Origin of the sequence: Salipiger mangrovisoli (assembly GCF_015223355.1) — a bacterium.
In the GTDB taxonomy this organism is placed as follows: domain Bacteria; phylum Pseudomonadota; class Alphaproteobacteria; order Rhodobacterales; family Rhodobacteraceae; genus Salipiger; species Salipiger mangrovisoli.
In genome coordinates, this window is the sequence record NZ_JADFFK010000030.1 from 1 (window position 1) to 49,371 (window position 49,371).

48 protein-coding genes and 1 riboswitch are annotated in these 49,371 nt (G+C 67.0%); of the genes, 40 read left to right on the top strand and 8 right to left on the bottom strand.

The features are described 5' to 3' along the window. Positions 1 to 309 precede the first annotated feature (309 nt). The 4 genes from IQ782_RS25905 to IQ782_RS25920 all read right to left on the bottom strand — a co-directional run bounded on the left by IQ782_RS25905 (position 310) and on the right by IQ782_RS25920 (position 4,451). A complete protein-coding gene (locus tag IQ782_RS25905; protein WP_194137574.1) occupies positions 310 to 1,080 on the bottom strand; it encodes an ATP-binding cassette domain-containing protein in 771 nt (256 codons plus the stop codon). Positions 1,081 to 1,093: 13 nt separating this feature from the next. Then, positions 1,094 to 2,170 (bottom strand): ABC transporter permease, encoded by a 1,077-nt coding sequence (locus IQ782_RS25910; protein ID WP_194137575.1) that lies wholly within the window; start codon positions 2,168 to 2,170, stop codon positions 1,094 to 1,096. A 77-nt stretch (positions 2,171 to 2,247) separates the two neighbouring features. Next, positions 2,248 to 3,192 carry a sugar ABC transporter substrate-binding protein gene (locus tag IQ782_RS25915; protein WP_194137576.1) on the bottom strand — a complete coding sequence of 315 codons (945 nt, stop codon included), beginning with the start codon at positions 3,190 to 3,192 and terminating at the stop codon, positions 2,248 to 2,250. A gap of 227 nt (positions 3,193 to 3,419) precedes the next feature. Next, positions 3,420 to 4,451, bottom strand: a complete 1,032-nt coding sequence (locus IQ782_RS25920; protein WP_194137577.1) for a LacI family DNA-binding transcriptional regulator — start codon at positions 4,449 to 4,451, stop codon at positions 3,420 to 3,422. Between the two features lie 341 nt (positions 4,452 to 4,792). Here IQ782_RS25920 and IQ782_RS25925 point away from each other — a divergent pair, with 341 nt between their 5' ends. From IQ782_RS25925 to IQ782_RS25950, 6 genes are all read left to right on the top strand, one after another. Further along, on the top strand, positions 4,793 to 5,806 hold the full coding sequence (locus IQ782_RS25925; RefSeq protein ID WP_194137578.1) for a TerC/Alx family metal homeostasis membrane protein: 1,014 nt from the start codon (positions 4,793 to 4,795) through the stop codon (positions 5,804 to 5,806). Positions 5,807 to 5,984: 178 nt separating this feature from the next. Next, positions 5,985 to 6,362, top strand: coding sequence for a hypothetical protein (locus tag IQ782_RS25930; protein ID WP_194137579.1), 378 nt, complete (start codon positions 5,985 to 5,987; stop codon positions 6,360 to 6,362). Positions 6,363 to 6,493: 131 nt separating this feature from the next. Beyond that, positions 6,494 to 9,091, top strand: a complete 2,598-nt coding sequence (secD, locus tag IQ782_RS25935) for a protein translocase subunit SecD (protein ID WP_194137580.1) — start codon at positions 6,494 to 6,496, stop codon at positions 9,089 to 9,091. Between the two features lie 238 nt (positions 9,092 to 9,329). Further along, positions 9,330 to 10,061, top strand: a complete 732-nt coding sequence (locus tag IQ782_RS25940; protein ID WP_194137581.1) for a GntR family transcriptional regulator — start codon at positions 9,330 to 9,332, stop codon at positions 10,059 to 10,061. Positions 10,062 to 10,222: 161 nt separating this feature from the next. Continuing rightward, positions 10,223 to 11,044: an amidohydrolase family protein gene (locus tag IQ782_RS25945; RefSeq protein ID WP_194137582.1), complete on the top strand. Its 822-nt coding sequence runs from the start codon at positions 10,223 to 10,225 to the stop codon at positions 11,042 to 11,044. Between the two features lie 29 nt (positions 11,045 to 11,073). Beyond that, positions 11,074 to 12,369, top strand: coding sequence for an SLC13 family permease (locus IQ782_RS25950; RefSeq protein ID WP_194137583.1), 1,296 nt, complete (start codon positions 11,074 to 11,076; stop codon positions 12,367 to 12,369). Positions 12,370 to 12,436: 67 nt separating this feature from the next. Here IQ782_RS25950 and IQ782_RS25955 read toward each other — a convergent pair whose 3' ends face one another. Next, positions 12,437 to 13,378, bottom strand: coding sequence for a DMT family transporter (locus IQ782_RS25955; RefSeq protein WP_194137584.1), 942 nt, complete (start codon positions 13,376 to 13,378; stop codon positions 12,437 to 12,439). A 99-nt stretch (positions 13,379 to 13,477) separates the two neighbouring features. Between IQ782_RS25955 and IQ782_RS25960 the strand changes: the two genes are divergently transcribed. The 12 genes from IQ782_RS25960 to IQ782_RS26015 all read left to right on the top strand — a co-directional run bounded on the left by IQ782_RS25960 (position 13,478) and on the right by IQ782_RS26015 (position 26,602). Then, positions 13,478 to 14,260, top strand: a complete 783-nt coding sequence (locus tag IQ782_RS25960; RefSeq protein ID WP_194137585.1) for an AraC family transcriptional regulator — start codon at positions 13,478 to 13,480, stop codon at positions 14,258 to 14,260. A 263-nt stretch (positions 14,261 to 14,523) separates the two neighbouring features. Then, positions 14,524 to 15,204, top strand: a complete 681-nt coding sequence (locus IQ782_RS25965; RefSeq protein WP_194137586.1) for a TetR/AcrR family transcriptional regulator — start codon at positions 14,524 to 14,526, stop codon at positions 15,202 to 15,204. Positions 15,205 to 15,217: 13 nt separating this feature from the next. Next, entirely contained in the window at positions 15,218 to 16,441 is a 1,224-nt protein-coding gene (locus IQ782_RS25970; RefSeq protein ID WP_194137587.1) for a metal-dependent hydrolase family protein, read from the top strand. 205 nt (positions 16,442 to 16,646) lie between these two features. Next, on the top strand, positions 16,647 to 17,891 hold the full coding sequence (locus IQ782_RS25975; RefSeq protein ID WP_194137588.1) for a metal-dependent hydrolase family protein: 1,245 nt from the start codon (positions 16,647 to 16,649) through the stop codon (positions 17,889 to 17,891). Between the two features lie 34 nt (positions 17,892 to 17,925). Continuing rightward, entirely contained in the window at positions 17,926 to 19,173 is a 1,248-nt protein-coding gene (locus IQ782_RS25980; RefSeq protein WP_194137589.1) for a metal-dependent hydrolase family protein, read from the top strand. Then, positions 19,173 to 19,991 carry an ABC transporter permease gene (locus IQ782_RS25985; protein ID WP_194137590.1) on the top strand — a complete coding sequence of 273 codons (819 nt, stop codon included), beginning with the start codon at positions 19,173 to 19,175 and terminating at the stop codon, positions 19,989 to 19,991. The genes IQ782_RS25980 and IQ782_RS25985 overlap by 1 nt, the downstream gene beginning before the upstream one ends. Then, complete coding sequence (locus IQ782_RS25990) at positions 19,991 to 21,049, top strand: ABC transporter ATP-binding protein (protein WP_194137591.1); 1,059 nt, start codon at positions 19,991 to 19,993, stop codon at positions 21,047 to 21,049. Before IQ782_RS25985 ends, IQ782_RS25990 begins: the two co-directional genes overlap by 1 nt. Before the next feature lie 60 nt (positions 21,050 to 21,109). Continuing rightward, on the top strand, positions 21,110 to 22,162 hold the full coding sequence (locus tag IQ782_RS25995) for an extracellular solute-binding protein (protein ID WP_194137592.1): 1,053 nt from the start codon (positions 21,110 to 21,112) through the stop codon (positions 22,160 to 22,162). Between the two features lie 63 nt (positions 22,163 to 22,225). Next, positions 22,226 to 23,104 carry an ABC transporter permease gene (locus IQ782_RS26000; protein WP_194137593.1) on the top strand — a complete coding sequence of 293 codons (879 nt, stop codon included), beginning with the start codon at positions 22,226 to 22,228 and terminating at the stop codon, positions 23,102 to 23,104. Positions 23,105 to 23,117: 13 nt separating this feature from the next. Next, positions 23,118 to 24,089, top strand: a complete 972-nt coding sequence (locus IQ782_RS26005; RefSeq protein WP_194137594.1) for a CobW family GTP-binding protein — start codon at positions 23,118 to 23,120, stop codon at positions 24,087 to 24,089. A gap of 40 nt (positions 24,090 to 24,129) precedes the next feature. Next, positions 24,130 to 25,365 (top strand): M24 family metallopeptidase, encoded by a 1,236-nt coding sequence (locus IQ782_RS26010; protein ID WP_194137595.1) that lies wholly within the window; start codon positions 24,130 to 24,132, stop codon positions 25,363 to 25,365. An 82-nt stretch (positions 25,366 to 25,447) separates the two neighbouring features. Beyond that, positions 25,448 to 26,602: a M24 family metallopeptidase gene (locus IQ782_RS26015; protein ID WP_194137596.1), complete on the top strand. Its 1,155-nt coding sequence runs from the start codon at positions 25,448 to 25,450 to the stop codon at positions 26,600 to 26,602. An 863-nt stretch (positions 26,603 to 27,465) separates the two neighbouring features. On the opposite strand, the gene IQ782_RS26020 is transcribed toward IQ782_RS26015, so the two are convergent. Next, positions 27,466 to 28,542: an ABC transporter ATP-binding protein gene (locus tag IQ782_RS26020; RefSeq protein WP_194137597.1), complete on the bottom strand. Its 1,077-nt coding sequence runs from the start codon at positions 28,540 to 28,542 to the stop codon at positions 27,466 to 27,468. A gap of 120 nt (positions 28,543 to 28,662) precedes the next feature. On the opposite strand from IQ782_RS26020, the gene IQ782_RS26025 reads away from it, so the two are divergent. From IQ782_RS26025 to IQ782_RS26110, 18 genes are all read left to right on the top strand, one after another. After that, positions 28,663 to 29,361, top strand: a complete 699-nt coding sequence (locus IQ782_RS26025) for a GntR family transcriptional regulator (RefSeq protein ID WP_194137598.1) — start codon at positions 28,663 to 28,665, stop codon at positions 29,359 to 29,361. Further along, on the top strand, positions 29,361 to 30,275 hold the full coding sequence (locus IQ782_RS26030) for an alpha/beta hydrolase (protein WP_194137599.1): 915 nt from the start codon (positions 29,361 to 29,363) through the stop codon (positions 30,273 to 30,275). The genes IQ782_RS26025 and IQ782_RS26030 overlap by 1 nt, the downstream gene beginning before the upstream one ends. 31 nt (positions 30,276 to 30,306) lie before the next feature. Beyond that, positions 30,307 to 31,521: an ABC transporter substrate-binding protein gene (locus IQ782_RS26035; protein WP_194137600.1), complete on the top strand. Its 1,215-nt coding sequence runs from the start codon at positions 30,307 to 30,309 to the stop codon at positions 31,519 to 31,521. Between the two features lie 82 nt (positions 31,522 to 31,603). After that, complete coding sequence (locus IQ782_RS26040) at positions 31,604 to 32,530, top strand: carbohydrate ABC transporter permease (RefSeq protein WP_194137601.1); 927 nt, start codon at positions 31,604 to 31,606, stop codon at positions 32,528 to 32,530. After that, complete coding sequence (locus IQ782_RS26045) at positions 32,530 to 33,363, top strand: carbohydrate ABC transporter permease (RefSeq protein WP_194137602.1); 834 nt, start codon at positions 32,530 to 32,532, stop codon at positions 33,361 to 33,363. Before IQ782_RS26040 ends, IQ782_RS26045 begins: the two co-directional genes overlap by 1 nt. A gap of 15 nt (positions 33,364 to 33,378) precedes the next feature. Beyond that, the gene (locus tag IQ782_RS26050; RefSeq protein ID WP_194137603.1) at positions 33,379 to 34,266 is read left to right on the top strand and encodes a sugar phosphate isomerase/epimerase family protein; all 888 of its coding nucleotides are present in this window, start codon (positions 33,379 to 33,381) and stop codon (positions 34,264 to 34,266) included. Further along, positions 34,263 to 35,258: a Gfo/Idh/MocA family protein gene (locus IQ782_RS26055; protein WP_194137604.1), complete on the top strand. Its 996-nt coding sequence runs from the start codon at positions 34,263 to 34,265 to the stop codon at positions 35,256 to 35,258. Before IQ782_RS26050 ends, IQ782_RS26055 begins: the two co-directional genes overlap by 4 nt. 57 nt (positions 35,259 to 35,315) lie before the next feature. Beyond that, the gene (locus IQ782_RS26060; RefSeq protein WP_194137605.1) at positions 35,316 to 36,422 is read left to right on the top strand and encodes a mandelate racemase/muconate lactonizing enzyme family protein; all 1,107 of its coding nucleotides are present in this window, start codon (positions 35,316 to 35,318) and stop codon (positions 36,420 to 36,422) included. A 77-nt stretch (positions 36,423 to 36,499) separates the two neighbouring features. Continuing rightward, a riboswitch (TPP riboswitch) is annotated at positions 36,500 to 36,603 on the top strand. 44 nt (positions 36,604 to 36,647) lie between these two features. After that, positions 36,648 to 37,448, top strand: coding sequence for a bifunctional hydroxymethylpyrimidine kinase/phosphomethylpyrimidine kinase (thiD, locus tag IQ782_RS26065; protein ID WP_194137606.1), 801 nt, complete (start codon positions 36,648 to 36,650; stop codon positions 37,446 to 37,448). A gap of 5 nt (positions 37,449 to 37,453) precedes the next feature. Then, positions 37,454 to 38,422, top strand: coding sequence for an FAD-dependent oxidoreductase (locus tag IQ782_RS26070; RefSeq protein ID WP_194137607.1), 969 nt, complete (start codon positions 37,454 to 37,456; stop codon positions 38,420 to 38,422). Then, complete coding sequence (thiS, locus tag IQ782_RS26075; RefSeq protein ID WP_194137608.1) at positions 38,406 to 38,600, top strand: sulfur carrier protein ThiS; 195 nt, start codon at positions 38,406 to 38,408, stop codon at positions 38,598 to 38,600. Before IQ782_RS26070 ends, thiS begins: the two co-directional genes overlap by 17 nt. 2 nt (positions 38,601 to 38,602) lie before the next feature. Continuing rightward, positions 38,603 to 39,373, top strand: a complete 771-nt coding sequence (locus tag IQ782_RS26080; RefSeq protein ID WP_194137609.1) for a thiazole synthase — start codon at positions 38,603 to 38,605, stop codon at positions 39,371 to 39,373. Further along, the gene (locus IQ782_RS26085) at positions 39,370 to 39,966 is read left to right on the top strand and encodes a thiamine phosphate synthase (protein WP_194137610.1); all 597 of its coding nucleotides are present in this window, start codon (positions 39,370 to 39,372) and stop codon (positions 39,964 to 39,966) included. Before IQ782_RS26080 ends, IQ782_RS26085 begins: the two co-directional genes overlap by 4 nt. Next, positions 39,963 to 40,919 (top strand): HesA/MoeB/ThiF family protein, encoded by a 957-nt coding sequence (locus IQ782_RS26090; protein ID WP_194137611.1) that lies wholly within the window; start codon positions 39,963 to 39,965, stop codon positions 40,917 to 40,919. The genes IQ782_RS26085 and IQ782_RS26090 overlap by 4 nt, the downstream gene beginning before the upstream one ends. Positions 40,920 to 40,939: 20 nt before the next feature. Further along, the gene (locus IQ782_RS26095; protein ID WP_194137612.1) at positions 40,940 to 41,875 is read left to right on the top strand and encodes an ABC transporter substrate-binding protein; all 936 of its coding nucleotides are present in this window, start codon (positions 40,940 to 40,942) and stop codon (positions 41,873 to 41,875) included. Then, a complete protein-coding gene (gene tenA, locus IQ782_RS26100) occupies positions 41,872 to 42,549 on the top strand; it encodes a thiaminase II (RefSeq protein WP_194137613.1) in 678 nt (225 codons plus the stop codon). Before IQ782_RS26095 ends, tenA begins: the two co-directional genes overlap by 4 nt. Continuing rightward, complete coding sequence (locus IQ782_RS26105; RefSeq protein WP_194137614.1) at positions 42,546 to 43,271, top strand: ATP-binding cassette domain-containing protein; 726 nt, start codon at positions 42,546 to 42,548, stop codon at positions 43,269 to 43,271. Before tenA ends, IQ782_RS26105 begins: the two co-directional genes overlap by 4 nt. After that, the gene (locus IQ782_RS26110; RefSeq protein ID WP_240989583.1) at positions 43,271 to 44,014 is read left to right on the top strand and encodes an ABC transporter permease; all 744 of its coding nucleotides are present in this window, start codon (positions 43,271 to 43,273) and stop codon (positions 44,012 to 44,014) included. The genes IQ782_RS26105 and IQ782_RS26110 overlap by 1 nt, the downstream gene beginning before the upstream one ends. Before the next feature lie 8 nt (positions 44,015 to 44,022). Here IQ782_RS26110 and IQ782_RS26115 read toward each other — a convergent pair whose 3' ends face one another. Then, a complete protein-coding gene (locus tag IQ782_RS26115; RefSeq protein WP_194137616.1) occupies positions 44,023 to 44,934 on the bottom strand; it encodes a LysR family transcriptional regulator in 912 nt (303 codons plus the stop codon). Between the two features lie 217 nt (positions 44,935 to 45,151). On the opposite strand from IQ782_RS26115, the gene IQ782_RS26120 reads away from it, so the two are divergent. The 4 genes from IQ782_RS26120 to IQ782_RS26135 all read left to right on the top strand — a co-directional run bounded on the left by IQ782_RS26120 (position 45,152) and on the right by IQ782_RS26135 (position 49,227). Beyond that, the gene (locus tag IQ782_RS26120) at positions 45,152 to 46,435 is read left to right on the top strand and encodes a TRAP transporter large permease (protein ID WP_194137617.1); all 1,284 of its coding nucleotides are present in this window, start codon (positions 45,152 to 45,154) and stop codon (positions 46,433 to 46,435) included. 21 nt (positions 46,436 to 46,456) lie between these two features. Continuing rightward, positions 46,457 to 47,431, top strand: a complete 975-nt coding sequence (locus IQ782_RS26125) for a TRAP transporter substrate-binding protein (protein ID WP_194137618.1) — start codon at positions 46,457 to 46,459, stop codon at positions 47,429 to 47,431. Between the two features lie 67 nt (positions 47,432 to 47,498). Then, the gene (locus IQ782_RS26130) at positions 47,499 to 48,056 is read left to right on the top strand and encodes a TRAP transporter small permease (protein WP_194137619.1); all 558 of its coding nucleotides are present in this window, start codon (positions 47,499 to 47,501) and stop codon (positions 48,054 to 48,056) included. Continuing rightward, entirely contained in the window at positions 48,037 to 49,227 is a 1,191-nt protein-coding gene (locus IQ782_RS26135) for a M20 aminoacylase family protein (protein WP_194137620.1), read from the top strand. Before IQ782_RS26130 ends, IQ782_RS26135 begins: the two co-directional genes overlap by 20 nt. A gap of 18 nt (positions 49,228 to 49,245) precedes the next feature. Here IQ782_RS26135 and IQ782_RS26140 read toward each other — a convergent pair whose 3' ends face one another. Continuing rightward, complete coding sequence (locus IQ782_RS26140) at positions 49,246 to 49,359, bottom strand: hypothetical protein (RefSeq protein ID WP_338092651.1); 114 nt, start codon at positions 49,357 to 49,359, stop codon at positions 49,246 to 49,248. Positions 49,360 to 49,371 lie beyond the last annotated feature (12 nt).

Below are 49,371 nucleotides of genomic sequence, written 5' to 3' on the forward strand. Positions count from 1 at the left end.
ATACGGTCCGGAAAGACGCGCGGCGCCTTGAACCATTCGAGAAAGTCCCCGCGGGGGCTGAGTTCGATCCAGTCGTACCCCAGCTCTGCCACCTTCGACGGCAGCGCTTCGAGACTGAGATGGCGGTGCATGAAGGGGTCGAGGGCGATCTTCATGACGGGTGCTCCTTCCGGTGGCCGCCTGAGCGGCGCAGGTCCTTGTCCTTCGGCAAACCTCTCCCGGTCCCCTTTCGCGAAGGGGTGGCGGTCTGCGCTCATGTCTTGGCGGGACGCCCGGCGCGCGGTGCCGGGCGCACCTCAGGGGATGGCCTCAGGCCGCGCCGGCGTATTCTTCCTGCGTCTTGGCGCCGGTGATATAGGCCACCACGTCCTGCCCGTCGGTGTCTTCCTTGCGCAGGTTGGCGACGATGCGGCCGCGGCGGAACACCACGATCCGGTCGCAGATCTCCATGACCTGCCGCATGTTGTGGCTGATCAGGATCACCGGCTCGCCCTGCGATTTCAATGTGTGCAGGATGTTCTCGACCTGCGCGGTCTCCTGCACGCCGAGCGCCGCGGTGGGCTCGTCCATGATGATCAGCTTGGACTTGAAGGTGGCGGTGCGGGCGATCGCGACGCATTGGCGCTGGCCGCCCGACATGTTCTGGATGGTGTTGTTGATGTTGGGGATCTTCACCCCGGTCTTCTGCAACCCCTCCAGTGTCGCCTTGCGCATCGCCTTGTAGTCGAGGATCGAGAACGGCCCGAGCCTGAAGCGCACCAGCTCGCGGCCGAGGAACAGGTTGTCCGGCACGTTGAGGTGGTCGGCCAGCGCGAGGTTCTGGAACACCGTCTCGATGCCGGCCTCGCGGGCCTCGAGCGGGTCCTTGAACGCGACGTCGTGCCCGTCGAACCAGATCGTGCCCGAGGTGCGCTGTTCGACCGCGGTGATCTGGCGCACGAAGGTCGACTTGCCCGCGCCGTTGTCGCCCATGATCGCCACGGCCTCGCCCCGGCGGATTTCGAAATTGGCACCTTCGAGGGCGTGGACCCCGCCATAGTGCTTCGTCAGGTTCTCGGTTTTCAGAACGATGTCGGACATTTCCACTCCCCCCTCAAATCCGGTCCGAATGACGGGACTGCCGCCACTGGTCGAGCACTACGGCCCCGACGATGATCACGCCCTTGACCATTTCCTGGTAGTAGGCGTCGAGCTTGAGGAAGGTGAAGCCGGAGATGATCACCCCGAAGATCAGCGCGCCCAGCACCGTGCCCAGCACCGAGCCCCGGCCGCCCTGCAGCGAGATGCCCCCGATCACCGCCATGGCGATGGCGTCGAGCTCGTACATCACCCCCATGCCCGACTGCGCGGTGAGGTTCTTCGAGCTGAGCACGATCGCGGCCAGCGCCGCCAGCACGCCGGCGATGGTGTAGACCAGCACCTTGTGGCGGGCGACCTTGATGCCGGACATGCGCGCGGCGGATTCCGACGAGCCGATGGCATAGGTGTGCTTGCCGTAGACCGTATATTTCAGCGCCAGCGCGAAGAGGATGGCGACCCCGGCAAAAATCAACACGGGCGTCATGCCGGCCCCGAGCGCGGCGTAACTCTCGGTGGGGAACGACACCGGCTGGCCCCTGGTCCACCACTTGGCGATGCCGCGCGCCGCGACCATCATGCCGAGCGTGGCGATGAACGGCGGAATGCGGGTATAGGCGATGAGCAGCCCGTTGATCCCCCCGGCCACGAGACCGCAGAGCAACCCGACCAGCAGCGGCACGGCCAGCGGCAGATCCACCCAGCCCTGCGTGAAGAAGACCGCGCGGGTGTTCTCGGCGCCATAGACGGTGCCGGCCTGCGCGAAGCTCATGGCGATCATCGCCGTCGCGCCCACCACCGAGCCGGAACTAAGGTCGATGCCGCCCGAGATGATCACCTGGGTCACGCCGATGGCGATGATGCCGATGATCGAAACCTGCAGGATGATGATCTTCAGCCGTGCCATGTTGAACAGCCCGTCGACGCTGTCGCGGGTATTGAACAGGAAGCTGTCGTGCATGAAGATCCGACCGAGGATCTCGAAGATCGCGACGATGAGGACCAGCGCAAGCGCCACACCCAGTTCGGGCGGCAAGGCGCGCTTCTTGGTGTCAAAAGTCAGGCCACCTATGCCGTGCGTCGTGTCTGTCATGGGGTCTCCTCCTGCGCGGGCAAGGCCCGCGCGCCTGTCGTCCGGGGCGGCCCACCTCTGCGCCGCCCCGGTTCGGCTCAGTTCTTCGCGAGGTATTGCTCGCGGGTGTCGGGGGTGACGAGCTGGAAGGGGATGTAGACCTTCTGCGCCACCTCCTCGCCCTTGGCGAGCTTCAGCGCCGCGTCGAGCGCGCCGCCCCCCTGCCCCGCCGCGTCCTGGAACACCGTCACATCGAGGTCACCCGCGCCCATCGCCGCCAGCGCATCCTGCGTGGCATCGACCCCGCCGACGATCACCTCTTCCATCGAGAGGCCCGCGGCCTTCATCGCCTGGATCGCCCCAATGGCCATCTCGTCGTTGTTCGAGATCAGCGCATCGAAGGGCGCGCCGGTGGACAGCCAATTGGTCATCAGGTCCTGGGCCTCGTCCCGGCTCCAGTTGGCGGTCTGCTCATCGATGACTTCGAGCGTCACACCGCAGTCCCCCGAAGCCATCACGTCGTGGATGTCCTTGGTCCGCTGCACCGCGGCCTGGTTCGACAGCTCGCCCATCATCACGTAGATTTTCGCAGGATCCTTGCCCTTCTCGGCGAGCAGGCGGCAGACTTCCTTGGTCTCGAGCGTGCCGCTCTCGCGCTCGTCCGAAGCGACAAAGGCCTGGTTGTCGGGCAGCGCGTCGACGTTGATCGGCTCGCGGTTGACGAAGACCAGTGGCACACCGGCGGCAGAGGCGGCATTGGTCATCGCCTCGGTGGCCGAGGTGTCGACCGGGTTGACGATGATCGCATCAACACCAGAGGCGACGAAATTGTTGATCTGGTCGAGCTGCTTGGCCACGTCGTTCTGCGCGTCCTCGACCTGGATGTCGACACCGTCCATGGCCTTGGCCTGGTCGATCATCCCGTTGCGCAGCACGGTCAGAAAGTTGTCATCGAAAAGCGCCATCGAGACGCCGACGGTCTCGGCCTGCGCGGCGCCTGCCACGGACAGGACCAGGGCCGTCGAGATAAGAAGCTTCTTCATTATATCTCCTCCAAAACGTAACGTGGCCTGCTCTGGGCAAAGCTCTCCCGCGCTCCGAACGCGGGGTTCGAAGGTCGTTTGGCTGAGGTCTGAGACCAGGGAACACGGCAACGCCTCCCAACGTTGCGAGGCTCAGCATTCGTCAAAGCCGACGTTCGGTCAACGCATCTCGCGAGCGGAAATCCATCATCTATGATGGAAAATGATGCGCAATGATGGCTTTTCTATCAGGAGAGGGATTCCGGCGTGTAGATCCGTGGCGCAAAGAACTTCTGCCCCGGCGTGTCGGCCATGCCGTTGTCGTAGGTACTGCCCGCAAGCGCCAGCAGGTCGGTCACGATCTGCCGCAGCGGTGTCCCGAAGACGATGGACACGACGCCGTTCTGCAAGCCGCTATAGGACTCCGGGGTCAGTTCGTTGACGATGAGCGCATGGCTGTCGGGCTCTCGGCACTCTTCAAAGGCTGCGATCGCCCCCTCCATGCCGCCGCCCGCAACGTAGAGCCCGACCAGATCGGGATGCCGGGAGAGCAATTCGCAGGTTGCATCGTAAGTCAGATCACGGGTCTCTAGATTGATCTGGGCTTCGAGCAACTCGAACCCCCGTCCGTATTCCCGGATGAAACTGCGCAGCCCCGTCTCGCGCAGTTCGTGACCATGGTAGCGGTGCGCGCCGATGAAGATGCCGATCTTGCCAGGCCGTGGTGCGATCTTGGAAATCAGCCAACCGGCAGTGCGACCAACCCGTAAATTATTGAGCCCAAAATAACTTTCTCGCACGCCCTGCGCGAAATCCGACAGGAGCGAAAACGTCGGTATCCCTGCATTGCGCAACTCGAGCACCGCCGACGTCACCTCGTGGTGGTCGATCCCCGTGCTGGCCACGGCATGCACCCTGCCCTTGAAGGACCGCAGGATTTCGGCGAGCTCCTGCGGGCGCGTCGACTGCGCGTAGCGGAAATCGAGCCGGACGTTCCGGGTGGTGACCTGACGCGCCTGTTCTTCGAACTCGCGCTGGAACTCCTGATAGAACGCATGGCGCGGCTTTTGCAGCACGACGCCAAGGCGCAGTTCCGGCAGGTCCGTCATGATGCGCTGCCGGATCGCGTTGGCCCCATGGTAGCCGATCGCGTCGGCCGCCTCCTGCACCTTGCGCGCGGTTTCCTCGCGCACCTTCATCCGACCGCTCATCACCCGATCCACCGTGGCGACACTGACGCCGGCGGTCCGGGCCACATCGGAAATTGTCGGTCTCTTCATTGCAGGGGTTCCAACTCTCGGAGGGAAGACCAGAGAACCCGCTGATAGACTTCATTGCAAGATCCGAGCGTGCGCCCGCGATGAGGAACCACCTGCCCGATGCACCGATGGGCCGGCGCATCGGGCAGGCGGCGGCACCGCCACTCGGTGCCCCGAAATGCCGTCGCGAACCCGCTTGCAACTCGGCCAGACCATCCCCACCTGACACTCCGCGGGCCGGGCCCCTCTGGCGAGAACATGACCTCTCGCGATGTCGGACCGCATCGAGACTGCTCGATGCCCTGCCTGGATCCCCTGACATCCCGCAGACGTCGAGCCGTGATGCATCGACGAGGTTCCCCGTGGAAATCCTTCTCCTCCTGTTCTTCGGTCAGCCGCTCTGGATGTGGCTGACATTCTTCGCGATCGTGATCGGGCTTCTTGTGCTCGACCTCGGAGTCTTCAACCGCCAAGACCATGTGATCGGTGTCGCCGAAAGCCTGAGAACCTCTGCCTTCTACATCTCTCTCGGCGTGGCCTTCGCAGGCTTTGTCTGGTGGCAGATGGGGTCCGAGCCGGCGGCGCAATACCTGACGGCCTTCGTCGTCGAGAAGACGCTGGCGCTCGACAACATCTTCGTGATCGCGCTGATCTTCGGCTTCTTCGGCATACCCGCCGCCTATCAGCACCGGGTGCTTTTCTGGGGCATCCTCGGGGTGATCGTGCTGCGCGGCATCATGATCGGCCTCGGCGCGGCACTGGTCGCGCAATTTCACTGGGTGCTCTACATTTTTGCAGGCGTCCTGATCCTGACCGGGATCAAGATGCTCTGTGCCGGTGACAAGCAGCCCGACATTTCGGCCAACCCCGTCGTCCGGTTGCTGACGCGCAGGCTCCGCGTCACGCCCGAGATCCGCGGCCATGGGTTCACCGTGAAGAAGACCGACCCGGTGACCGGCAGGACCCTGCGCTACGCGACACCGCTGCTGCTGGCGCTGATCGTCATCGAACTTGCCGACATCGTCTTCGCCGTGGACTCGGTGCCCGCGGTCTTCACCATCACCACCGATCCCTACATCGTCTACACCTCGAACATCTTCGCGATCCTCGGGCTGCGGGCGCTCTATTTCGCGCTCTCCGCGATCCTGCGGCGCTTTGCCTACCTCAAGTACGCCCTGTCGCTGCTGCTGGTGTTCATCGGCTCGAAGATTTTCATCGCCGATCTGATGGGATGGGAGAAATTCCCACCGCTCTGGTCGCTCGGCATCACCTTCGCCCTGCTCGCGGCGGGCGTGGTCTTCTCGCTCTGGAAGACGGGAGGCGCTGCCGAGCCGACCCCCGCCCCCGAGGCGGAAACCACCAGGGAGCTTCAGTAGCCCCGATGCTCCGCCGCGCCGCAGCCCTCCCTGCCCCGCACCGGGGCCGTGCACGAAGCGGAACAGCCCTCTTGCGGCACCGCCGGAAGAGGCGCGCTGCCCGACGCGATCACAGGCGCGAGACCTGCAATACTGCCGGGGCTGGCGCCGCGACGCGGCGCGGCGTAGGAAGGCCGACATGAGGATCGCCACCAACCATATCGCAGGCCGGATCAGGACGTTCGTCGCCCTGCTGGTCGCGCTCTGCGCGCTGGCCCTCTATCCCGCGCCGAGAGTTCCGGTGGCAAGCGCCCTGCAGGCCGGCGACACGATTGCCGGCTTTGCGCTGTCTGCGGCCAAGGGCATCGTTCCGGGTGCGACGCTCGACCATGCCTCGGCCCGTGCAAGCGATCCGGCGAGTCCCGATCCGCTGTTCCTCTACGCGGTCATATTTGCGCTCTGCCATCTCGCGCGCCCCCAGGCGGCGACGCTCGGGCTGTTGCATGTTCACGGTCCCGCCCCGAGCAGCCAGAGCACGCGGGGCGCCCACCCGCCGCGCGCGCCGCCCTTCGCCTGATGTCCCGAAGTCCCCGCCGCCGCTGACCCGCAGTCGGGCCACGCGCCGGGGCACCCGTCTCCCAACGAAAAATCAAGACAATGCGACACGTCCCGTGCCCATCAGGGGCCGGGAACTGTCCGGGATCCATCATGCAAAGACCAACTTTCTGGAAGCGCATCGGGGTATGGGGCGTCTGCCTGCTCTGCCTCTGGCTCGCGCTGCCCAACGCCTTCTACGGCCGCGTCGAGCGGCACAACGACCTCGCCGCGCAGCCCGCGGCGAGCGCCGAAATCTCAACCGAAACAAGCAGCTGGCCAAGCTGGCTGTCGTCCGGACTGATCAACCTCGGGCTCGATCTGCGCGGCGGTGCGCATCTGCTGGCCGAGGTCGACGTGGACGGCGTGGCCCGCGAGCGCATGGATGCGCTCTGGCCCGAGTTGCGCGATGCGCTGCGCGGCCTGCGCACGCAGGTCGGCACCATCCGACGGCTCGACGCCCCCGCGGGCGAATTGCACCTCGCGATCTCTGAGCCGCAGGGCATGGCCGCCGCGCTTGACGCCGCGCGCGGCTTCGCCACCCCGGTCTCGACGCTCTCCGGAGCGGGACAATCCGATCTCGAGGCACGCGACGAAAACGGCACGCTGGTGCTGCGCTACACCGAGGCAGGCCGCGCCCAGATGGCCGACCGTGTCGTCGCGCAGAGCCTCGAGATCATCCGCCGCCGCATCGACGAGGCGGGCACCCGCGAGCCCAGCATCCTGCGCCAGGGTGCCGACCGCATCCTGATCGAAGTGCCCGGCATCGACAGCGCCGAGACGCTGAAGAGCCTCATCGGCACCACCGCGAAACTCTCCTTCAACCAGGTGCTCGGCAGCGGCGCGGCGAACTCGGATGCGATCACCCTGCCCTCGGCAACCCAGCCCGAGCAAAGCTACACGCTCGATCCGCGCGCCGTGGTCACCGGCGAGGATCTGACCGACAGCCAGCCGAGCTTCGATCAGAACGGCCGCCCCGCAGTGACCTTCCGCTTCGACAGCTCGGGCGCCCGCGCCTTCGGCGATTTCACCGCCGCCCACATCGGCGAGCCCTTCGCCATCGTGCTCGACGGCAAGGTGCTGTCGGCGCCGGTCATCCAGAGCCACATCCCCGGCGGCTCGGGGATCATCACCGGCAACTTCACCGTCGAGCAGTCGACCGAGCTGTCCACCCTGCTCCGTGCGGGAGCCCTGCCCGCAGAGCTGCACTTCCTCGAGGAACGGACGATCGGACCCGAACTCGGGCAGGACAGCATCACCGCGGGCGCCCGCGCCGCCGCGGTCGGCCTGGCCGCGGTCTGCGTGCTGATGGTCCTCAGCTACGGTGGCTTCGGCCTTGTCGCCACCTTCGCGCTCGGCATGAACATGGCGATGCTGATCGGCCTTCTGTCGGCGATCGGAGCCACGCTCACCCTTCCGGGCATCGCCGGGATCGTGCTGACCATGGGCATGGCGGTGGATGCCAACGTGCTGATCTTCGAGCGCATCCGCGAGGAACTGCGGGTCGAGAAATCGGTCTGGCGCGCCGTCGGCAAAGGGTTCGACAATGCCTTCTCGGCCATTCTCGACTCGAACCTGACGGGACTTCTGACCGCCGGGCTCATGTTCTGGCTCGGCTCCGGGCCGGTGCGCGGCTTTGCCGTGACCATGGGCCTCGGTATCCTGACCTCGATGTTCACGGCGATCTTCGTCACCAAGCTGGTGCTGCAAGGCTGGCTGGAGTGGCGCAAGCCGCGCAGCTTGAAGATGTCGGGTCTGCTGAGCCGCCTTCCGGCCCAGACCTCGATCAACTTCTTCCGCGCGCAATACGCCACCTTCGGCGCCTCGGCGCTGGCGGTGGTGGTCTCGATCTTCCTGATCGCCAGCATGGGGCTCAATCTCGGGATCGACTTCAAGGGCGGCACCAGCATCCGCGCCGAGACCCACCAGACGCTCGACATCGGGGCCTATCGCAGCGCGCTTTCGGGCATCGGGATGGAGGACGCGGTGATCACCGAGGTCTTCGATCCCGGCTTCGCGCCGGACGAGCACGTTGTGTCCATACGCATCGGCGCCGAGGGCGGCGACGCGGCGCTCTCGCAGGAAACGCTGACCAAGGTGCAGGAGGCGCTGCGCGCCGCCGATCCGGGCATCGCCTTCACCTCGGTCGAGACGATCGGCGGCAAGGTCTCGGCCGAACTTCTGTGGACGGCACTTCTGGCCGTCGGCGCCGCGACCGCAGGGATCCTCGTCTACGTCTGGTTCCGGTTCGAATGGCAGTTCTCGGTCGGCGCGGTGGCCGCGCTGATCCACGACGTCGTGGTCACGCTCGGGGTCTTCTCGCTGTTCCAATTCAAGGTCGACCTGACCATCGTGGCGGCGTTGCTGACCATCCTCGGCTATTCGATCAACGACACGGTGGTGGTCTTCGACCGGGTGCGCGAGAACCTCAGGAAGTTCCGCCAGATGCCCTTGCGGGAGCTCCTGAACCTCTCGGCCAACGAAACGCTGAGCCGGACGCTGATGACCTCGCTGACCACGCTGGTGGCGCTGATCGCGCTGCTTGTGCTCGGCGGCGACGTGATCCGCGGCTTCGTCTTCGCGATCACCTTCGGCATCGTCATCGGCACCTGGTCGTCGATCTACGTGGCGAAGAACATCGTGCTGATGCTCGGCGTCGACCGGCGCAGCCGCGAGGAGCGCGAAGCCGCGCTGGCAGCGACGCACGGCTAGGCACCCACCGTGCCCCGCCCGTATCACGCGGGCGGGGCACTTCGTGCCGCGGCTATCGCCGCCGACACACACCGCGTCCTGCCCCTAATCCCTCCCGATGCCAGCAATATCACCGCGCCGCGCGCGCGGCTGCGCGCGCATGCCACCTTGCCGATCGCTTCGCTTCTTCACTTCTATATAGAACTTCTTGACTCACCTTATCGATGCGATTACCCAACACGGCGGGAAGGAGCTTGCCATGTCATCACAGACCCGACTCGAAGAAGACAGCCGCCTGCCGGCCTACCTGCGTCTGCGCGACCGCATCGCCGCGCGCATCGCCGCCGGGGAATGGGCTGCCGAGGACGCGCTTCCGTCCGAGAACGCGCTCGCGCGGGACTCGGGCTTTTCGGTCGGCACGGTGCGCAAGGCGCTTCAGCAGCTGGTTACCGAGGGGCTGCTCGAACGCCGTCAGGGCGCCGGGACCTTCCTGCGCAAACCCGCCTTCGAGCCGACGCTGTTCCGCTTCTTCGCATTGCAGGACGAAACTCGTGCGCAGACGATCCCGTTGAGCCGCCTCATCGCGCGCAGCGCGCAACGCGCGCCTGCCGAGGTCGCGCAGGTGCTCGGCACGGAGGACTGCATCCGCATCGACCGTCTGCGCCTGCTTCAGGACAGACCGATCCTCACCGAGGAAATCTGGCTGCCGCGCGCCCGTTTCGAGGGGATCGAGACCGTGGCCGAGGGCGAGATCGGCCCGTTGCTCTACCCGTTCTACCTCGAGCGCTTCGGGGTCTTCGTCGCCCACGCCGAGGACGAGGTGAGTTTCGCCAGCCCGCCCGCCGCCATCTTGAAGCGCCTGCGGCTTGCCGCCGGCGAGTCCGTCGCGGTGATCGAGCGCACCGCCTTCGCCCTCGACGGCAGCGCGATCGAGTGGCGCCGGGCAATGGGGCCGGCGCAGAGCTTCCGTTACCGAAGTCGCATCGGCTGAGACCTTTAACGGTCCGCTGCGCCCGGCACCGGACCTCCCCATAGGGCTCGAGCGCGTCCACTCCACGCTCGCCCGACTTCCCGGCCCCCTCCACGGAGCCCTCCCCTCCCTTGCAGGAGCGGGGTCGGGAAGCAGTTGCCCCACGACAAGAAGGATCCGGCATGGCCTCCCCCCCCCCGATCACCGGCATAGACACGCACGCGCATATCTTCGATCCGTCCGCGCCGATGGTGCCCGGCCGGCGCTACGCGCCGCGCTATGCGGCGACCGTCAGCGCGTGGCTGGCCCACATGGACAGGTCCGGTCTCAGCCACGGGGTGCTGGTGCAGCCGAGTTTTTACGGCACCGACAACCGTCTGGTCGCAGAGGCGCTCGCGGCGCATCCCGGGCGGCTTCGCGGCATCGCGGTGGTCGACCCGGCGATGCCGGAAAGCGCGCTGGCCGAGATGGCGGCGCAGGGCTTCGTCGGGGCGCGGCTCAACCTCGTTGGCAAGACGCTGGAAGACTACAGCAGCCGCGCCTGGCAGCGCTTCTTCCACCGCCTCGCCGAGATCGGTTGGCAGCTCGAGATCCAGCGCGCCTTCGAGGATTTCGCGCAGATCCTGCCCGCCATGACCCGCGCCGGCGGCGCGGTGATGATCGACCACTTCGGCCTGCCGCAAGGCGGCATCGACCCCGCGATCCCCACCCATGCTGCCGTGCTCGAGGCGCTGCGTGCCGCACCCAAGGCCTGGGTGAAACTCTCTGCCCCCTACCGCAGCGGCCAGGATGCGGCCCAGGCCGCAGCCTCGCTGACGCATCTGCGCGAGGCCTGCGGCGGCGTGGACCGTTTCGTCTGGGGCAGCGACTGGCCGCACACCCAGCACGAGAAGGACGCCAGCTACTCCCAGCAGGTCGCGCGCCTGGCGCAACTGCTCCCCGATGCCGCCGACCGGCGCCGCGTCCTCGTCGAGAACCCGGCGGCGCTGTTCCGCTTCACCTGACACCGCCCGCGAGACAAGGGAGGAAACCTATGAGTCTCATCACCGTGCTGGCCATCGTGCTGGCCATCATCCTCGGCTACAAGACCCGCATCAACATCGGCCTCTTCGCCATTGCCTTCGCCTATCTCATCGGGGCGTTCCTGATGGGGCTGAAGCCATCCGAGATCGTTGCCATGTGGCCGCTGAAGATCTTCTTCGTGATCTTCTCGGTCTGCCTTTTCTACAGCTTCGCCATGGTCAACGGCACGCTCGAGAAGCTGGCCGGGCACCTGCTCTACCTCTGCCGCGGCGCGCCCTGGCTTCTGCCCTACGCGGTCTTCATGACGGCGACGGTGATCGCGGGGATGGGCGCGGGCTATTACACCGTGCTGGCCTTCATGGCACCGATCACCCTGCTGCTCTGCCGCCGCACCGGCATGGACCTGATCCTTGGAGGCATGGCGGTGAACTACGGCGCGCTCGGCGGCGCCAACTTCATGTCGAGCCAGTCCGGCATCATCTTCCGCGGGCTGATGGCCAATGCCGGGATCGACGCCAACGCCGCCTTCGTCAACAGCGTGGCAATCTTCCTGGCGACCTTCCTGCTGCCGATCGTCGTGATCACGCTGATGCTCTTCGTGACCGGCAAGCACCGCGGTCTGCAGGCGGATCTCGAGATCGACCGGCCCGAGCCGCTCGACCCCAAGCAGCGCCAGACGCTCTGGCTGACTCTCGCGATGATGGCCATCGTGCTGGCCGCGCCGCTGGCGCACCTCGCCCTGCCCGGCAACGAGACCGCCGCCTTCATCAATTCGAAGATCGACATCGGCCTCATCGCCAGCGTCTTCTCGGTGATCGCGCTGCTGCTGAAGCTCGGCGACGAGCGCAAGGCCATTGCCTCGCTGCCTTGGCCGACGCTGATCATGATCTGCGGCATGGGGATGCTGATCTCGGTCGCCATCAAGGCCGGCACCATCGACCAGCTCGCCGCCTGGATCGGCGGCACGATCCCGCCCGTCCTGGTACCGCTCAGCTTCGGTGTGGTGGCGGCGATCATGTCGCTCTTTGCCTCGACGCTGGGGGTGGTGACGCCCGCGCTCTTCCCGATGGTGCCTGCACTGGCGACACAGTTGGGGCTGAGCCCGATGCTGATGTTCACCGCCATCGTGGTGGGCGCGCAGGCGACCTCGATCTCGCCCTTCTCCTCGGGCGGCAGCCTGATCCTCGGCTCGGCGCCGGATGCCGAGCTGCGCCACAGCCTATTCACCCGGCTGCTGCTGCGCGCCGCTCCCATCGGCTTCGTCGCGGCCATGCTGACGAACCTTGCACTGACCTTCCTGCTCTGACCTGCTCTGAGCAGGATCGGCTCCGGGCATCCCTTCGGGGCTGCCCGGAGCGCGGCGTGCCAAGGGGTCAGGCCTGTTCGCAGAGCCGACTCCGCGCGGCGCGGCGGGCCGAGACCCACTCCTGCGCCTGCACGATGATCATCCCCGACAGCACCAGCGCGCAGCCCAGCAGGAACTCGAAGCTCAGCGTCTCGCCGAGCAGCAGTGCCCCGCTCACGACGCCAAAGACCGGGGTCATGAAGGTGAGCACCCCGAGCCGCGAAGAGCGGTAGATTTGCAGCATGCGGAACCAGACCAGGAAGCTGAGGCTGCACACGATCACCGTCTGGAAAGACAGGCTGATCAGCACCGAGGCTGTCGGCTCCAAGGCAAGCCGCCCGGTCACCGCGCAGAATCCCAGCGCCGCAACGCCGGCGATCAGGAGCTGGTAGAAGAGCGTCTGCGCGGGCGGCGCCTCGGCGACACGGGTGGTGCGGATCACCACGGTGGTCAGTCCCCAGCACAGGCCCGCTCCCAGCCCCAGCATGTCGCCAAGGATCACGCCCGGCGTCAGTGCGGCCCCCGGTCCGTGCAGCTCGGGAAGCACGAAAATCGCGGCGACACCAAGGAAGGTGATCCCAACCCCGGTCCATTGCAGCACCCCCATGCGCTCGTCCGGCTGCGCCACATGCAGGCCAATCGCCGCAAAGATCGGCGCGGTGTAGAGAAAGACTGCCATGTGCGAAGCCGTGGTCCAGCGCAGCCCCTCGGCGACCAGCAGGAATTCGAGCGCGAAGAGTGTTCCCACGAGCAGGCCGGGGCCGAAGAACATCCCACGATGCCAGCGATCGCGCAGGAGCAGCCGGCTGAGCCCCAGCACGAGCCCCGCGGCGCAGACCGAGCGCAGGCCGATCTGCAACATGGGATCGATCGAGCCCGCGACGATCTTCATCGCGCTTTGCTGCAGCCCCCAGACCAGGCACAGCAGGACCATCACGGCGACGGCGGTGATATCTATGGGACGTTTCATGGCAGCACCGGGGACAAGCAGATCATGCGCCCTATCTAGCCTGGCGGATGCCCGGTATATAGTGCGCATCCGCCAATCGATAGCGCCGGATCGCCAGCAATGAACCCCGCCCAGAGCCCCCCTCATCTGCGCCACCCGCCGTTCCGGGACCAGCTTCCCGCGCCGATCTTCTTCCGGCTGGAGCACATGCCCGACAACGCCACCTACCCGGCCATGCAGCACCCCTGGGGAGAGTTCGTCTATTCCTTCAGCGGGGTCACCGAGCTGCGGCTCGAAGGACAGCATCTTCTGGCACCGCCGCACATGGGGTTCTGGATCCCGCCCGGCGTCAGGCACGTCGGCTTCAACCGCCGCGCCGCGGTGCATTTTTCGGCCTACATCAGCGAGGATCTCTGCGAGGCGATGCCGCGCCGCACCTGCTCGCTGCTGGTGACGCCACTCCTGCGCGCCCTCCTCGACAGCCTCGAGACGGCGGAATTCACCGGCGCGCCCGCGCAGGCCCGCCTGCTGCGCGTGATGGTGGACGAGCTGGCAGCCTGCGCCATCGCCGACAGCTTCGTGCCCGAGACCACTGACCCACGGCTCGCACCCCTGCTCGATGCCTTGCGCGAAGCCCCTGCCGATCCACGCAGCAACAGCCAACTGGCAAGGGACTTCGGACTGAGCGAAAGGACGCTCGCCAGGCGCTGCACGCAGGAGCTCGGCATGTCGCTCAACGAGTGGCGCCAGCGGGTGCGGGTGGTGCGGAGCGTCTCGCTCTTGCAGGAGGGCGCGAGCGTCGAGAGCGTCGCGCTTGACCTCGGCTATGGCACGGCCTCGGCATTCATCGCGATGTTCCGGCGCATCACCGGCAGCAGCCCGGCACGCTTCATCGGTCGCTGAGACCTCTCCGGCTGCACGGCTCCCAGACGCACCCCCACAGGCGCGGCGTGCTGCCTGTCTTCCGGCCCGGTGAGGGACATGACTCGCGTCCCGCCCTGCCCGTCACCGCGGTCTGGCGCGGCGGTCCGGCCAGTCATCTTGGGGCGCCGCCCACTGAATGCACAAGATCAAGGCGGCCCAATACGAAATTCTCGAATTTCAAAACATTCATGTTTGTTTTGAAATCCACCCATGCATACTGCGAGAAGACCTTGAGGATTCTGATGACCAAAGAGCCGAAGGACAGCGCCAATATTTCGCCCCCGCGTAAATCGGCGGGGCCGAAAAGAACGCAAGCCCAAAGGACGGAAGAAACGACCACCGCGCTATTCGAGGCCACGATGGAGTTGATGCTCTCGGACGGGCTTTCGCGGCTGACCACCCAGGCAATTGCGAAGAAGGCTGGCGTCTCGCGCGGGGCGCTGACCCACCATTTCCAATCGCGCGAGGAATTGATCGCGGAAGCGATTCACCACCACCTGACCGCGCTGAATGAGAAGCTGCTCGCCTTTGCCGAGACCATGCAGCGAAACGAGACCGAGGTCGGAGCGATCGCGGATTTTCTGTGGAAGATGATGTCTGGCGGCGTTTTCTACGTGACCCTCGAATATCTGCCAGAGGTGCGCCACAACGAGTCCCTCAAGGCCCGGCTGGTCCCGGTAACCAAGGAGTTTCACAACGGACTCGAGGCGATCTGGAGCCATGTCGCCGAGAAAACCTCCTGCGATCCGAAGCAGGCCTCGGTCATCCTGAACATGACGATGTGCCTGTTCCGGGGAATGATCGCTCAGACCATCCTGCGCGACGACCCCGACTACTATCGGGACATGCTGACCCAGTGGAAGCAAATCCTGCCAGTGCTGCTTCAACGCGAAGCTGGCGCCCCCCCTTCTTCATCCAATTGAAAGCGAGACTTCCATGACCGATGTGCTGATCCGGAATGCGCGGATTGTTGACGGAACATCCGACCAGGCAGCGGATGCCGTCTGCCTGCGGATCGCAGACGGCATCGTGCAGGAAGTCGGCACGGACCTGCCGGCGGGCGATGCGCTGGTGATCGATGCCAGCGGCCGTTTCGTGATGCCCGGCCTGATCGACGCCCATGTCCACGTGAACGCGGCCGATGCGGATCTCAGGGCCAACGCGGCGCTGCCCGATGCCATTGTCATGGTGCGCTCGATCAACCTGATGAACGCCATGCTGCTGCGTGGCTTCACCACAGTGCGCGACCTGGGCGGCGCGACGGGCGTGATGCGGGCGGCCACAGGTTACTCTCCGATCCCGGTGCCGCGGCTGAACATTTCGGGCAAGGCCCTGTCGCAGACCGGCGGGCATTGCGACCAGCGGGGGGTGTTCGACGAAAGCGCCACGCCGCGGGACAACGTTCCGCTGGGTGCGATGGGCCTCATCTGCGACGGCATCCCCGCGGTTCAGCGCGCGGCTCGGGCGCAGATCAAGGGCGGCGCAGACTTCATCAAGATCATGGCCAACGGCGGCGTGTCCTCGCCCACTGATCCGATCCACTTCCTCCAATACTCCCGCGCCGAAATCCGCGCGATCGTAGAAGAGGCCGAGAATGCCGGCACTTACGTGGCGGGCCATCTCTATACCGATGCGGCGATCGCACGCGCCGTCGAGTGCGGGGTGCATTCGCTGGAGCATTGCAACCTGATCACCCCCGAAACGGCGCGCCGCGCCGCCGAGGCGGGCTGCATCGCCTGCCCGACGCTTATCACCTATGACAAGCTGTCCAGCGAGGGGGAAAGCATGGGTCTGCCCGCCGCCTCCGTGGCCAAGGTCGATGACGTGCGTCTGGCCGGCATGGAATCGCTCGCGATCATGGCCGAGGCGGGCCTGCCCATGGCCTATGGCAGCGACCTGCTTGGCGGAATGCAAAAGCACCAGTCGGGCGAGTTCGAACTGCGAGGCCGGGTGCTCCCGGCGCAGCAGGTCATCGCTGCGGCCACGGGAATTGCCGCGCGCCTTCTGCGCATGGAGGGCAAGATCGGCACGCTTGCGCCGGGCGCCTTCGGCGACGTCGTCATCGTCGACGGCAACCCGCTCGAAGACCTTTCGGTGCTTTCGGGCCAGGGCGACCGGATCTCCACCATCCTCAAGGGCGGCGAGGTGATCAAGGGCTGAGACCCCCAAAGCAGCCGCGAGCAACTTTGCGCATATATTGAGCAATATCAATTACTTGCGCAAATTATCTACACCTCACCAAGAGACCGAAGGGATATCCGAGCAATCATTGGACGGGCTGGAAGCAGGCCCTCTAGCATCTGACGAAACGACGATCCGGGGCGCAGGCCCCGGATCGTCCCGAGTAGGACCGAGGGAGATTTCCATGACCACTGGCACGCGCCAGATCCTCTTCAAGAACGTTCGGCTGCTCGATCCCGAGCAGGACGAGCTCCGCGACGGGCTGCGTCTGCTGGTCGAAGGCGAGCGGATCCGTGAAATCGGGGAAAGCGTCACTTCCGGGCAGGCCGATGTCATCGATTGCGGCGGCCGCGTGCTGATGCCCGGCCTGATCGACAGCCACGTCCATGTGGTCCTGAACGAGGTCTTTCTTCCGAAGCTCGAAAGCCAGCCGCTGACGCTGATGACCGCACATGCGATGGTCGAGATGAAGGCCATGCTGGGGCGCGGCTTCACCACCGTCCGCGATACCGGCGGGGCGGACTGGGGCCTGCGCAAGGGTGTCGAAGACGGCCATATCGAAGGGCCTCGGCTGTTCGTGGCCGGTCGCGCCATCGGGCCGACCGGAGGGCACAGCGACAGCCGCCGACGCACCGACACCGGCTTCCGCTGCGGCTGCTGCGATGCCATGGCCTTTACCCTGTCGCTTGCGGACGGTGTGCCGGAAGTGCGCCGCGCCGTGCGCGAGGAGATGCGCCAGGGCTGCGATCACATCAAGATCATGATGTCGGGCGGCGTTGCCTCGCCCTACGATCCGCTCGACAGTCTGCAGTTCTCGATGCCCGAGGTGCGCGCCGCCGTCGAGGAAGCCGAGGCCTTTGGTCGCTACGTCTGCGCCCATGCCTATTCGGCAGAGGCGATCCTGCGCGCAGCAGAGGGCGGCGTCCGCACCATCGAGCACGGCAACCTCATCAACGATGAGGCCGCGGCGAAGATGGCCGAGAAGGGCATGTTCCTCGTCGCCAATCTCGTTGCCTATACCGCGATGAAAGAGCGCGCCGCCGAATTCGGCATGAGCGCCGACATGCTCGAGAAGAACGACGTGGTGATCGAGGGGGGCCTGCGCTCGCTCGAGATCTGCAAGAGGGCCGGTGTCCCGGTGGCCTTTGGCAGCGACCTTCTGGGCCAGCTGCGCAGCGAGCAGAGCCGCGAGTTCCGCATCCGCGCGCAGGTGCTCTCGCCCATCGAGATCATCCGCTCGGCAACACTGGTCGGAGCGCAGTTGCTGCGCCGCGAGGGCGAGCTTGGCTGCCTGCGTCCCGGAGCCATGGCCGACCTGATCCTGCTCGACGGCAACCCGCTCGACGACCTCGCGCTCTTCGAGGGTCAGGGTCGGCACATGCCGATGGTGATGAAGGCCGGGCGCTTCCACCGGATGACCCTGAAATGACCGGACTGATGAAATCCCAGAGCGGAGACCGCAGATGACCGCACCGATCCTCTTCCGCAATCTCAAGCTGCTCGACCCTGCGTTCGACGAGCCGCGCGAGGGCTATGAGGTCGTCGTCGAAGGCGACCGCATCCGCGAGGTCTCGGACATCCCGATCGCCCTCAGCGAGGCCGAGATCATCGACTGCGGCGGCCGCGTCATGATGCCCGGCCTGATCGACTGCCACGTCCACTCGATGCACTCCGAGGTCTATACCCGCAAGCTCGAGGACATCCCCCTGACCCTGGCCGCGGCCCGCGCGGCGGGGCGTCTCAAGGGCATGATCGACCGCGGTTTCACCACGGTGCGCGACGCCGGCGGCACCGACTGGGGCATGAAGGCCGCGGTGGAACAGGGCCTGATCCCCGGCCCGCGCCTGTTCATTGCCGGCCGCTCGATCGGGCCGACGGGCGGGCACAGCGACGGCCGTCCGCGCACTTCGGATGGCTGGGACTGCCCGTGCTGCAACGGCTTTGCCTTCCTGCGCGTCGTCGTTGACGGCGAGGACGCGCTGCGCAAGGCCGTGCGCGAGCAGATGCGGCAGGGTTCGGACCACGTGAAAATCATGGTTTCCGGCGGCGTCGCCTCGCCGCACGATCCGCTCGACAGCCTGCAATTCTCGCTGGGAGAGATCGAGACCGCGGTCGAGGAGGCCGAGAACTTCGGGCGCTACGTGCTGGCCCACGCCTATTCCGCCGAGGCCATCACCCGCGCGGTCACCGCCGGGGTCCGCACCATCGAGCATGGCAACTTGATCGACGCCGCGGCGGCGCAGCTGATGGCCGAGCGCGGAGCCTACATGGTGCCCAACCTCGTGGCCTATGTGGCGATGAAGGAACGCGCAGCGGGTTACGGGATGCCCACCGACATGCTGGCCAAGAACGAGGTGGTTCTCGAAGGCGGCTACCGTTCGCTGGAGCTCTGCCGCGAGGCCGGGGTCAAGGTTGCCTACGGCACCGATCTTCTGGGCGAGCTGATCGAGGACCAGAGCCGGGAGTTCTCGATCCGGGCCGAGGTCATGCCCGCCATCGAGGTGATCCGCGCCGCCACGACCATCGGGGCCGAGGTGATCCGCCGCCCCGGCCAGCTTGGCACGATCGCGCCCGGAGCCTGGGCCGACCTGCTGCTGATCGATGGCGATCCGACGCGGGACATCACCCTGCTCGAAGGTCAGGGACGGCACATGGCGGCGATCATGAAGGGCGGAGACTTCCACAAGATGAACCTGGGAAGGGCCGCCTGATGACCGCACTCTCGCGACGCCACCTGGGCCGCTGGACGCTGAATGCGGCGGCCATGCTGTCCTTTCTTTACCTGTCGATCCCGCTGATCTTCGTGACCTGGCTGTCGTTCTACCGGCAGGAGATCCCGTCCTACCCGCCAGAGGGCTACTCGCTGCGATGGTATTCTGCGGCGATCGCCAACGAGCGGTTCATCGACGCCTTTGCCACCTCGGCGAAGGTCGGCATCCTGGCCACGATTATCGGCCTCGCCGTCGCGCTCCCGGCCGCGCTTGCGCTGAACCGCTACCGGTTCTTTGGCCACGCCGCGCTTGGCAACCTGCTGCTGATGCCGCTGATCGTTCCAGGGATCGTGCTGGGCTTCGCGCTCTACGTCTTCCAGGTCGAGACCGAGATCGCCACGGGCCTGCCGATCATGGGCAGCTTCGGGGGACTGGTGTTCGGCCACGTGCTGCTTGTGATCCCCTGGACCGTGCGCCTGATCCTCGCCAGCCTCGCGGGGTTCGACCGCACCCTGGAAGAGGCGGCGATGAACCTTGGGGCGGGGCGGCTGACGACCTTTCGCCGGGTGACCATGCCCTCGATCCTGCCGGGGATCGTCGCGGGGGCCCTCTTTGGCTTCGTCTCGTCCTTCGGCAACCTCGAGATGAGCCTCTTCCTGGTCGCGCCGGGCGAAACGACCCTGCCCATCGCCATCCTGCAATATCTGCAATGGCGCATCGACCCGACCATCGCAGCGATCTCGGTGCTGCAAATCCTGATCATCGCGGTGGCACTTCTGGTGACCGATCGTTTCGTGAAACTGAGCCGGGTGGTATAATGGCTGGACTACAACTTCATGGGCTGACCAAGCGGTACGGCGACTTTCACGCGACGCAGAATGTCGAACTGGATGTGAAGGAAGGCGAGTTCCTGGTTCTCCTCGGACCGTCCGGCTGCGGCAAGACGACCACGCTGAGGATGATCGCGGGCTTCGTCGATCCCACCGAAGGCAGCATCCGGATCGGCGGCAAGGACGTCACGCTGCTGCCCCCTTGGAAACGAAACACCGGGCTGGTGTTCCAGAACTACGCGCTTTTCCCGCATATGACCGTCGCACAGAACGTCGCCTTCGGGCTGGAAATGCGCGGCGTTCCCAAGAGCGACATCGGCCCGAAGGTGCAGGACGCACTGGATCTGGTGCAGCTCGGCCACCTTGCCGGCCGCTACCCCCGCCAGATGTCGGGAGGCCAGCAGCAGCGCGTCGCCCTTGCGCGGGCGCTCGTGTTCCGCCCCGACGTGCTGCTCCTCGACGAGCCGCTCTCCAACCTCGATGCCAAGCTGCGCCACGAGGTCCGCATCGAGATCCGCGCGCTCCAGCAGCGTCTCGGGATCACCGCCGTCATGGTCACCCACGACCAGGAAGAGGCGCTCACCATGGCCGACCGGCTGGTGGTGATGAGCGATGGCCAGGTCCGCCAGGTCGGCAGCCAGCGCGATCTTTACGAGCGCCCCGCCAGCCGCTTCGTGGCCGGATTTGTCGGGCGCTCGAGCTTCCTCGAGGGAGAGGTCCGCGATGGCCGCTTCACCACCGCTGGCGGGCTCACGCTGCCCTGCGACAAGCCCATGCGCGGCCCCGCCGTCATCGCGCTGCGCCCCGAGCGCATGACCGTCGCCGCGCAACCTCATCCCGGCAGCGTGCCGGGCGAGGTCGAATTCGTCTCTTACATGGGCGGCCTCATCGATCTGCACCTGCGCCTCAGCCCGACCGACCTGGTCGTAGCGCAGGTCAGCAACCGCGAAGGCAGCCTGATCCCCGAACTTGGTGACACCGTGCACGTCAGCTGGCCCGATGCCACCGCATTCCCCGCGAGCGATCCACACGCGCGCGGGCATTGACCCCACCGCCCCGGAGAAGGGCGGCCCTGGCCCGAACGGCCCCAACAGTTGGAGAAAATGATGACGAAGAAGACCCCTTCCCTTTGCTTGAATCGCCGCCACCTGATGATGGGCATGGCTGCCGGGGCCGCGAGCCTTGCAGCGCCCTCGATTTCCCGCGCCGCGGGCGGTCGCGTGGTCGTCGGCACCTGGGGCGGCGATTACGGCCGCCTGCTGAACGAGAACATCGAACAGCCCTTCCTGATCTCGAATGGCTGGGAGGTGATCCAGGACCAGTCCGGTGACCCCGAGCGCCGCGCCAAGATGGCCGCCGAGCGCCGCCTGCCGCGCGGCTCGACGGACATCCAGGGCCTGACCGGCGTCAACATGTACCTCGTTTACGAACAGGGGCTGACCGAGACGGTCGACTACTCGAAGCTGAAGAACGGCGGCAACCTTTTGCCCGCCATGAAGCACGACTTCGGCGTCGGCCACATCTACTCGGGCATGGTCGCCGTCTATAACCCCGACATGGTTGAGGCGCCCAAGTCCTTTGCCGATGTCTTCGACCCCAAGTGGGGCGACAAGATGGGCATCATCGACATCCAGTACCAGTACACCATGCTGGCCGCGGCGCTTGCGGCCGGGGGCGGCATGTCGGATGTCGAGCCCGGCAAGCCGCTGCTGACCGCGGCCCGCGCCGCCGGTGCCCGCATCTACCCGACCAACGAGGCTTTCGCACAGGGCCTGTCGAACGGCGAAATCGGCATTGGCGTCATGTGGAAGGCGCGCGTCGTCCAGTGGCAGAACGCCGGGATCCCGGTTCAATCGATCGCCCCCACCGAAGGCGCCATCGCCTATGAATCCGGCTTCGTGATCCCCAAGAACGCGCCGAACATGGAAGGCTCCTACGCCTATCTCGACGCCATGCTCGAGCCCGCGGCGCAGGAGGCCTTTGCCGAGGACATGGGCTACAACCCGACCATCACCAACGCCAGCGTGCCGGGCGATCTGCAACAGAAGATCGGCTTCACCGAGGAAGAGGTCGCGAACCTCAAGTCGCCTGACTACGGCTACATCCTCGAGAATGATGCCGAGATGAAGGGCTGGTGGGACAAGGACTTCAAGGCCTGACGCAGCAGAATTTCCGCCGGGCTCACAAGCCCGGCGGCACCAAGTTTCAGTCGAGGAAGACCGATGTCCAGCATCACGCTGACCGAACGCCGCAAGCTGCGGGCACAGGGGCTGACCGCCTCCGGGCTGATCGGCCCCGCCACATTCATCGTCGCCCTCGGAGTGCTGGGACCGCTCCTGCTGCTGGCGCGCTACAGCCTGAACCTTTACGATCCCCGCGAGCTGATGATCTCGGCCTTCTCCGCGCAGAACTACATCGAGTTCTTCTCGGACACATATTACCTGTCGACCTTCTGGACCACGATCCGCATCTCGCTGCTCTGCACGGTGATCTGCATCGTTCTCGGATTTCCACTGGCCTACGTGCTGGCGCGCACCCAGTCGCGCTACAAGAACCTGATGATCATCGGCGTGGTCATTCCGCTCTTTGTCGGCAATGCCGTCCGCGCCGCCGGATGGATGACATTGCTCGGCAGCCGCGGCTTCCTGTCGGTCTGGCTGATGCGCCTCGGGATCACCGACGAGCCGGTCGAGATCATGTACTCCGAAACCGCGGTCGTGCTCGGCATCGTCGCGGTCAACCTGCCCTACATGGTGCTCACGCTGCAAAGCGTCATCGAGAGCATCGGCCGGCATATCGAAGAGGCCGCCTTCTCGCTCGGCGCCGCGCCCATGGTCATGTTCCGCCGCGTGCTCTGGCCGCTGGCACTCCCCGGCACCACCGCCGGCGTCATCCTCACCTTCATCCTTGCGATGAACGCCTATGCCACGCCCGTGCTGTTGGGTGGGCCGGAATTCCGAATGATGTCGCCGATGATCTACAACCAGTTCCAGCTGAACAACTGGCCCTTCTCCGCCGCCGTCGCCTTCGTGCTGATGGCCAGCACACTGGTCCTGACGGTTCTCGCCGGGATCATGACCCGCCAGAAGTTCCGCGACTGACAAGGAGAGCCAAATGTCCGTTCCCGTCACCGTGCTCACCGGCTTTCTCGGCGCCGGCAAGACGACGCTCCTGCGTGCCCTGCTCCGCGATCCGGGCGGGCTGAAGATCGGCGTGCTGGTCAACGATTTCGGCGAGATCAACATCGACGCGGCGCTGGTGGTCGAGGGTCAGGCCGACAGTCTCACCCTGTCCAACGGCTGCGTCTGCTGCACCATCCAGACCGAGCTGGTCGAGGCGATCGAGAAACTCCTGCGCGACCGCCCGGATCTCGACCGCATCGTCATCGAGGCGAGCGGCGTCTCGCGCGCCCTGCCGCTCGCCGATCTGGTGGAAAGCGAGGCGCTTGCCGGGCGCATCCGGCTCGACGGGATGTTCTGCCTGGTCGATGCCGCCGGGTTTCCCGAGCTCGATTTCGCCGCAACCGAGCTGGCCCTCGACCAGATCACCGGGGCCGATGTGATCTTGCTCAACAAGGCCGACCTGGTCTCGGAAGCCGACATGGCGGCCCTGAAGAGCCGGCTGTCGGGTGTGCAGGGCTCGGCGCGCATGCTGCCCTGCGTCGCCGCCGAGTTGCCGCGCGAGGTGCTTTTCGGGGCGGTCGAACGGTCCGCACCGCGGCATCACGGCCACGGACCCGGCTGCGGCTGCGATCACCCTCACGCATCGGGTGATCACCTCTCCGCCTTCACCTCCTGGTCGTGGCACAGCGCAGAGCTGCTCGACGAAGCCCGCTTGCGCCGCGCCCTGCGCGACATCGGCCGCGGCTTGCTCCGTGCCAAGGGGGTGCTGCGCGTGGTGCGCGGCGACGGCCACAGCGCCCTGCTCGAATACCAGCAGGTCGGCCGCCGCGCACGCTGGACCGAGATGCCGCCGGGTGCCGAGGCCACCGAAAGCCTTCTCGTGACCATCGGGCTCGGCGATGCCGTGGACCCGGACCGCTTCGCCGCCCTGCTCGAGACCTGCCGTGACGGGGTCGCCGCCTGAGGCGCTCTTCTGCCCAATCACCCGACAAAGGATACGGACCATGACGATCGGCGTAGGGGGTTCGACCCCCGACCAGGAATTTTCGAAAATGGCGGACCGCACAGGCGGCATCACCCTGATCGACAACGAGGACCGCACAGCCCGCATCGCCGCGGCGCAGGCGCTGATGCGCGAGATGGGGATCGATGCGCTCTATCTCGATACCTCGGTCAACCTGACCTATTTCACCGGCATCGGCCTGAAGCTGACCGAGCGGCTTCACGGCGCGCTCATCCCCGCAGAGGGGCCCATCGTCTATCTCAGCCCCGCCTTCGAGGAACCCAAGACGCGCTCGATGCTGAAGATACCCGGTGAGATCCGCTGCTGGGAAGAACACGAGGACCCCGCCCAGCTGGTCGCCGACAGCCTGGAGGAAATGGGCTACGCCAAGGGCACCGTTGCCATCGATCCCCACGCGCCCTTCTTCAACGTCGATGGCCTGCGCAAGCACGCCAACCGATACGATCTGGTCAACGGCGCGCAGATCACCGGCGCCCTGCGCTCGGTGAAATCGCCGCGGGAAATCGCGCTGATGCAGCGCTCGAACGACATCGCGCTCGAGGTGCACAAGGCCGCGGCCCGCATCCTGCGCGCCGGCATCACCACGCCCGAGGTCGAGGAATTCATCCTCGAAGCCTTCCGCCGTCTCGGTGGCAAGGTTCCCCCGACCGGCCGCCCCATCGTGCTGTTTGGCGAGGCAACCGCATATCCGCACGGGGTCGACTATCCCCAGACCCTCGCCGACGGCGACATGGTGCTGATCGACATCGGATGTTTCGTCGGCGACTATCGCTCCGATATGACCCGCAGCTACGTCTTCGGCACCCCGAGCGCCCGGCAGCGCGAGGTCTGGGAGCTGGAACTGGCCGCCCAGGCCGCGGGGTTCGCCGCAGCCCGTCCGGGTGCCCCCTGCGAGGCCGTGGACAAGAGCGCGCGCAGCCTGATCGAAGCCGCGCCGGGGTTCGAAAGCGATTACAAGACGCCGGGATTGCCGCACCGCACCGGGCACGGCATCGGGCTCGAGGTGCACGAGGAAAGCTTCATCGTCCGCGGCAACCTCCGGCCGCTCGAGGTTGGCATGTGCTTTTCGGTCGAGCCGATGATCTGCATCTATGGCACCTTCGGCATCCGCCTCGAGGATTGCGCCTATATCGCCGAAGACGGTCCGCGCTGGTTCACGCAGCCCTGCCACAGCGTCGATGACCCCTTCGGCTACGAGATCATGGCCGAGACTTGACGCCTGATGGAGTGATGCTGACCGCCCTTCCCCGGCCAGGCCGGGGCGGGCGTACCTCCCGTCCCGATCGAAAGGAAATCCCATGGAGCTGACGCCGATCCATCATCCCCCTCACCCAGAGGAAATGGCGGGGCGCCTGTCGCGCCTGCAAGCCGAAATGGCGACGCAGGGCCTAGACTGGTACGTTTCCTTCCAGCCGGACAACATCTACTACCTCACCAATTTCGCCAACTTCGTGCACGAGCGGCCCTTCGTGCTGCTGATCCCTGCCAGCGGCATCCCGGTCTTCGTCGTGCCCAAGCTTGAGATCCCGCATGTCGAAAGCCGCGCCATCGGTGCGCTGACACTGCTCGACTATTTCGAGTTCCCCGCGCCCGAGGGTGGCAACTGGTTCGACAGGGTGGCCGAGGTTCTCGGGCAGACCGGCCGCGTCGGCGTGGAATCCGTGTGCCAGTTGCAGATCCTCGAGGCGATCAAGGGCGCGCGGGTCCGGACCGACATCATCGACGACCTGCGCATGATGAAAACGCCCTACGAAGTCGGCCGCATGGTGCGGGCTGGCCAGATTGCCTCTGCCGCCATGGCCGACATGCTCGCCACGACGGTACCGGGCCGGTCGCTGGGCGAAGTCACCGCGGCGGCGAACCGCTTGATCTACGCGGCCATGGTGGCCGACAACCCGTCTATCAACCCGCAGGCGACAAAACTCACCTCGGTCTTCCACCCCGCGCAATATTCGCACGATCCCCACAACTTCGGGGATCTGGACATGCGGATGCAGGAGGGCGGCCCGCATGTCGGCATCATCAACGCAGTGATGGATGGCTATGGCACGGAAATCGAACGCACCTTCTTCCTTGGCCACGTGCCGGAGGCCGCGCGCAGGCCCTACGACGTGATGATGCAGGCGCGGGCGCTGGTCTTCGAGCTGGTGAAACCCGGCGTTTCGATGTCCGAGGTCGATGCCGAGGTGAACGCGCTGTTTCGTGCGGCCGGCTACGGGCAGAACCTCCTGCACCGCGCCGGCCACGGCATGGGAGTCACCGCCCACGAGGCCCCCTTTCTCGCCGAGGGTGACCGCAGGATCCTGAAGGCGGGCATGAGCTTCACCGTCGAACCGGGGATCTATTTTCCCGGCGTCGGCGGGTTCCGACACTCTGACACGATCCTCGTGACGGACAGCGGCAACATCCGCCTCACCGAGGGACCGGACAGTCTCGAGGCAATGACCCTCTGACATCCGTGGCCCCCCTCCCGTGCATGGCGCGCGTGTGCGCCCATCGCCGCGCCGGTCCGCAAGGCTCCATCGCACCTCATTGCCGGTCGGCCGCATTTCCGATTGCCACCGCGCCTCGCCACCGGGAATTCAGAGACTGTATTCGCTGAGGAAATGGGATGTTCGGCAATGTGACTTATGGAGATCCACACGATCAGGAATAAGGCGTCCCACCCATTTCCGCCCTGAACTCTCGGAAATTGCATGTGCTTCGATAGAGTAATTGCGAATATCGACCAATGACATCATCGAATTTCAACGGCATGCACTTCCCCGAAAATCCCAGCGGAAATATCGGTGGAATTGCGCTTGCGGCTCGTTCCCTTGCGCCGAAAGCGAAGCGCCCCCAATAGACCCGGCAGGAAATACGTCGGCCATTCGCCCCGACCGGTCCCGGCCGCGTGCCGGACAGCACGGTGCCCTCAGGACCCTCAGCCGGGCGGACTCGAACTCACCTGCCGTTCCGCCACGACGCCCACCCGCCAAAGACAGGGTGCCCCCGGTGAGCAAGCCAATCGACGTGACCGGCAGCGCCGCCATCGTCACCTGTGGCCCCGGCGCTCTGGGCATCCAGTCCCGCAAGCAGCCTGGGGGCGCAGGTCCCCGGTCTCGGCACGCGCCTCTGCAACTTCTTCGCCGTGTTGCGCGACGACCTGCGCGACAAGACCTGCACGATTGCTGCCAACGGCACGACGCTCGTCGCGTGGCGGGCTCGAGGCTCGACATCTCGGTCAGCTACGCCATGGCGACAGCAAGCTCGATGGCGGCTTCATCACCCGGTGCGCGGTCGCCCGACCTCTGGCGGGTGGGGCGCGTCTCGCCGATCAGGCAGCCATGAGCCGGACACCGCTTTCACCGTCGAAATAGTGCAGATCGCGGGTGTCATAGCGCAGCGGGATCGCCGTGTCGCGGCGCAGCGCGATGTCCGGCGCAAGCCGCGCGGTCATCTCGTGCCCGCCAAAGCGGCAGATTGCCAGCGTGTCGGACCCCAGCGGCTCGTAGACCTCGACCACCGGGGACAGGCGCGGCGCAGCACCCTCGGCCCAGATCAGATGCTCGGGGCGGATCCCGACGTCGAGCCTTGCGCCGTCGCGCGCGGGCACCTCGCCCAGATCCAGCGCCTCGTTGCCCACCCGCAGGCGCGGCGCGCCGGTGCTGCGGTCCAGAACGCCCGAGAAGATGTTCATCTGCGGCGAGCCGATGAATTCGCCGACAAAGCGGCTGTTGGGGCGGTTGTAGAGCTCCATCGGGGGGCCTTCCTGCACGATCCGCCCGGATTTCAGCACCACCACCTTGTCGGCCAGCGTCATCGCTTCGGTCTGGTCGTGGGTGACATAGATCATCGTCGTGCCCAGCATCGCGTGCAGGCGCTTGATCTGCGTGCGCATTTCGACCCGCAGCTTGGCGTCGAGGTTCGAGAGCGGCTCGTCGAAGAGAAACACCGAAGGCTCGCGCACGATGGCCCGCCCCATGGCGACGCGCTGGCGCTGGCCGCCCGAAAGCTGTCCCGGCTTGCGATCAAGGTAATCGCCGATTTGCAGGATCCGCGCCGCTTCCTCGACGCGGGGGCCGATCTCGGAGGGCTTGGCGCCGCGCATCTTGAGACCAAAGCCGATGTTCTCGCGGATCGTCATATGCGGGTAGAGCGCGTAGTCCTGAAACACCATCGCCACGTCGCGCCCCTTGGGCTCGACCTCGTTGACCACCCGGCCGCCGATGCGCAGCGTCCCGGCCGAGATCTCCTCGAGCCCGGCGATCATCCGCAGCATGGTGGACTTGCCGCAACCCGAAGGACCAACGAAGGCCACGAACTCGCCGTCGTTCACATGCAGGTCAACCCCGTGGATGGCGCGCAACGCGCCGTATTCCTTGACGATCCCCTCTAGTCGGATCTCAGCCATTCCGTCCTCCTCCCGTGCGCCAGCGAAATTCGATCTTGCATTATCGATAATTCATAGGTTATCGATAATGAGGATTTCAGACAAGTCCCGAATGCGGGACACGAGGAGGAGCGGCGCGCCATGGCCGTCGAGAGTTTCAGCCAATCCACCGTGACCGAACTGGTGCCGCGCCAGTCCAGCCGCCGCAGCCATGCGCTTTTCGTCGCGCTGCAGAAGGAGATCGTGCTGGGCCAGCTTGTCCCCGAGCAGGCGCTGACCGAGCTTGACCTCGCGCAGCGCTTCCAGTGCAGCCAGGGCACCGTGCGCGAGGCGCTCATGCAGCTGAGCGAAGAGGGGCTCGTGAAGCGCCTGCCGAACCGGGGCACTCATGTCGCCCCCTGCCATGCCGATGATGCCCGCGCCCTTCTGGAGCTGCGCCGCGACGTGGAATGCCGCCATCTCGACCGGGTGGTCTCGCGCGCCGATGCGGCGCTGAAGGGCGATCTGCACGCGCTGCTGAACGCCATGCGAAATGCCGCCCGCGACGGCGACGAATACCTGCTGTCGGTGCACGACCGGGCGTTTCACACGCGGCTCTTCGAAACCGCCGACTTGCCGCTGGTGACGCCGATCCTGACCCGCTGCCTGATCCACAACCACCGGTACAAGATCCTCAACTCGCAGCCGAACCGCGCGCTGGAGGAAACCGCCGAGCGGCACGTGCCGATCCTGCACGCACTGGAGGCGCGGGACGTCGAGGCGCTGCGCGGGCTGCTGTCGCACCATATCGCCACCATCGTGGATTTCGGCCCTGACCTGACAAGCGTGGACGGCGCGTGATGAGCATCATGGCCCCCAGCGCGACCATGCAGGCGGTGCTCGACCGGCTTTCCCGCGAGGACGCCGGGCTCGGCGATCCCACGCTGCTTGAGCCGCAGCACGGGCGCACCCTCGCCGCGCTCGGCAACCTGCGCTGGAACGAGGAGCTGCCCGTGATGGCCGAGACGCGCAACGTGATCCACGCCGGGATGCCGGCGCGGCTCGTCGTCCCGCACAACGATGCGGGCCGCGAGGCGATCCTGCATGTGCATGGCGGCGGTTGGGCCTTCTGCTCGCCGATGACCCACGAAGGGGCAGCCCGGCGTCTGGCCGAGGCCTGTGCCTGCCCGGTGCTGACCTTCGACTACAGGCTCGCCCCCGAACACCCCTACCCCGCCGGGCTCGACGACGTGGTCGAGGCCTGGAGCGCCCGCGACCGAGGACGCCGCTGGAGCCTCGCCGGCGACAGCGCCGGGGCCAATCTCGCGCTCGCCGCCATGTTGCGGCTGCTGGACGAGGGCTCCGAACTGCCCGCCGCCGCGCTGCTCTTCTACGGCGTCTACGGCGCGGATTTCGCGACCCCGAGCTACCTTGCCAATGCCGAGGGCCCCGGCCTGACCCGCGCCAAGATGATGCGCTACTGGGACTGGTACACCGCCGCGGATCAGCGCGCGCAGCCCTGCGTCGCGCCGCTCGCCGCCAGCGACGCGCAGCTCGCCGCGCTGCCGCCGCTCTATCTCAACGCCGCCGCGCTCGACCCGCTGCTGTCGGACACCGAACTGCTGGTGGCCCGGCTGCGCGCGCTCGGCCGCGGCGACCGCTACGACCGTTTCGAGGGGGTCGTGCACGGATTCATGCAGATGGGCAACGCCCTGCCGGAGGCGCGGGAGGCCTTCGTCAAAACCGGGGAGGCCTTTCGGCAGATCACCGCCTGAGGAGGGCGGACAACCAAGGGAGGAGGAAGACATGAAACTCGCAAGGACCCTGGGACTGGCATCCGTGCTGGCCCTCAGCGCCGGGCTCGCCCATGCCGACAGCACGGTGCGCTTCTGGTACCACTTCGACAATGCCGACAACCCGATGGACGCGCTGATCGCCGCCTTCGAAGAGGCCAATCCCGGCATCACCGTCGAGGCCGAGAACGTGCCGTGGAACAGCTACTACGATCAGCTCTACACGGCGATCATCGGTGGCAACGCCCCGGATGCGGCAATGGTCAAGGCCTTCGCCCAGCCCCGCCTCGTCGAGATGGGCGCGCTGGCGCCGATCGACGACTGGCTGGCAGGCTGGGACGGCACCGCGGCGCTGCAGGACAACCTGATCGACCTGGTGAAGGGACCTGACGGCACGCAGTACTACCTGCCGGTGCAATACGTGGTGCTCTACCTCTACTATCGCCCGGACATGTTCGCCGACCTCGGCCTGGAGGTACCGACCACCTGCGAAGCGTTCCGCGAGGCCGCCAAGGCGCTGACCCGCGACACCGACGGCGACGGGCAGACCGACGTCTACGGCTTCGGCTTTCGCGGCGCGAAAGGCGGGCACGACCACTGGGCCAGCTTCGTGCTGGGGGCCGAAGGGGTCAGCCTGACCGAGGGTCTGACCTCGGAGGCGGGCGTGGCCGGCACGCAGTTCGTCGCGGATCTTTTCCAGAAGGACGAAGTCTTCCCGCCCTCGGCACCGAACGACGGCTTCCAGGAGATCATCGGCGCCTTCAAGGCGGGCAAGACCGCGATGACCATCCACCACATCGGTTCGGCCAACGGCATGGTCGAGGCGCTCGGCGACAACGTCTCCGCCGCGCCGGTGCCGGACTGCGGCGGCGGGCGCTGGACCGCCTTCGGCGACGAAAGCACCGCGGTGCTCTCCAATGCCGAGGACCCCGAGGCCGCCTGGAAGTGGATCAGCTTCCTGTCCTCGGCCGGCAACAACGCCAAGTTCAACGAGGCGACCGGCCAGCTGCCGGTGGTGAAGGCCGACAGCGAGAGTTGGACGCTGCACCCGCAGCGCTTCGTGCAGGCCACCGTCGACAGCCTGCCCTTCGCGCAGATGCTGCCGAACAGCTCCGCCACCGCCGATTTCGTCAACACCGTCTGGCCGACCGCCATGCAGCGCGTGCTCACCGGCGACATCACCGCCGAGGAGATGAACGCCGAGATCGCCAAGCTCTACGGCGGCTGACCCGGCGGACCACCCGGCCGGGCGGCAGGCTCCCGCCTCCCGGCCGGCCCTCTCCAGCGATTTTCCCCGAGCGATCCGGACAATGACCGACGCAACCATGACCCATGCCCATTCCCAGGAGGCACCCCCCCGCCGCGCGCTCGCACGGCAGGTGCTGCCCTACGCGATGCTTTCACCGGCGGTTCTCGTGACGCTTGCGATCGTCTTCTTTCCGATGGTCCAGACCGCCTGGATGAGCCTGCACGACTACGTGCTCTTCCGACCCAACGTCTTCGAATGGGTCGGGCTGAAGAACTTCCGCACCGCGCTGCAGGACGAGGTCTTCTGGATCTCGCTCTGGCACACGGTGATCTGGATGTGCACCACGATCCCAGCGCAACTTTTGCTGGGGCTGGTCACCGCGCTGCTGCTCAACCAGAGCTTCCCCTGGCGGCCCCTTGCCCGCGCGCTGATCATCATTCCCTGGGCGTTGCCCTCGGTGGTGATCGCGCTGATGTGGGTGTGGATCTACGACAGCAACTACGGCGTCGCCAACGAGTTCCTGCTGCGTCTTGGTCTCATCCAGAAGGCGATCCCCTGGCTCGCCAACCCCGACACGGCGCTGGCCTCGATCATCCTGACGCTGACCTGGCAGGGCTTTCCCTTCTTCGCGGTGATGATCCTCGCCGGGCTTCAATCGATCCCGCGCAGCTACTACGAGGCCGCCTCGATCGACGGCGCAAGCACCTGGCGGCAGTTCTGGCACATCACCCTGCCCGGCATCTCGGGGGTCATGGTGACCGCGGTTCTGCTGCGCACGATCTGGGTCGCCAACAGCTTCGATGTGATCTTCGTGATGACCGGCGGCGGGCCGGGCTATGCCACCTACACGCTGCCGCTCTTCGCCTTCGTCAAGGCGCGCACCAACCTCGACTTCGGATATGGCTCGGCCATCGCGGTCTTGTTCACACTGCTGCTGATGCTGGTGGTGGTCGTCTACCTCAAGCGCACCGGAAAGGCGGTGTCCTGATGGCCCTCGGACGACGCTCGACCCTGCGGCGCATCCTGACCGTGGACCTGCCGATGCTGGCGATCCTCGCCTTCACGCTCGGCCCCTACCTGTGGATGTTCCTGACCTCGATCAGCGACGAAAGCACGCTCTTCACCGAGGGCCCGTCGATCTGGAACGCCACGATCGAGAATTACACCCGGCTCTTCGCCACCGTCGGCTTCGCCGACAACCTGCTCGACAGCCTGATCGTCGCGTCCGGCACGGTGGCGGTGGGGCTCTCGCTCAGCGTGACGGCGGCCTATGCCTTCTCGCGCTTCAACTTCCGCGGCAAGCGGATCCTGATGCTGCAATTCCTGCTCATCAACATGTTCCCGCTGGTGCTGCTGATCCTGCCGCTCTTCGTGCTGATGCGCGTGCTGGGGCTGCTCGACACGCATCTGGCGCTGATCATCGCCAATTCCACGGTCGCGATCCCCTTCTCGATCTGGATGATGGTCAGCTACATGAACGGCATCCCGCGCTCGCTCGACGAGGCGGCGATGACCGACGGCTGCACCCGGATGCAGGCGCTGCGCCGGGTGGTGCTGCCGCTCTGCCTGCCGGGGATCATCGCCACCGGCATCTACATCTTCATCACATCCTGGAACGAGTATCTCTACGCGCTCACGCTGGGCGGGCGGAACGTGCGCACGATCACCGTCGCCGTGCAGACCCTCATCGGCGAATACGAGGTGCAATGGGGCCTGCTGACCGCAGGTGGCATCGTCGGCGCGCTGCCCGCGACCGTGCTCTTCCTGGCCGTGCAGAAACGCCTGATCTCCGGCCTGACCCAGGGCGCGGTAAAGGGCTGACGAAAGGACGAGGACTTGGACAATCCCATCGGCATCATCTCCATGCAGTTCACCCGGCCGTTCACCGGCAAGGACCTGCACTACTTCCAGAAATCCGCCGAACTCGGCTTCGACTTCGTCGAGTTGCTGGTGCCCGAACCCGAGGACGCGCTGCCGCTCGACGAGGTGCGCAAGGCCGCCGAGGACGCGGGCATCTTCACCGTGCTGGCGGCGCGGGTAAACCCGCAGCGATCCATAGCCTCGGATGATGCGGCAAACCGGCAAGGCGGACTCGACTATCTCAAGCACTGCGTCGATGTCGCCGCTGAACTGGGCGCGGGCATCGTCGGCGGGCCGCTCTACGGCGAGCCGATGGTCTTCGCCGGGCGCCCCCCGGTGCCGCGCAGCGACGACGACATCGCCGCTCGCGCCGACCGCACGATCTCGGGACTCGCCGAGGTCGCGCCGCGGGCGCGGGCCGCCGGGATCACTTTTGCCGTCGAGGCGCTGAACCGCTTCGAAACGGACATCCTGTCGACCACGCGGCAGGCGGTCGAGGTGGTCGACGCGGTGAACGATGCCGGGCTGAAGCTGATGCTCGATACCTTCCACATGAACATGGAGGACCGCTCGATCCCCGACGCGATCCGTCTCGCCGGGGACCGCATCGCGCATTTCCAGGCCAACGAGAACCACCGCGGCCATCCCGGCACCGGCCATCTCGACTGGACCGCGATCATGCGCGCGCTGCATCAGGTGGGCTACAGCGGCCCGATCTCGTTGGAACCCTTCCGCCGCGCCGACGACCGCGTCGCCCTGCCGATCGCCCATTGGCGCGCCCCGCGCGAGGACGAGAGCGCCAAGCTGCGCGCCGGTCTCGGCGTCATCCGAAACGCCCTTGCCCTGGCCGAGGTGGACCAATGATCAATATCGGCTGGATCGGCTGCGGCCGCCACGCACGCCAGATGCTGCTGCCGCAGCTCGGGCGCAACGACATCCGCATCGCCGCGCTCTGCGACCGCGACGGCGCAGCGCTCGAACGCAGCGGGGCCGAATACGGCGTGAGCCGCCTCTGCTCGGATTTCCGCGACCTGATCGCCACGCCGGGGCTCGATGCCATCGGCATGGCGGTGGGCCCGGAGCTGCACCGCGCCGCCAGCATCGCCGCGCTCGAGGCCGGGCTGCCGGTGTTCATGGAAAAGCCCCCCGCCGCCACCGCCGAGGGAGCGCGCGAGGTCGCCCGCGCCGCCGAGAAGGCGGGCAAGCCGGTGATCGTCGGCTTCATGAAGCGCTATTCCACCGGCAACCGCATCGCGATGAACGAGCTGCGGGGCGGGAGCTTCGGCGCGGTGCTCGGGATCACCGGCGCCTATATGACCGCGCCGACCTATTTCGAGGGCGAGCCCGACTACACCGGCTTCTACCTGCACCACTGCGTGCATTACATGGACCTGATCCCCTGGTTCGCCGGCGAGGACTTCGGCGACATGCAGGTGCGCTCCGTCTCGCCCCGACCGGGCAAGCTGCTGCTGCATCTCAACTTCACCACGGCGGGCGGGGTCATCGGCAACGTGGTGATGGGCACCGTCCAATCGCGCGGCACGCCGATGGAGGAGATCCGCATCATGGGCGACCACGCCCGTCTGCACGTGGACAACATCATCAATGTGGCGCTGTACCGCGATCCGCCGTTCAAGGCCGAGGACCCCGCGGCGCGGCTCGACCCGGCCTGCGACACGCTGAGCTGGACGCCCAATTTCACCGCTGCCGCGAACGAGGACCACAAGGGCTATGCCGCGTTGCTGGCCGATGCCGCGGCGGTGCTGCGCGGCGAGAGACGGGACGTGCCCGATATCGGCGACGGCGTGCGTGCCATGGAGCGGCTGGAGCGGATGATCGCCCAGATCAACACCTGACCGATAGATCAGGCGCCCGCCCGGTGCCTTCTTCCACTCTTGGACCCTGGACCCCCGATGAAAATCACGTCTCTGAAAACCTTCATCCTGCACGTGCCGGTCACCCGCAACGGCATCGCCGACAGCACACACACGCTCACCCATTGGGGCGCGCCGGGGGTGATCATCGAAACCGACGCGGGGATCACCGGCTATGGCTATACCGGCACCCATGCGCATCTGGCCTCGGACCGGCTGATCACCCAATGCATCGAGACCTGCTTCGACTGGATCGTCGGACGCGACCCTCTGGAAGCCACCGCGCTGCACCGCGAGATGGAGCGCTTCCCGCCGGTGCAATGGGTCGGGCGCGGCGGCATCACCCAACTCGCCCTTGGCGCGATCGATGTGGCGCTCTGGGATATCAAGGCAAAACAGGCGGGCCAGCCCCTGTGGCAAAGCATGGGCGGCAAGGAACGTCCGATCCTCGCCTACAACACCGACGGCGGCTGGCTGAACTGGTCGCTCGACACGCTGGTCTCGGACTGCAGGCGGCTGGTCGAGGAAGACGGCTATCTCGGCGTGAAGATCAAGGTCGGCTCGCCCAATCTTGCCACCGACATCGAACGGCTCGAGGCGGTGCGCAGGGCGATCGGCGACAAGGTGACCCTTGCCGTCGATGCCAACGGGCGGATGGACCTGCCCACCGCGATCCGCTTCGGCCGCCATCTCGCCGATTGCGACGTCCTGTGGTTCGAGGAGCCGCTCTGGTACGATGATGTCATCAGCCACAAGCGGCTGGCCGAGAGCATCCGCACTCCCATCGCGCTCGGCGAGCAGCTCTACCTCGCGCACAACTTCCAGACCTTCTTCGACGCCGGGGCCCTGCACTATGCCCAGCCCGACGTCGCCCGGCTGGGCGGGATCACCCCGTGGATCCAGGTGGCCGACATGGCGATGGCGCGGGGCCTGCCGGTGGTCAGCCACGTCGGCGACATGGGGCAGATCCACATCCACACCGCCATCGGCCACCCGTCGAGCAACATGCTCGAATACATCCCCTGGCTGCGCGACTGCTTCACCGAACCCGTGACCGTTTCAGATGGCTGGTACGTGGTCCCGCGCGAGCCCGGTGCCGGCACCACGCTGCGGCACGACGCGCTCGACCGTTTCGGGGTGGCGTGACCGAGACCGACCTCCGCCGAACCGGGGGACGCTGCACAAGGAGCATTTGACCCCGGTTCGCCGGATTGCTATCAGACCCACAACCGTTGGGGTGCCTCGTCGAGGCTGAGAGGCGTGATCGCGCTAACCCATCGAACCTGATCCGGGCAATTCCGGCGTAGGGAACGGTCTTCAGTTTCGGAACGTTTTCCATGCGCGGTGCCCTTGTGTCTGAAGGAGCACCCGTTGGCGCATATCGCATTGACCATAGCCGGATCCGACAGCGGCGGCGGCGCGGGCGTCCAGGCGGACCTCAAGACCATGTCCGCGCTCGGCGTCTATGGTGCCAGCGTCCTCACCGCGGTGACCGCCCAGAACACCCGCGCCGTCACCGCCGTGCACGCCATCCCGCTGGACATCATCGCGGCGCAGATCAGCGCCGTCCTCGGCGATCTCGACGTGCACGCGATCAAGATCGGCATGCTGGCGACGCCCGAGATCATCGGCTGCGTGGCCGCTGCAATCACCGGGTTTTCCCGCGCCGTCGTGCTAGACCCGGTGATGATCGCCAAGTCCGGTGACGCCCTGCTCGCCCCCGAGGCGGTCGGCGCGCTGCGGCAAAGGCTGCTGCCCCGCGCCACGCTGATCACCCCCAACCTGCCCGAGGCGGCAGCGCTGCTCGGCGGTCCGGTCGCGCGCACGCGCGACGAGATGATCGCGCAGGGCCAGGCGCTCTGCGCGGGCGGCGCGCAAGCGGTGTTGATGAAGGGCGGTCATGCGCAGGGCGCGCTCTGCGAGGATATCCTGATCGCGGGCGGCGAGGTCCTGGCCAGCCTCAGCGCGCCGCGCCAGCGCACCCGCAACACCCATGGCACCGGCTGCACCCTGTCTTCGGCCATCGCCGCCGGTCTTGCCCGCGGCCTGCCCCTCACGCAGGCCACCACCGAGGCGCATGGCTACGTCCAGCGGGCGATCGCGGCGGCGGATGCGCTCGACATCGGTCATGGCCACGGGCCGCTGCATCACTTTCACGGGCTCTGGGGGTGACAGCGATGTATTCGGTCATAGGCTCCGGCGTCGCAGGGCTGGCGGTGGCCAGCGAACTGGCCTCCCGCGGGGCCGAGGTGCAGATCTTCGATCCGGCCGGACCGCCCGGACCGCATGGCTGCTCGTGGTGGGCGGGCGGCATGCTGGCACCCTGGTGCGAGTATGAGAACGCCGAGGAGCCGGTGCTGCGGCTCGGCCAGCAGGCAATCGCATGGTGGCAGGCGCGCACCACGGTCGAGCGCCGCGGCACGTTGGTCGTCGCCGCGCGGCGCGACCTGCCCGACCTGCGCCGCTTCGCCCGCCGCACCGAGGGCTTCCGCGAGGTCGATGCGGAGCTGGCCGACCTCGAGCCCGAGTTGCACGGCTTCTCGAAGGGACTCTTCTTCGAGAACGAGGCTCATCTGTCCCCCCGCAAGGCGCTGGCCGATTTGCATGCCGGGCTTGTCGCGCGCGGCGTGGCCTTTCACACGGCGCCGGCGCCCGAGGGTCTGGAGAATGCCATCGACTGCCGCGGCCTGAGCGCGCGTGACGCCCTGCCCGACCTGCGCGGGGTGAAGGGCGAGATGCTGGTGATCCGCTGCCCGGACGTGACGCTCACCCGCCCGGTGCGCCTGCTGCACCCGCGGATCCCGCTCTACATTGTGCCACGCGGGAACGGCGTCTACATGCTGGGTGCGACGATGATCGAGAGCGAGGACCGCCGCCGGATCACCGCGCGCTCGATGCTGGAGCTGCTCAGCGCCGCCTATGCGCTGAACCCCGCCTTCGGCGAGGCCGAGGTGCTTGAGATCGGTGTCGATCTGCGCCCGGCCTTCCCCGACAACCTGCCCCGCATCCGCCGCATCGGCGGCCGCATCTATGCCAACGGCCTCTATCGCCACGGCTACCTGCTGGCCCCGGCGCTGGCGAAAGGCGTGGCCGATCTTGCCCTCAACAACATCCATTCGGAGATGGTCGATGAAGATCGTGATTAACGGCGAGGCGCATGAAGTGGCCGCCACCACGCTCGCCGGTCTGCTGGAAGAGCGCGGCTTTGCCGGGCGGGTCGCCACCGCGGTGAACGAGGCCTTCGTGCCCGCCGCGCTGCGCGGCTCGCAGGCGCTGCGCGACGGCGACCGCGTCGAAATTCTCGCACCGATGCAGGGAGGATGAGCATGAAACGCTTCTACGGCACCGAGTTGCCCAACCCGCTGATGCTGGGCACCGCGCAATATCCGAGCCCCGCCATCCTCGAACAGGCCTTCCGGACAAGCGGTGCCGGGGTCGCGACCGTCTCCTTGCGCCGCGAGGGGGCCGAGGGCGCGGGGGCCACGTTCTGGAAGATGATCGAGGACCTCGGCGTGCGCATCCTGCCGAACACCGCGGGCTGCCACACCGTCAAGGAGGCGGTGACCACCGCGCATATGGCGCGCGAGGTCTTCGGCACGCGCTGGATCAAGCTCGAGCTGATCGGCCATACCGACAGCCTGCAACCCGATGTCTTCCAGCTGGTCGAGGCGGCCAAGATCCTGACCGAGGACGGCTTCCAGGTGTTCCCCTACACCACCGAGGACCTGATCGTCGGCGAGCGCCTTCTGGCCGCGGGCTGCGAGGTGCTGATGCCCTGGGGCGCGCCGATCGGCTCGGGGCGCGGGCTGAACAACCCCTATGCGCTGCGCGCCATGCGCGCGGAATTCCCAGACGTGCCGCTGGTGATCGACGCCGGCATCGGCCTGCCGAGCCACGCCGCGCAGGCGATGGAGCTTGGCTATGACGCGGTGCTGCTGAACACCGCCGTCGCCCGCGCTGGCGACCCGGTGGCCATGGCCCGCGCCATGATGGGCGCGATCGAGGCGGGGCGGCTGGCCCGCGACGCCGATCCCATCGACGCCCGCGACATGGCCGAAGCCTCGACCCCGGTGATCGGAAAGGCCTTTCTCGCATGACCCTCGACCGTTTCTACCCGATCTTCGATCATTCCGACTGGCTGCGCCGGATGCTGCCTCTCGGCATCAGGCTGGTCCAGCTGCGCATCAAGGACCAGCCGCCCGAGTCCGTCCGCGAAGAGATCGCGCTCTCGCGCGATCTGTGCCGCGCGCATGGCGCGGTGCTGGTGGTCAATGACCATTGGCAGGAGGCCATCGAACTGGGCTGCGACTGGCTGCACCTCGGGCAGGAGGATCTGGACAGCGCCGACCTCGCCGCGATCCGCAGGGCCGGGATCAAGCTCGGTGTCTCGACCCATGACGACGACGAGCTCGAAAGGGTGCTGGCGATGGCGCCGGACTACGTCGCGCTCGGCCCGGTCTACCCGACGATCCTGAAGAAGATGAAATGGCACCAGCAGGGGCTGCCGCGCGTCAGCGAGTGGAAGGCGCGGGTCGGCGCGGTGCCGCTGGTGGCCATCGGCGGCATGACGGTCGAGCGCGCGAGCGGCGCCTTCGCGGCCGGGGCGGACATCGTCTCGGCGGTCACCGACATCACGCTGAACGCCGACCCCGAGGCGCGGCTCCGCGAATGGCTCGAGGCTACGCGATGAACCGCTATGCCCGCCAGATGATCCTGCCCGAGGTCGGCGCGCCGGGCCAGCACCGGCTGGCCGGGGCCCGCGTGCTGGTGGTCGGCGCCGGCGGGCTCGGCGCGCCGGTGCTGCCGCTGCTGGCCGGGGCGGGCGTGGGCCGGATCACCATCGTCGACGGCGACGTGGTGAGCCTGTCGAACCTGCACCGCCAGACCCTGTTCACTGCGGCCGACTGCGACCGCCCCAAGGCGCAGGTGGCTGGCGAGCGCTGCCGCGCGATCAACCCCGAGATTGCCATCGAGGCCCTGCCCCACCGCCTGACCCCCGCCACCGCGCCGGAAATGGTCGCCGATGCCGATCTCGTCCTCGACTGCGCCGACAGCTACGCGGTCAGCTACCTGCTCAGCGATCTCTGCCTTGCAGAGGGCGTGCCGCTGGTCAGCGCTTCGGCCCTCGGGCTCGGCGGCTACGTCGGAGGCTTCTGCGGCGGCGCGCCGTCGCTGCGCGCGCTCTTCCCCGAGTCGCCGGACAGCGGCGCGAGCTGCGCCACCGCCGGCGTGCTCGGCCCCGTGGTCGGCGCCATCGGCGCGATGCAGGCGCAGATGGCGCTCAACGTGCTGCTGGGCCTGTCGCCGTCGCCGCTCGGACTGATGGTCCGTTACGAGGGGCTCGGACTGCGCTCGACCAGCTTCCGCTTCGACGGCGCGCCCGAGCCCGCGGGCGGCTTCCCCTTCGTCGCCGTGTCGCAGCTTCAGACGCAGGACCACATCATCGACCTGCGCACCGACGGCGCGCTCCTGCACCCGCAGGCGCGGCGCGCCAGTGCCATCGAGGTCGCCGCGCAGCCGCCCGCCCCCGGCACCCGGCTTGCGCTCTGCTGCGCCACCGGCCTGCGCGCCTGGCGCGCGGCGGAACAGATTTCCGAAACCTGGCCCGGCGAGATCGTTCTCGTCGCGGCCTCCGCCTCATGACCTCCCGGAGGAGACCCCCAGTGAAACCCCTGTTGACCGCCCTCGCCCTTCTGACCGCCAGCCCCGCGCTGGCCGCCGACAAGATGACCCTGCTGCTCGACTGGTTCGTCAATCCCGACCACGGCCCGATCGTCATCGCGCAGGAGAAGGGTTATTTCGCCGAGCAGGACCTCGAGGTCGAGATCGTCGCCCCCGCCGACCCCTCTGCCCCGCCTCGGCTGGTCGCCGCCGGGCAGGCCGATCTGGCGGTGTCATACCAGCCGCAGCTTCACCTGCAGATCCACGAGGGCCTGCCGCTGAAGCGCGTCGGCACGCTGGTCGCGACGCCGCTCAACTGCCTGCTGGTGCTGAAGGACGGCCCGGTGCAGGAGCTGGCCGACCTCAAGGGCCGCAAGATCGGCTTCTCCGTCGCCGGGGTCGAAGAGGCAGTGCTTCAGGCGATGCTCGGCGGCCACGGCGTCACGCCCGAGGACATCGAGATGATCAACGTGAACTTCTCACTCTCGCCCGCGCTGATGTCGGGACAGGTCGATGCGGTGATCGGGGCCTTCCGCAATTTCGAGCTGAACCAGATGGAGATCGAGGGCGTCGAGGGACGTTGCTTCTACATCGAGGAAGAGGGCGTGCCCTCCTATGACGAGCTGATCTACGTCGCCAACCCCGAGCGCATGGACAGCGGCAGGATCGCCCGTTTCCTTGCCGCCACCGAGAAGGCGACACAGTTCATCATCAACAACCCCGAGGAGAGCTGGGAGATCTTCTCCGCCACCTCGCCCGAGCTGCAGGACGAGCTCAACGCCCGCGCCTGGCAGGACACGCTGCCGCGCTTCGCGCTGCGCCCGGCGGCCTTCGACGCGGGGCGCTACGCCCGTTTCGAAAGCTTCCTCAAAGACAGCGGCATGATCGACACGCTGAACCCCGTCGAGGACATCGCCATCGACGTGACCGCGCAATGAGCCGGGACTATGGCCGTGCCTTCGCCGCGATGCGCGTGCAGGCGGGCGGGGCATGGCGGGACTACACCCGCCATGCCTTTGTCGAGCGTCTCGGCGACGGCAGCCTGCCCCGCGAGGCCTTTCTCCACTACCTGCGGCAGGACTACGTCTTCCTCGTGCACTTCTCGCGGGCCTGGGCTCTTGCGGTTGTGAAATCGGAAACCCACGCGGAAATGCTTGCCGCCGTGGGCACGGTGAACGCGCTGGTCGCCGAGGAGATGCAGCTGCACGTCGAGATCTGCGCGCAGGCCGGCATCCCCGCCGACGACCTCTTCGCCACCGCCGAGCGCCCAGAGAACCTCGCCTACACGCGCTTCGTGCTGGAGGCGGGCTACAGCGGCGACCTGCTCGACCTGCTGGCCGCGCTGGCGCCCTGCGTGATGGGCTACGGCGAGATCGGCGCGCGGCTGCATACCGAGGCCACATCAGAGCGCTATGCCGACTGGATCGGGACCTACGCCGGGAAGGAGTATCAGCAAAGTTGCGCCGCCGTGGGGGCCCTGCTCGACGGCGCGCTGGAGCGCCGACTGGGGGCGGAGTTCGAACGGTCCCCCCGCTGGCAGCGGCTCTGCCGCACCTTCCGCACCGCGACAGAACTGGAAGTGGGCTTCTGGCAGATGGGCCTCACCCCGTGAGCAGGGCGCCGGGGGTCACGCTGGAAGGCTCTGCCAGCATCGACGGCGCGCCGCTCTTCGCGCCGCTCAGGCTGACGCTGCCCGCCGGGCGCTGGACCTGCCTGCTGGGCGGCTCCGGGGTCGGCAAATCCACCGTGCTGCGGCTGATCTGCGGCCTGCCGACCGGCGCAAGCTTCGATGGTACGATCACCGCGACCGACACGCGACCGATCCCGGAACGCGTCGCCTACATGGCGCAGGATGACCTGCTGCTGCCCTGGGCAAGCGTCACCGACAACATCCGTCTTGGCGCGCGCCTTCGAGGCCAGCGGGCGGATGCAGACCGCCTCGCGCATATCCTCGCGCGGGTCGGGCTCTCCGGCCACGCGCAGAAGAAGCCCGGCGCCCTCTCCGGCGGCCAGCGCCAGCGCGTCGCCCTTGCGCGGACTTTGATGGAGGACAAGCCGATCATCCTGCTGGACGAGCCCTTCTCGGCGCTCGATGCGCAGACGCGCGCGGCGATGCAGGAGCTTGCAGCCGATCTGCTGCAGGGCCGGACCGTGCTGGTGGTCACCCACGATCCCGCCGAGGCGGCGCGGCTCGGTCACGCGATCGTCGTGCTGACCCCGAAGGGCGTGACAGATTGCCCGCCCCCCGCCGCCCCCGTGCCACGGCCCGTTGACGACCTGGACACGCTCCGATGTCAGGCAGAGCTGCTGCGCAGGCTGCGGGACGCGGCGTGATGAAATATGGCTCGGCCTTCCTGGCGATCGGGTTTGCGCTGCTGCTCTGGCAGGGCATCGTCACCCTGACCGGCCTGCCGAAGTTCATCCTGCCCGGCCCGCGGCTGGTGGCCGAAAGCTGGTGGACCAACCGCGCGCTCATCGCCGAACACACGCTGATCACCGCGATGGAGGTGCTGATCGGGCTTGTGATCGGCACGGCACTCGGCATCGCGAGCGCCATCTACCTCGCAAGCTCGCGCGTCGCGCGGCTGGTGATCCAGCCGATCCTGGTCTTCACCCAGGCGCTGCCGGTCTTCGCCCTCGCGCCGATCCTGACGCTGTGGCTGGGCTTCGGCCTGGGATCGAAAATCGCCATGGCCGTGCTGATCATCTACTTCCCGGTCACCTCGTCCTTCTGCGACGGTCTCATGCGGACGCCGCGCGGGCTGCTCGATCTTGCGCAGACCATGCAGGCCGGGCACTGGCGGACGCTTCGGCTGATCCGCATTCCCGCGGCGCTCCCGTCGCTCGCCTCCGGCATAAGGCTGGCCGCGGTCTATGCACCGATCGGCGCGGTCATCGGCGAATGGGTCGGTGCCTCGCGCGGGCTGGGCTACCTGATGCTCCTGGCGAACGGCCGGGCCAAAACCGACCTCATGTTTGCCGCGCTGCTGACGCTGGGGGTCTTTGCGGTTCTGCTGCATCTCGCGGTGCATCTGGCCACGCGACGCCTGAGTGGCTCCAGCCCCGACCGGGCCTGAGACGCAGGTCAGTTCATCGGCTGCAACAGGGCCTGCTCATAGGCGCTGCGCATCGCCGAAACGAAGGCGGTGACAGGGCTGCGCTCGGGGCGGTTCGCCATCTGGATCACCGCCAGTTCGAGGTCAAGGGGACTGGCCAGCGGCAGCACCCGCATTCCCGTCCCGCGCAGCGCCGTCACCGAAAGCCGGTCGACCACCGTGCAGAGCCGCGCCCCCCGTGCGAGCCCCACCGCAAAGGGGATACTGAGCGCGGTGAGCCGCCGCCGCGGCTCGATCCCGCGACGGGCCAGCTCGGCCTCGACCCGCGCACCAAGCGGCGCGTGGATATTGTGGTTCACGTAATCGCTGCCATGCAGCCAGGCGAGATCGAAGGCCGCCTCGCTGGCGCGCGGATGGTCGGGCGGCACCACCGCCACCAGCGGCATGAGCCCGATGATCCATTGCCGCAGCTCCGGCCGGTCCCCCCAGGCGCCGCCGACCCCCAGATCGGCCGAGCCCTCGCGCAGCGCCGGCAGCTGGTTGTTCTGCCGCCCGCCATCCACCACGACCTCGAGATCGGGGAAGCGCCGGTGGAGCTGCCCGATGGCATCGGGCACAACCGCGTTGGCGAGCGCCGCGGTGGCCATGATCCGCAGCGCCTCCTGCTTGCCGCGCCGGATCGACTCGACCGACTGCTCGACCTGGCCCAGCCGCTCGAAGAGCCCGCCGCTCTCGGCATAGAGCCGCTGCGCTTCCCAGGTCGGCTCCAGCCGGCCCGAGACATTCCGGAACAGCACCAGTCCCAGTTCGTCCTCGAAGATCTGCAGATGGCGGCTGACGGTCGGCTGCGACAGGCGCATGACGCGCGCCGCCGCACTGACGCTGTCGGTCTCGAAGACCGTCCGGAACACCTGAAGACGGTGCAGGTTGATGCCGTTCATCGCGCCCCCAAAACGCCTATTTTTTAATCACAGAGTCAGCAACGACCGAAATTCAGTCGCCGCGGCACCCAGCCCGGAACGCGGCCGCACCAGCTTTCAACCGGCAATTCGCGTTGCACTCCAAGCGAACCCATACGCGAAACGTATGAGTTGGCCAATATTTATCGTATTGCCTATATAGCGCCGGTTCCCTTGTCTCCGCTGAAAGGAGACACTGATGCCGATATTCCCCTTCCTCTTTCTCACCGCGACGCTGCTCTCGGGCTCGGCCATCGCCTATTTCGTCGGCGGAGCCACCATCGTCGGCTTCTTCAGCCTCGACCAGACGCGCTACCTTGCCGCGCTGCCGCAGCGGGCGATGAGCCAGCTCGACGTCTTCGCCTTCCTCGCCATGCCGCTGTTCATCCTGACCGGCGAGCTGATGAACCGTGGCGGCGTCACCGAGGCGCTGATCCGCTTCTCGCTGTCGATGCTGGGCCGGTTCAAGGGTGGCATGGCGCATGTGAACATCCTGACCTCGGTGTTCTTCGCGGGCATCTCCGGCTCGGCGACGGCGGATGCCGCGGCGCTCGGCAACACGCTGGTGCCCGAGATGGAGCGGCAGGGCTACAGCCGCGACTATGCCGCGGCGATCACCGCCGCCTCGTCGATCATCGGGCCGATCATCCCGCCGTCGATCATCCTGATCTTCTACGGCGCGCTGCTGAACACCTCGGTGGTGGCGCTCTTCGCCGCGGGCGTGGTGCCGGGTCTGCTGCTGGCGGCGGTGCTGATGGCGGTCAACGCCTTCATGGCGCACCGCTATGACCATCCGGGTGGCAAGGGCTCGGAGATCCCGCCGTTCTGGGGCTCGCTGGTGCAGGCGCTGCCGGCGCTGTCGCTTCCGGTGATCATCCTGTCGGGCATCCTCTTCGGCGTCATGACCCCGGCCGAGGCGGCGGGCGTGGCCTCGCTCGCGGCGCTGGCCGTGGGCATGTTCTATGGCCGGCTGACCCTGCGCGACGTGCAGGAGGCACTGTCGCGCACCGTCATGCTCTCGGGCGCGGTGTTCATCATCCTCGTCGCCGTCGCCACCTTCGGCTATCTGACCTCGGTCGAGCAGCTGCCGCGCAAACTGGCCGAGATGATCGGCGACGTCGGGCTCGACGCCACCGGCTACATGATCGTTCTGAACCTGATCTTCCTTGCGGCGGGCATGGTCATGGACGTGAAGGCCGCCGTCGCCCTGCTTGGCCCGCTGCTGATCCCGCCGGCCATCGCGCTCGGGGTCGACCCGGTGCACATGGGCATCCTCATCGGCTTCAACCTGACCGTCGGCCTGCTGACCCCGCCGCTCGGAGGCGTGCTGCTGATCCTCTCGACGGTGGTGGACATCGGCTACTGGCGGCTGGTCCGGGCCTGCCTGCCCTTCCTCGTGGTCGAACTGATCCTTCTGGGCGTGCTGATCTACGTCCCGGCGATCTCGCTGACCCTGCCGCGTTACCTCGGCCTCATCAACTGATCCCCAACAGGAGACACAAGAATGAAAACCACCCTGCTTGCCGCCAGCCTCGGGCTTGCCGCGCTCACCGCCACCGCTGCCAGCGCAATGGACGACGTGATCGTCGCCTTCGCCGGCACCGAGGACCTGAAGAACGACGCCGAATACGTCTTCATCCATGCCTTCGCCGAAAGCCTCGCCGAGCATGGCGTCAACGTGGTCGTGCACCCGTCGAACACGCTGGGCAAAGAGAGCGACCGCTTCGACCAGACCTCGCAGGGGCTGATCGCGGTCAACATCGGCAACGGCGGCGTGCTGATGAAGGCCTCGAAATGGTCCTCGACGCTGTTCCTGCCCTTCCTGACCTCCGACGAGGCCTCCTTCGACCGCATCGTCGAGGAAAGCGACGGGCTGGCCAAGATCAACGAGGAGGCGTCGCGCCTTGGCGTGCGCGTCGCCGGCTTCGCCATGCGCGGCGGCACCCTGGGCCTGTTCAACACCGAAAAGCCGGTCACCACGCTGGCCGATGTCGCCGACATGCGCCTGCGCGCACAGAACGGCGACCAGGTGACCTTCATGTCGGCCTGGGGCGCCAAGCCCACGGTGGTCAGCTGGGCCGAGACCCCGAACGCCCTGCAAACCGGCGTTGCCACCGGCCACTTCAACCCGCCCTCCACGGTGGTCGCCGCCGGACAGGTCGAGCTGCTGAACTACTTCACCCCGCTCAATGCCGGCCCGGTGCCCAAGGTCATCATGATGTCGGACGACTGGTACAGCTTCCTCAGCGACGAAGAACGCGGCTGGGTCGACGAGGCCGTCGCCCGTGGCATCGAGGTCAACCGGGCCTGGGCGCTCGAGCAGGCACCCTATTTCGAGCAGGTCATCGTCGACGGGGGAATCGAGGTGACCCCCCTCGCCGAGGGCGAGCGTGAGAAGTTCGTCGAAGCCTCGCGCGCGGTGTGGAACCAGATCGTGCCGCAGGAAGACGTGGATTACATCACGCAATTCACCGAGTGATCCATCGCTCACCGGGGTGCGGCCGGCGCCGCGCCCCCTCCTTCCCTGCCCTGCCAAGGAGTCCTTCATGCACGCCACCGCGCGTTTTCTCGACCGGCTGAGCTTCGGCATCGACCGCCTGCTGCGCGCCATCGCGCTTGTCGGGCTGGTGCTGATGGTCGCCTTCATCTCGCTGCAGGTCGTGGCCCGCTACGGGTTTTCCGCGCCCCCCGCCTGGACCGAAGAGGCCGCCCGCTACGCGATGGTCTGGGTCGGCCTGCTGGGGGCCGCGATCTCGTATCGCGCCGGGTTTGACCCCAAGCTGGTCAAGCTGCCCGCCACGCTGCCCCGGCCGTTGCTCGCGCTGGCTGCGCTGCTGCGCGGCGCGGCGGTCGTGATCTTCCTCGGCCCGATCCTGTTCTTCTGCTTCTTCGGCCCCGGCCTGAACCCCGAGCGGTCATTCCTGGCACGCAACCTCTACACCACCGCCGAGAGCTTCGACATGCCGACGATCTTCGTCGCGGTGACCGTGCCGATCTTCATCATCGCCATCTTCCTGCATGGGCTCGCGCATTGCGCGCGGGGCCTTGCGACACTGCGGACCCCACGTCCGGAAAGAGACTTCAATGCCCTCGATCACGCCTGACGCGCTGCGCGCCGACTCAGATTTCATCACCCGCCTGACCGAGCTGCGCCACGACATCCACCGCCATCCCGAGACCGCCTTCGAGGAGGTGCGGACCTCGGGCATCGTCGCCGAGCGGCTGCTGGCCATGGGCATCGAGATCCATCGCGGACTTGGCCGGACCGGCGTCGTCGGGACGCTGAAGGGCCGCCATCCCGGCAACCGGACCATCGCCCTGCGCGCCGACATGGACGCGCTCTTCATCGAGGAGCAGACCGGGCTGCCCTATGCCTCGGAGGTGCCCGGCAAGATGCACGCCTGCGGTCACGACGGGCACACGACGATGCTGCTTGGCGCGGCCGAGAAACTGGCCGCCGATCCTGACTTCGCCGGCACGGTGCATTTCATCTTCCAGCCCGCCGAGGAGGGCCTTGGCGGCGCGCGCGTGATGATCGAGGACGGGCTCTTCGACCTCTTCCCCTGCGACGCCGTCTACGGCGTGCACAACGGACCGAAGGAGCCGCTCGGCCAGGTCCGCACACGCGCGGGTGCCTTCATGTCGGCGGGCGATACCTGGGAAGTGATCTTCGAGGGCAGCGGCGGGCATGGGGCCATGCCCCATGCCGCGTCCGATCCCACGGTCCCGGCAGGACAGTTCATCGCGGCGCTGTCGCAGATCATCTCGCGCAAGGTGCCGGCCACCGAGGCGGCGGTGATCTCGGTCGGGCACATCGACGCCGGAAGCTACGACAGCCCGAACATCATCCCCTCCCGCGTGGTCGTGCGCGGCACCGCGCGCTCCTACCGGCCCGAGATACGCGATCTTCTGGAACAGTCGATCGGCGCCTTCGCCGAAAGCTGCGCCGCGCCGCATGGCACCACGGCCCGGCTGATCTACACCCGCCGCTACCCGCCGCTGGTCAACACCGCCGCCGAGGTGCAGCGCGCCGCCGCCGCGGCCACAGGCACCGTCGGGGCCGAGTTGGTGGACCCGGATGCCCCGCTGGCCGGAGGCTCCGAGGACTTTTCCTTCATGCTCGAGAAGGTGCCCGGTGCCTATGTGATGATCGGCAATGGCGACGGCCCCGGGTCCGCCTTCGTCCACACGCCGAAATTCGACTTCAACGACGCGTTGATCCCGATCGGCGTGGCCTACTGGATGAACGTCGTTCAGGCCGAACTGGGGCTCTGATCCCGTCCCGCCCGGCCGCTACCGTGCACCGCTGCGCAGCAGCGCGCGGTAGCGGCCAAGACTGCCTTCGAGATGCGCCTTCATCGCTGCCTCGGCACGCGCCGCATCGCCGTCGATGATCGCATCGACGATACCTGCGTGCTC

Coding starts and splice junctions, on each gene's coding strand:
- IQ782_RS26010 (WP_194137595.1), top strand. CDS start 24,130: ATGACGATCGGCGTAGGGGGTTCGACCCCCGACCAGGAATTTTCGAAA.
- IQ782_RS25940 (WP_194137581.1), top strand. CDS start 9,330: ATGTCATCACAGACCCGACTCGAAGAAGACAGCCGCCTGCCGGCCTAC.
- IQ782_RS25960 (WP_194137585.1), top strand. CDS start 13,478: ATGAACCCCGCCCAGAGCCCCCCTCATCTGCGCCACCCGCCGTTCCGG.
- IQ782_RS26045 (WP_194137602.1), top strand. CDS start 32,530: ATGGCCCTCGGACGACGCTCGACCCTGCGGCGCATCCTGACCGTGGAC.
- IQ782_RS25930 (WP_194137579.1), top strand. CDS start 5,985: ATGAGGATCGCCACCAACCATATCGCAGGCCGGATCAGGACGTTCGTC.
- IQ782_RS25955 (WP_194137584.1), bottom strand. CDS start 13,378: ATGAAACGTCCCATAGATATCACCGCCGTCGCCGTGATGGTCCTGCTG.
- IQ782_RS26130 (WP_194137619.1), top strand. CDS start 47,499: ATGCACGCCACCGCGCGTTTTCTCGACCGGCTGAGCTTCGGCATCGAC.
- IQ782_RS25945 (WP_194137582.1), top strand. CDS start 10,223: ATGGCCTCCCCCCCCCCGATCACCGGCATAGACACGCACGCGCATATC.
- IQ782_RS26085 (WP_194137610.1), top strand. CDS start 39,370: ATGACCCTCGACCGTTTCTACCCGATCTTCGATCATTCCGACTGGCTG.
- IQ782_RS25970 (WP_194137587.1), top strand. CDS start 15,218: ATGACCGATGTGCTGATCCGGAATGCGCGGATTGTTGACGGAACATCC.
- tenA (WP_194137613.1), top strand. CDS start 41,872: ATGAGCCGGGACTATGGCCGTGCCTTCGCCGCGATGCGCGTGCAGGCG.
- IQ782_RS26015 (WP_194137596.1), top strand. CDS start 25,448: ATGGAGCTGACGCCGATCCATCATCCCCCTCACCCAGAGGAAATGGCG.
- IQ782_RS26080 (WP_194137609.1), top strand. CDS start 38,603: ATGAAACGCTTCTACGGCACCGAGTTGCCCAACCCGCTGATGCTGGGC.
- IQ782_RS25920 (WP_194137577.1), bottom strand. CDS start 4,451: ATGAAGAGACCGACAATTTCCGATGTGGCCCGGACCGCCGGCGTCAGT.
- IQ782_RS26135 (WP_194137620.1), top strand. CDS start 48,037: ATGCCCTCGATCACGCCTGACGCGCTGCGCGCCGACTCAGATTTCATC.
- IQ782_RS26120 (WP_194137617.1), top strand. CDS start 45,152: ATGCCGATATTCCCCTTCCTCTTTCTCACCGCGACGCTGCTCTCGGGC.
- IQ782_RS26070 (WP_194137607.1), top strand. CDS start 37,454: ATGTATTCGGTCATAGGCTCCGGCGTCGCAGGGCTGGCGGTGGCCAGC.
- IQ782_RS26055 (WP_194137604.1), top strand. CDS start 34,263: ATGATCAATATCGGCTGGATCGGCTGCGGCCGCCACGCACGCCAGATG.
- IQ782_RS25975 (WP_194137588.1), top strand. CDS start 16,647: ATGACCACTGGCACGCGCCAGATCCTCTTCAAGAACGTTCGGCTGCTC.
- IQ782_RS26025 (WP_194137598.1), top strand. CDS start 28,663: ATGGCCGTCGAGAGTTTCAGCCAATCCACCGTGACCGAACTGGTGCCG.
- IQ782_RS25995 (WP_194137592.1), top strand. CDS start 21,110: ATGACGAAGAAGACCCCTTCCCTTTGCTTGAATCGCCGCCACCTGATG.
- IQ782_RS25910 (WP_194137575.1), bottom strand. CDS start 2,170: ATGACAGACACGACGCACGGCATAGGTGGCCTGACTTTTGACACCAAG.
- IQ782_RS26115 (WP_194137616.1), bottom strand. CDS start 44,934: ATGAACGGCATCAACCTGCACCGTCTTCAGGTGTTCCGGACGGTCTTC.
- IQ782_RS26005 (WP_194137594.1), top strand. CDS start 23,118: ATGTCCGTTCCCGTCACCGTGCTCACCGGCTTTCTCGGCGCCGGCAAG.
- IQ782_RS25950 (WP_194137583.1), top strand. CDS start 11,074: ATGAGTCTCATCACCGTGCTGGCCATCGTGCTGGCCATCATCCTCGGC.
- IQ782_RS26020 (WP_194137597.1), bottom strand. CDS start 28,542: ATGGCTGAGATCCGACTAGAGGGGATCGTCAAGGAATACGGCGCGTTG.
- IQ782_RS25985 (WP_194137590.1), top strand. CDS start 19,173: ATGACCGCACTCTCGCGACGCCACCTGGGCCGCTGGACGCTGAATGCG.
- IQ782_RS26090 (WP_194137611.1), top strand. CDS start 39,963: ATGAACCGCTATGCCCGCCAGATGATCCTGCCCGAGGTCGGCGCGCCG.
- IQ782_RS25965 (WP_194137586.1), top strand. CDS start 14,524: ATGACCAAAGAGCCGAAGGACAGCGCCAATATTTCGCCCCCGCGTAAA.
- IQ782_RS26030 (WP_194137599.1), top strand. CDS start 29,361: ATGAGCATCATGGCCCCCAGCGCGACCATGCAGGCGGTGCTCGACCGG.
- IQ782_RS26125 (WP_194137618.1), top strand. CDS start 46,457: ATGAAAACCACCCTGCTTGCCGCCAGCCTCGGGCTTGCCGCGCTCACC.
- IQ782_RS26110 (WP_240989583.1), top strand. CDS start 43,271: ATGAAATATGGCTCGGCCTTCCTGGCGATCGGGTTTGCGCTGCTGCTC.
- IQ782_RS26060 (WP_194137605.1), top strand. CDS start 35,316: ATGAAAATCACGTCTCTGAAAACCTTCATCCTGCACGTGCCGGTCACC.
- IQ782_RS26035 (WP_194137600.1), top strand. CDS start 30,307: ATGAAACTCGCAAGGACCCTGGGACTGGCATCCGTGCTGGCCCTCAGC.
- IQ782_RS25905 (WP_194137574.1), bottom strand. CDS start 1,080: ATGTCCGACATCGTTCTGAAAACCGAGAACCTGACGAAGCACTATGGC.
- IQ782_RS26000 (WP_194137593.1), top strand. CDS start 22,226: ATGTCCAGCATCACGCTGACCGAACGCCGCAAGCTGCGGGCACAGGGG.
- IQ782_RS25990 (WP_194137591.1), top strand. CDS start 19,991: ATGGCTGGACTACAACTTCATGGGCTGACCAAGCGGTACGGCGACTTT.
- thiS (WP_194137608.1), top strand. CDS start 38,406: ATGAAGATCGTGATTAACGGCGAGGCGCATGAAGTGGCCGCCACCACG.
- IQ782_RS25980 (WP_194137589.1), top strand. CDS start 17,926: ATGACCGCACCGATCCTCTTCCGCAATCTCAAGCTGCTCGACCCTGCG.
- IQ782_RS26040 (WP_194137601.1), top strand. CDS start 31,604: ATGACCGACGCAACCATGACCCATGCCCATTCCCAGGAGGCACCCCCC.
- IQ782_RS25915 (WP_194137576.1), bottom strand. CDS start 3,192: ATGAAGAAGCTTCTTATCTCGACGGCCCTGGTCCTGTCCGTGGCAGGC.
- secD (WP_194137580.1), top strand. CDS start 6,494: ATGCAAAGACCAACTTTCTGGAAGCGCATCGGGGTATGGGGCGTCTGC.